Source organism: Vallitalea sediminicola (genome assembly GCF_054408565.1).
On sequence record NZ_BTPT01000013.1, the window covers coordinates 1 to 57,671 of the forward strand.

The 57,671-nt window shown below is 31.3% G+C and carries 47 protein-coding genes (1 of these 47 running past the window's edge); 41 read left to right on the plus strand and 6 right to left on the minus strand.

Going from position 1 to position 57,671, the window contains the following annotated elements; translation table 11 throughout:
• Window positions 1–95 precede the first annotated feature (95 nt).
• From leuB to ACX6CF_RS05515, 11 genes are all read left to right on the plus strand, one after another.
• Window positions 96–1,151 (plus strand): 3-isopropylmalate dehydrogenase, encoded by a 1,056-nt coding sequence (gene leuB / locus ACX6CF_RS05465; RefSeq protein ID WP_458784297.1) that lies wholly within the window; start codon window positions 96–98, stop codon window positions 1,149–1,151.
• Between the two features lie 19 nt (window positions 1,152–1,170).
• Window positions 1,171–2,829, plus strand: coding sequence for a dihydroxy-acid dehydratase (ilvD, locus tag ACX6CF_RS05470; protein WP_458784298.1), 1,659 nt, complete (start codon window positions 1,171–1,173; stop codon window positions 2,827–2,829).
• 46 nt (window positions 2,830–2,875) lie between these two features.
• Window positions 2,876–4,537: a biosynthetic-type acetolactate synthase large subunit gene (ilvB, locus tag ACX6CF_RS05475; protein WP_458784299.1), complete on the plus strand. Its 1,662-nt coding sequence runs from the start codon at window positions 2,876–2,878 to the stop codon at window positions 4,535–4,537.
• 92 nt (window positions 4,538–4,629) lie between these two features.
• Entirely contained in the window at window positions 4,630–5,181 is a 552-nt protein-coding gene (locus ACX6CF_RS05480) for an N-acetyltransferase family protein (protein ID WP_458784300.1), read from the plus strand.
• Window positions 5,182–5,631: 450 nt separating this feature from the next.
• A complete protein-coding gene (gene serC, locus ACX6CF_RS05485; protein ID WP_458784301.1) occupies window positions 5,632–6,714 on the plus strand; it encodes a 3-phosphoserine/phosphohydroxythreonine transaminase in 1,083 nt (360 codons plus the stop codon).
• A gap of 82 nt (window positions 6,715–6,796) precedes the next feature.
• Window positions 6,797–7,960 carry a phosphoglycerate dehydrogenase gene (locus ACX6CF_RS05490; protein WP_458784302.1) on the plus strand — a complete coding sequence of 388 codons (1,164 nt, stop codon included), beginning with the start codon at window positions 6,797–6,799 and terminating at the stop codon, window positions 7,958–7,960.
• A gap of 53 nt (window positions 7,961–8,013) precedes the next feature.
• Complete coding sequence (locus ACX6CF_RS05495) at window positions 8,014–9,258, plus strand: DUF1015 domain-containing protein (RefSeq protein WP_458784303.1); 1,245 nt, start codon at window positions 8,014–8,016, stop codon at window positions 9,256–9,258.
• A 223-nt stretch (window positions 9,259–9,481) separates the two neighbouring features.
• Complete coding sequence (hflK, locus tag ACX6CF_RS05500; protein ID WP_458784304.1) at window positions 9,482–10,516, plus strand: protease modulator HflK; 1,035 nt, start codon at window positions 9,482–9,484, stop codon at window positions 10,514–10,516.
• A 14-nt stretch (window positions 10,517–10,530) separates the two neighbouring features.
• Window positions 10,531–11,457 (plus strand): SPFH domain-containing protein, encoded by a 927-nt coding sequence (locus ACX6CF_RS05505; RefSeq protein ID WP_458784305.1) that lies wholly within the window; start codon window positions 10,531–10,533, stop codon window positions 11,455–11,457.
• A gap of 263 nt (window positions 11,458–11,720) precedes the next feature.
• Window positions 11,721–13,910 (plus strand): 1,4-alpha-glucan branching protein GlgB, encoded by a 2,190-nt coding sequence (glgB, locus tag ACX6CF_RS05510; protein WP_458784306.1) that lies wholly within the window; start codon window positions 11,721–11,723, stop codon window positions 13,908–13,910.
• 266 nt (window positions 13,911–14,176) lie between these two features.
• Window positions 14,177–14,407, plus strand: a complete 231-nt coding sequence (locus ACX6CF_RS05515; RefSeq protein WP_458784307.1) for a DUF2164 family protein — start codon at window positions 14,177–14,179, stop codon at window positions 14,405–14,407.
• Window positions 14,408–14,441: 34 nt separating this feature from the next.
• On the opposite strand, the gene ACX6CF_RS05520 is transcribed toward ACX6CF_RS05515, so the two are convergent.
• Window positions 14,442–14,789, minus strand: coding sequence for a helix-turn-helix domain-containing protein (locus tag ACX6CF_RS05520; protein WP_458784308.1), 348 nt, complete (start codon window positions 14,787–14,789; stop codon window positions 14,442–14,444).
• A gap of 453 nt (window positions 14,790–15,242) precedes the next feature.
• On the opposite strand from ACX6CF_RS05520, the gene ACX6CF_RS05525 reads away from it, so the two are divergent.
• The 3 genes from ACX6CF_RS05525 (at window position 15,243) to ACX6CF_RS05535 (ending at window position 17,283) form a co-directional block, all read left to right on the plus strand.
• The gene (locus ACX6CF_RS05525) at window positions 15,243–15,464 is read left to right on the plus strand and encodes a hypothetical protein (RefSeq protein ID WP_458784309.1); all 222 of its coding nucleotides are present in this window, start codon (window positions 15,243–15,245) and stop codon (window positions 15,462–15,464) included.
• A 302-nt stretch (window positions 15,465–15,766) separates the two neighbouring features.
• The gene (locus ACX6CF_RS05530) at window positions 15,767–16,498 is read left to right on the plus strand and encodes a ZIP family metal transporter (protein WP_458784310.1); all 732 of its coding nucleotides are present in this window, start codon (window positions 15,767–15,769) and stop codon (window positions 16,496–16,498) included.
• Between the two features lie 83 nt (window positions 16,499–16,581).
• The gene (locus tag ACX6CF_RS05535; RefSeq protein WP_458784311.1) at window positions 16,582–17,283 is read left to right on the plus strand and encodes a zinc dependent phospholipase C family protein; all 702 of its coding nucleotides are present in this window, start codon (window positions 16,582–16,584) and stop codon (window positions 17,281–17,283) included.
• A gap of 98 nt (window positions 17,284–17,381) precedes the next feature.
• Here the strand turns inward: ACX6CF_RS05535 and argH are convergent, their stop codons facing one another.
• The 3 genes from argH to cls all read right to left on the minus strand — a co-directional run bounded on the left by argH (window position 17,382) and on the right by cls (window position 21,764).
• Entirely contained in the window at window positions 17,382–18,776 is a 1,395-nt protein-coding gene (argH, locus tag ACX6CF_RS05540) for an argininosuccinate lyase (RefSeq protein WP_458784424.1), read from the minus strand.
• Between the two features lie 37 nt (window positions 18,777–18,813).
• The gene (locus ACX6CF_RS05545) at window positions 18,814–20,052 is read right to left on the minus strand and encodes an argininosuccinate synthase (RefSeq protein ID WP_458784312.1); all 1,239 of its coding nucleotides are present in this window, start codon (window positions 20,050–20,052) and stop codon (window positions 18,814–18,816) included.
• A 248-nt stretch (window positions 20,053–20,300) separates the two neighbouring features.
• Window positions 20,301–21,764, minus strand: a complete 1,464-nt coding sequence (cls, locus tag ACX6CF_RS05550; RefSeq protein ID WP_458784313.1) for a cardiolipin synthase — start codon at window positions 21,762–21,764, stop codon at window positions 20,301–20,303.
• 165 nt (window positions 21,765–21,929) lie between these two features.
• On the opposite strand from cls, the gene argC reads away from it, so the two are divergent.
• The 12 genes from argC (at window position 21,930) to ACX6CF_RS05610 (ending at window position 36,815) form a co-directional block, all read left to right on the plus strand.
• Window positions 21,930–22,973, plus strand: coding sequence for an N-acetyl-gamma-glutamyl-phosphate reductase (gene argC / locus ACX6CF_RS05555; RefSeq protein WP_458784314.1), 1,044 nt, complete (start codon window positions 21,930–21,932; stop codon window positions 22,971–22,973).
• Window positions 22,974–23,007: 34 nt separating this feature from the next.
• Window positions 23,008–24,228, plus strand: coding sequence for a bifunctional ornithine acetyltransferase/N-acetylglutamate synthase (gene argJ, locus ACX6CF_RS05560; RefSeq protein ID WP_458784315.1), 1,221 nt, complete (start codon window positions 23,008–23,010; stop codon window positions 24,226–24,228).
• A gap of 17 nt (window positions 24,229–24,245) precedes the next feature.
• On the plus strand, window positions 24,246–25,109 hold the full coding sequence (gene argB / locus ACX6CF_RS05565) for an acetylglutamate kinase (RefSeq protein WP_458784316.1): 864 nt from the start codon (window positions 24,246–24,248) through the stop codon (window positions 25,107–25,109).
• Window positions 25,110–25,138: 29 nt separating this feature from the next.
• Window positions 25,139–26,326, plus strand: coding sequence for an acetylornithine/succinylornithine family transaminase (locus ACX6CF_RS05570; RefSeq protein ID WP_458784317.1), 1,188 nt, complete (start codon window positions 25,139–25,141; stop codon window positions 26,324–26,326).
• Window positions 26,326–27,381: a glutamine-hydrolyzing carbamoyl-phosphate synthase small subunit gene (gene carA, locus ACX6CF_RS05575; protein WP_458784318.1), complete on the plus strand. Its 1,056-nt coding sequence runs from the start codon at window positions 26,326–26,328 to the stop codon at window positions 27,379–27,381. Before ACX6CF_RS05570 ends, carA begins: the two co-directional genes overlap by 1 nt.
• Before the next feature lie 24 nt (window positions 27,382–27,405).
• Window positions 27,406–30,603 (plus strand): carbamoyl-phosphate synthase (glutamine-hydrolyzing) large subunit, encoded by a 3,198-nt coding sequence (carB, locus tag ACX6CF_RS05580; protein WP_458784319.1) that lies wholly within the window; start codon window positions 27,406–27,408, stop codon window positions 30,601–30,603.
• A 204-nt stretch (window positions 30,604–30,807) separates the two neighbouring features.
• On the plus strand, window positions 30,808–32,124 hold the full coding sequence (locus ACX6CF_RS05585; RefSeq protein WP_458784320.1) for a glycoside hydrolase family 3 protein: 1,317 nt from the start codon (window positions 30,808–30,810) through the stop codon (window positions 32,122–32,124).
• Between the two features lie 160 nt (window positions 32,125–32,284).
• On the plus strand, window positions 32,285–33,118 hold the full coding sequence (locus ACX6CF_RS05590) for a sulfide/dihydroorotate dehydrogenase-like FAD/NAD-binding protein (RefSeq protein ID WP_458784321.1): 834 nt from the start codon (window positions 32,285–32,287) through the stop codon (window positions 33,116–33,118).
• 12 nt (window positions 33,119–33,130) lie between these two features.
• Complete coding sequence (gltA, locus tag ACX6CF_RS05595) at window positions 33,131–34,519, plus strand: NADPH-dependent glutamate synthase (RefSeq protein WP_458784322.1); 1,389 nt, start codon at window positions 33,131–33,133, stop codon at window positions 34,517–34,519.
• A gap of 243 nt (window positions 34,520–34,762) precedes the next feature.
• Window positions 34,763–35,191 carry a DMT family transporter gene (locus ACX6CF_RS05600; RefSeq protein WP_458784323.1) on the plus strand — a complete coding sequence of 143 codons (429 nt, stop codon included), beginning with the start codon at window positions 34,763–34,765 and terminating at the stop codon, window positions 35,189–35,191.
• 177 nt (window positions 35,192–35,368) lie between these two features.
• Window positions 35,369–36,325: a hypothetical protein gene (locus ACX6CF_RS05605; protein WP_458784324.1), complete on the plus strand. Its 957-nt coding sequence runs from the start codon at window positions 35,369–35,371 to the stop codon at window positions 36,323–36,325.
• Between the two features lie 79 nt (window positions 36,326–36,404).
• Window positions 36,405–36,815: a hypothetical protein gene (locus tag ACX6CF_RS05610; protein ID WP_458784325.1), complete on the plus strand. Its 411-nt coding sequence runs from the start codon at window positions 36,405–36,407 to the stop codon at window positions 36,813–36,815.
• 69 nt (window positions 36,816–36,884) lie between these two features.
• Here ACX6CF_RS05610 and ACX6CF_RS05615 read toward each other — a convergent pair whose 3' ends face one another.
• Entirely contained in the window at window positions 36,885–38,831 is a 1,947-nt protein-coding gene (locus tag ACX6CF_RS05615) for an NAD(+) synthase (protein WP_458784425.1), read from the minus strand.
• 294 nt (window positions 38,832–39,125) lie between these two features.
• Between ACX6CF_RS05615 and ACX6CF_RS05620 the strand changes: the two genes are divergently transcribed.
• The 7 genes from ACX6CF_RS05620 (at window position 39,126) to holA (ending at window position 46,853) form a co-directional block, all read left to right on the plus strand.
• Window positions 39,126–39,575 (plus strand): methylglyoxal synthase, encoded by a 450-nt coding sequence (locus ACX6CF_RS05620; protein WP_458784326.1) that lies wholly within the window; start codon window positions 39,126–39,128, stop codon window positions 39,573–39,575.
• A gap of 93 nt (window positions 39,576–39,668) precedes the next feature.
• A complete protein-coding gene (locus tag ACX6CF_RS05625) occupies window positions 39,669–40,274 on the plus strand; it encodes a helix-hairpin-helix domain-containing protein (RefSeq protein WP_458784327.1) in 606 nt (201 codons plus the stop codon).
• Between the two features lie 10 nt (window positions 40,275–40,284).
• Complete coding sequence (locus ACX6CF_RS05630; RefSeq protein WP_458784328.1) at window positions 40,285–40,983, plus strand: response regulator transcription factor; 699 nt, start codon at window positions 40,285–40,287, stop codon at window positions 40,981–40,983.
• On the plus strand, window positions 40,949–42,385 hold the full coding sequence (locus ACX6CF_RS05635) for a sensor histidine kinase (protein WP_458784329.1): 1,437 nt from the start codon (window positions 40,949–40,951) through the stop codon (window positions 42,383–42,385). The genes ACX6CF_RS05630 and ACX6CF_RS05635 overlap by 35 nt, the downstream gene beginning before the upstream one ends.
• 34 nt (window positions 42,386–42,419) lie before the next feature.
• Window positions 42,420–43,373, plus strand: coding sequence for a GerMN domain-containing protein (locus ACX6CF_RS05640; RefSeq protein ID WP_458784330.1), 954 nt, complete (start codon window positions 42,420–42,422; stop codon window positions 43,371–43,373).
• A gap of 84 nt (window positions 43,374–43,457) precedes the next feature.
• Window positions 43,458–45,848 carry a DNA internalization-related competence protein ComEC/Rec2 gene (locus tag ACX6CF_RS05645; protein ID WP_458784331.1) on the plus strand — a complete coding sequence of 797 codons (2,391 nt, stop codon included), beginning with the start codon at window positions 43,458–43,460 and terminating at the stop codon, window positions 45,846–45,848.
• 18 nt (window positions 45,849–45,866) lie between these two features.
• The gene (gene holA / locus ACX6CF_RS05650; protein WP_458784332.1) at window positions 45,867–46,853 is read left to right on the plus strand and encodes a DNA polymerase III subunit delta; all 987 of its coding nucleotides are present in this window, start codon (window positions 45,867–45,869) and stop codon (window positions 46,851–46,853) included.
• Between the two features lie 57 nt (window positions 46,854–46,910).
• On the opposite strand, the gene rpsT is transcribed toward holA, so the two are convergent.
• Window positions 46,911–47,171 (minus strand): 30S ribosomal protein S20, encoded by a 261-nt coding sequence (rpsT, locus tag ACX6CF_RS05655; RefSeq protein WP_458784333.1) that lies wholly within the window; start codon window positions 47,169–47,171, stop codon window positions 46,911–46,913.
• Window positions 47,172–47,419: 248 nt separating this feature from the next.
• Here rpsT and gpr point away from each other — a divergent pair, with 248 nt between their 5' ends.
• The 8 genes from gpr to dnaJ all read left to right on the plus strand — a co-directional run.
• Window positions 47,420–48,442 carry a GPR endopeptidase gene (gene gpr / locus ACX6CF_RS05660; RefSeq protein ID WP_458784334.1) on the plus strand — a complete coding sequence of 341 codons (1,023 nt, stop codon included), beginning with the start codon at window positions 47,420–47,422 and terminating at the stop codon, window positions 48,440–48,442.
• A gap of 136 nt (window positions 48,443–48,578) precedes the next feature.
• Window positions 48,579–49,793 carry a stage II sporulation protein P gene (spoIIP, locus tag ACX6CF_RS05665; RefSeq protein WP_458784335.1) on the plus strand — a complete coding sequence of 405 codons (1,215 nt, stop codon included), beginning with the start codon at window positions 48,579–48,581 and terminating at the stop codon, window positions 49,791–49,793.
• A 102-nt stretch (window positions 49,794–49,895) separates the two neighbouring features.
• Window positions 49,896–51,707 carry a translation elongation factor 4 gene (lepA, locus tag ACX6CF_RS05670; RefSeq protein ID WP_458784336.1) on the plus strand — a complete coding sequence of 604 codons (1,812 nt, stop codon included), beginning with the start codon at window positions 49,896–49,898 and terminating at the stop codon, window positions 51,705–51,707.
• 9 nt (window positions 51,708–51,716) lie between these two features.
• Entirely contained in the window at window positions 51,717–52,856 is a 1,140-nt protein-coding gene (hemW, locus tag ACX6CF_RS05675) for a radical SAM family heme chaperone HemW (protein ID WP_458784337.1), read from the plus strand.
• Window positions 52,857–53,140: 284 nt separating this feature from the next.
• Complete coding sequence (gene hrcA, locus ACX6CF_RS05680) at window positions 53,141–54,175, plus strand: heat-inducible transcriptional repressor HrcA (RefSeq protein ID WP_458784338.1); 1,035 nt, start codon at window positions 53,141–53,143, stop codon at window positions 54,173–54,175.
• A gap of 15 nt (window positions 54,176–54,190) precedes the next feature.
• The gene (gene grpE / locus ACX6CF_RS05685; RefSeq protein WP_458784339.1) at window positions 54,191–54,784 is read left to right on the plus strand and encodes a nucleotide exchange factor GrpE; all 594 of its coding nucleotides are present in this window, start codon (window positions 54,191–54,193) and stop codon (window positions 54,782–54,784) included.
• 119 nt (window positions 54,785–54,903) lie between these two features.
• The gene (gene dnaK / locus ACX6CF_RS05690) at window positions 54,904–56,787 is read left to right on the plus strand and encodes a molecular chaperone DnaK (protein ID WP_458784340.1); all 1,884 of its coding nucleotides are present in this window, start codon (window positions 54,904–54,906) and stop codon (window positions 56,785–56,787) included.
• Between the two features lie 335 nt (window positions 56,788–57,122).
• On the plus strand, window positions 57,123–57,671 hold the beginning of the coding sequence (dnaJ, locus tag ACX6CF_RS05695) for a molecular chaperone DnaJ (protein WP_458784341.1). Its footprint extends 597 nt past the window's final position; the window shows 549 of its 1,146 coding nt (coding positions 1–549); its start codon is at window positions 57,123–57,125; its stop codon lies beyond the right edge, outside the window.

A 57,671-nucleotide genomic window follows, 5' to 3' on the forward strand; every position in this document is an offset into this window, starting at 1 on the left:
TGATTTATGTCACTTTACCCTTCTGCCGTCATGATTATGGTATATATATAATTGGTAAAAGAGAATAAATGTGAAATGAAAGGAATGGACGTAGGATGAATTATAATATAGCAGTGATTCCTGGTGACGGGATTGGACCAGATATAGTAGAGCAAGGTAAATTAGTTCTTGATAAAGTAGGAGAAAAGTTCGGACATAGTTTCTTGTATAAAGAAGTATTAGCAGGTGGAATAGCGATAGATAAAGTAGGAGAGCCTCTTCCACAGGAAACAATAGATGTTTGTAAGAAGAGTGATTCAGTTCTTCTAGGTGCAGTTGGAGGTCCTAAGTGGGATAATCTAGCTGATAGACCAGAGAAAGCTTTATTAGGACTTAGAAGCGAATTAGAGTTATTTGCTAATATTAGACCAGCAACAATGTTTGATCAATTAAGGGATGCGTGTCCATTAAAAGACGAGATAATCGGAGACGGTGGACTTGACCTTGTAGTTGTAAGAGAATTGACTGGTGGTATCTACTTTGGTGAAAGAGGTAGAGAAGGAGAGAAGGCTTTTGACACTATGATGTATAGTGTTGATGAAATAAAGAGAATAGCAAAAGTTGGATTCGACACTGCTATGAAACGTAACAAAAAAGTGACTAGTATAGACAAAGCTAACATATTAGAGAATTCTAGATTATGGAGATCAGTTGTTGAAGAAATGGCAAAAGATTATCCAGAGGTTGAAGTGAATCATTTATATGTAGATAATGGTGCTATGCAGTTAGTAATTAATCCTAAGCAATTCGATGTTATACTTACAGGAAATATGTTTGGAGATATATTATCAGATGAAGCTAGTATGATAACAGGTTCTATCGGTATGCTTCCTTCAGCTAGTCTTGGTAGTTCTAAGCTTGGTATGTATGAGCCTATTCACGGTTCAGCACCAGACATCGCTGGAATGGATAAAGCTAATCCAATCGCTACAATTTTATCTGTAGCCATGATGTTAAGATATTCTTTTGACTTGGAAGATGAAGCTAAAGCGATTGAAAAAGCTGTAGAAGAAGTATTGGAAGATGGATATCGTACTGGTGATATCATAAGTAAAGGTATGAAATTAGTTGGAACAAAAGAAATGGGTAATTTAATAGTAAGCAAATTATAAGAAGATAGGGTGATATTTTATGAGAAGTGATAGTGTAAAAACTGGTATAGAAAGAGCCCCTCATCGATCTTTATTTAAAGCAATGGGATATACGGATGAAGAGATAAGGAGACCCTTAATAGGTATAGTTAATTCACAAAATGATATAGTTCCAGGTCATGTACACCTTGATACTATAGTCGATGCAGTTAAAACAGGAGTATTAATGTCTGGTGGTACACCAATAGTATTTCCTGCAATTGGAGTATGTGATGGTATAGCAATGGGACATGTAGGAATGCATTATTCATTGGTAACAAGAGAATTGATTGCTGATTCCATTGAAGCAATGGCTATGGCACATGGTTTTGATGCACTTGTTATGGTTCCTAACTGTGATAAAATCGTTCCAGGTATGTTAATGGCTGCTGCAAGACTTAATCTACCAACAGTTGTAGTAAGTGGTGGTCCTATGATATCAATAAATAATAAAGGTAAAGACCTTGACCTTAATAGTGTTTTTGAAGCTGTAGGATCATTCAAAGCAGGTTCAATGAGTGAAGATGAAGTATATGAATGTGAAAATAACGCTTGTCCAAGTTGTGGTTCATGTTCAGGAATGTTCACTGCCAACAGCATGAATTGTTTAACAGAGGTATTAGGATTAGGACTTCCTGGTAATGGTACTATTCCTGCTATATATTCTGAGAGAATAAGACTTGCTAAAATGGCAGGTATGGCAGTGATGAATGTACTAGAAAAAGACATAAGGCCAAAAGATATAATGAATGAAAAAACATTTCAAAATGCTTTAACAGTAGATATGGCTCTAGGATGCAGTACTAATAGTATGTTACATCTACCTGCCATAGCTCATGAAGCTGAAGTAGAACTTAATCTTGATATTGCTAATGAAATAAGCGGTAAAACACCTAACCTATGTAAGCTAAGTCCAGCAGGACCTTATCATATACAAGATTTGTATAAAGCTGGTGGTGTTCAGGCTGTTATGAAAGAGTTATCCAAGAAGGATTTATTAAATACAGATCTAATGACAGTTACTGGTAAAACAGTAGGTGAGAACATAGAAAAAGCAGTGAATAGAGACGAGAATGTTATAAGACCAATAGATGATCCACACAGTAATACTGGAGGAATCGCAGTATTAAAAGGTAACATTGCTCCAGATGGTTGTGTAGTCAAGAAATCAGCAGTGGCTAAACAGATGTTACAACATACTGGACCTGCTAGAGTATATGACTCAGAAGATGATGCTATAAAAGCAATTTATGATGGTGATATCAAAAAAGGTGATGTAGTAGTTATTCGTTATGAAGGACCAAAAGGTGGTCCAGGTATGAGAGAAATGCTTTCACCAACATCTGCTCTTGCTGGAATGGGTCTTGACAAAGAAGTAGCCCTTATTACAGATGGTAGATTCAGTGGAGCTACAAGAGGAGCGGCTATTGGACATGTATCTCCAGAAGCGGCTGACGGTGGTAATATAGGACTTGTAAAAGAAAATGATATTATTGAAATTGATATAGAAAAAGGCTCAATAAATCTTAAGGTAACCGAAGAAGAATTAGAAGCTAGAAGAAAAGTTTTCGTTCCTAAGGAACCTAAGATAAAAAAAGGTTACTTGGCAAGATATGCAAAATTAGTAAAATCTGCAAGTACAGGAGCAATTTTAGAATAGAAATAAAAAATAGATTTACATGAAGATGTAAGAAGGAGATGATAGAGTGAAATTAACAGGAGCGCAGATTGTAATTGAATGTTTAAAAGAGCAAAATGTTGATACAGTATTTGGATATCCAGGTGGTGCTGTTCTGAACATATATGATGAAATATATAAAAATATGGATAGTATTAAGCATATTCTTACATCTCATGAACAAGGAGCATCTCACGCAGCTGACGGTTACGCTAGATCAACTGGAAAAGTTGGTGTAGTAATAGCTACTTCGGGTCCTGGTGCAACTAACTTGGTTACAGGTATAGCTACTGCTTATATGGATTCAGTGCCAATGGTTGCTATAACAGGTAATGTCCCTGTATCACTACTTGGTAGAGATAGTTTTCAAGAAGTTGATATAACTGGTGTGACTATGCCTATTACAAAACACAATTATATTGTAAAAGATGTCAATGATTTAGCTGATATTATAAGAGAAGCTTTCTTTACAGCTAAAGAGGGACGACCTGGTCCTGTTCTGATAGATATACCAAAAGATGTAACGGCTAATATGACGGATTTTGAATCTATGGTACCTAAAAAAGTTAGCAGATGCTCTAAAAATATTACAGCAGAATCTATTGAAGAAGCTATAGAATTAATCAAGAATTCTAAAAAACCTTATATCTATGCAGGTGGTGGAGTAATAATTTCAGAAGCTGCAAAAGAGTTGAAGCATTTTGCAGACAAAGTTCAAGCACCAGTCACTTGTAGTTTAATGGGGATAGGCGGATTCCCTACAACGGATGATCTATATACAGGTATGATAGGAATGCATGGTTCAAAAGCTAGTAACTTGGGTGTAACATCATGTGACCTACTTATTGTAGTTGGAGCTAGATTTAGTGATAGAGTTATTGGAAAACCAGATAAATTCGCTAATAAAGCAAAAGTTCTTCAAATAGATGTAGATCCAGCAGAAGTCAACAAGAATATATTGACTTATCATTCTGTAATAGGTGATATTAAAAAAGTTCTACATCAATTAAATGATAGGTTAGAAGTTCAAAACCATACAGATTGGTTAAGCGAAATAAAATACTTAAAAGAAAAATATCCTTTGAAATATCCTACAGATTGTGTAAGTGCTCAATACGCTATTGAAAAATTAGATGAGATGACACAAGGTGAAGCAATCATCACTACAGAAGTAGGTCAGCATCAGATGTGGGCTGGACAATATTACAAATTCAAAGAACCAAGGAAATTCTTGACATCAGGTGGTCTTGGAACTATGGGTTATGGATTTGGTGCATGTATTGGTGCTAAGGTTGGTAATCCAGATAAAGTAGTTGTTAACATAGCTGGTGATGGAAGCTTCAGAATGAACTTCAATGAATTATTAACAGCGGTTAGACATAATATTAAAATTATAGTTCTAGTTATTAATAATGGAGTTCTAGGTATGGTTAGACAATGGCAAACCATGTTCTACGATGAGAGATATTCATTCACAACTCTTAATCAAGATCTTGACTATGTAAAATTAGCTGAGTCAATGGGAGCTGTTGGATTCAATATAACTAATAAAGACCAAGTAGAAGATGTTTTCAAAAAAGCTATTGAAGAGACTAAACCTGTAATTATCAATTGTGTTATTGACAAAGATGATAAAGTATTTCCAATGGTAGCTCCAGGAAAACCAATTGAAGATGTAATAGTTGAATAATATAAATATAATATAGCATCATGCAAAATACCTAAGCTTCTAGCTTTTTACCTTTCAGAGCGGTGTTATAATAAAGGGATAAGGAGTATTTTATGAAACCTTATAAAAATCAGAATGTTTTAAAAGATGGTCAGAAGCTCATTATACGTATTGCAGAAGAAGGTGACGCGCAAGGGTTAATGGATTTACTAGAGACAGTTGATGGTGAAACCAAATTCTTAGCACGTGAACCTGGTGAATTTAATTTCACATTAGAACAAGAAAGAGAATTTATTAAGAACACGATGAAAGATGATAATAGCTTATTGTTCATTGGGGAAATAGATGGTATGATTATAGCCAATTGTTCAGTTGGGATAATTTCAAACAAAAAAAGATATCTTCATAGAGCTGCTATGGGTATTTCTGTTAAAAAGAAATATTGGAACAAAGGTATTGGTAAAATAATGATGAATGAATGTATTAAATGGTGTAAAGAAAAAGGTGTTGAACAACTGGAACTAGAAGTTGTTACTCAAAATAGTAGGGCTATTTCAATGTACAAAAATTTTGGTTTTGAAAATTATGGAACTAAGAAAAATGCACTGAAATACAGTGATGGAACTTATGCTGATGAATACTATATGATTTTATTTCTAGAGTAGTATTGTTGATGGATTAAAGATTAAACTTTTCTAATATGGACAGTACGTTACTGTTTAGCTTAGAAAAGTTTTTCATTTTTAAAATTAGAACTGATAAATATTTAACAAATGGTCCGAAATGTGGTATATTTATAAGGTGTAAAAAGTAAATATACAATTTTTTAGGGCATTAGGAACTAACTTTTGTTCTTGACTAGTTAAGCTTTTTATAATATATTATATTTAGTACATTAACATATTAAACTATATAAGATGTTAAGCTCATATAAGTTTATCATTTTTTTAACAAACACTAAAATCAATAATAAAAGGATTAAACATAATTACTTAATTATACATTAAATAGTTTGAATATTTTGTTCGAAGACAGACAATGATGTTCGTCTTGCAAAGACAAAATATGAATAGTTAAATATGTTACATATAAAATTTCGATTTGGAGTGATTAAAATGAACAGAGTTTACAATTTTTCAGCAGGACCATCTATGTTACCTTTAGAAGTACTTGAGAAAGCATCAAAAGATATGGTTAACTATAATAATACTGGTATGTCAGTTATGGAAATGAGTCATAGATCAGCTGCTTACCAAGATATTATTGACACAGCAGAAAAGACACTTAGAGAGATAATGAATATTCCTGATAATTATAAGGTGTTATTCTTACAAGGTGGAGCATCTACACAATTTGCTATGATTCCTCTTAACTTATTAACTGGTTCCAAAAAAGCAGATTATGTTAATACAGGAGCATGGGCAAAAAAAGCTATAGAAGAAGCTGAAAAATATGGAGAAGTTAACGTAGTAGCTTCATCAGAGGACAAGACTTATACATATATTCCAGAACTTAATAAAGAATCTTTTACAAAAGATGCAGATTATTTTCACATGACTTCAAATAATACTATCTACGGAACTAAATTCAATGAATTACCAGATGTAGGGGATGTGCCTATTGTAGCTGATATGTCATCTAATATATTATCCGAAGAAGTAGATGTTAGTAAATACGGTGTTATCTATGCTGGTGCACAAAAAAACATGGGACCAGCTGGTGTGACAGTTGTTATCATTAGAGAAGATTTAGTAGGTGACCCTCTGGATATGACGCCTACAATGCTTAAGTATAAAATACATTCAGATAAAGGTTCAATGTTCAATACACCTCCTACTTACAGTATTTATGTAGCTGGTATGGTTTTTGAATGGATAAAAGAATTAGGCGGAATAGGTGCTATCCAAAAAAGAAATGAAGAGAAAGCAAAAATGATCTATGATTATCTTGATAATAGTAAATTATTCAAAGGGACAGTTGATAAAAAAGATCGTTCATTAATGAATATTCCTTTTGTACTACCTACAGATGAACTTAATGCTAAATTTATCAAAGAAGCTGCAAGTATTGGTATGGTTAACCTAAAAGGACATAGAACTGTTGGTGGTATGAGAGCTAGTATATACAATGCGATGCCTTTAGAAGGTGTTAAGAAACTAGTTGGATTCATGAAAGAGTTTGAAGAAAAAAATATGTAGATGAGTTTAACAAGGAAAATATATTGAACTTATAGATTAATCTATGTATGTTGAAATAATACATAAGGAAGGACTGATAATAATGTATAAGATTAAGACACTTAACAAGATAGCTGAGGAAGGTCTTAACTTATTTAATGATAAGTTTGAAATTGTAGAAGATGTAGACGCTGATGGTATATTACTTAGAAGTTACAAAATGCATGATATGGAATTACCTAGTAGCTTAGAAGCAATAGGTCGTGCAGGTGCAGGTGTTAACAATATTCCTATAGATAAATGTTCAGAGAAGGGTATAGCTGTTTTTAACACACCTGGTGCTAACGCTAATGCAGTTAAAGAATTAGTTATGGCGGGTATTTTATTAGCTTCAAGAGATATTGTAGGAGCAATAGACTGGGCTAAGACTTTAAAGGGCAAAGGTGAAGATGTACCTAAGCTTGTGGAAGCTGGTAAATCTAATTTTGTAGGACCAGAAGTGCAAGGTAAAACTCTAGGAGTTATAGGATTAGGTGCTATAGGTGTTTTAGTTGCTAATGCTGCCAAACGTCTAGGAATGGAAGTATTAGGATATGACCCATTCATATCAGTTGAATCTGCATGGGAATTAAATCATAATATCCAAAAATCTGATAGCCTTGATGAATTATTCATGAAATCAGATTATATCACTATACATGTTCCATTAATGGATGCTACAAAAGGTATGATTAATGAAGAGAAGATAAACCTTATGAAAGATGGAGTTAGATTATTGAACTTCTCCAGAGCGGGTTTATGTGATGATGGTGACCTAGAGAAAGCATTAGAATCTGGTAAAGTTGCAAGATATATAACTGATTTTCCATATGATAAGGTTCTTAATATGAAGAATGTAGTATGTATTCCTCATCTAGGAGCATCAACTCCAGAATCAGAAGTCAATTGCGCTGTTATGGCAGTAAATGAAATAAAAGATTATATAGAAAATGGTAATATAACTAATTCAGTCAACTATCCAGAATGTAATATGGGTGTAAGCAATGCAACTGGAAGAATCGCAGTCAATCATAAGAATATACCATATATGGTTAGTAATATAACAACTGCTTTAGCTTCTAAAAACATAAATATCATTGATATGATTAATAAGAGTAAAAAAGATTGGGCTTATACGTTAATAGATGTAGAAAGCAAGATTACTGATGAAATAGTTACTGAACTTAAGCAAATTGAAGGTATCGTTAAAGTAAGAGTAATAAAATAGTAAAGATAAAAGTAGGAACTAGTCTTAATCGTTCCTAATTAGGAGTGAAATCAATGGCAATAATTAGACCATTTCGTGGTGTAAGACCTGCTACTAAGTATGCGGATAATATAGCTGCTCTGCCCTATGATGTTTACAATAGAGAAGAAGCAGTAAAAGAGGTTAAAGGTAAACCTCATTCCTTTTTGAGAATTGATAGAGCTGAAGTTGAGCTAGATTCAAGTATTGATATGTATGATAAGAAGGTTTATCAACATGCAAGAGACAAGTTTGATGAATTTGTTGATGAAGGTTATTTTATACAAGATAATAAACCTAACATATATCTATATGAACTTGAAATGAACGGCAGAAAACAATTAGGTATTGTTACTTGTACTTCAGTAGATGATTATTTGAATAATGATATTAAAAAGCATGAATTGACTAGAGAAGCTAAAGAACAAGACAGAATAAATCATGTAGACTACTTGGATGCTAATACTGGACCTATTTTCTTGACATATAGAGCCAAGGATAAGATTAACTCTCTGATTGATGATTTTGTTGATACTAATTCGCCTATATATGATTTCGTATCTGATGATAAAATTGGTCATAGAGTATGGGTAGTAGAAGATGATAGACATATAGAGCAATTTGTAATGCATTTTAAAGACGTTGATAGTCTCTATATAGCTGATGGACACCATAGAGCGGCTTCAGCTGCTAAGGTGGCTTTAAAGAGACGAACGGCTAATACTGATTATACTGGTAATGAAGAATTCAACTATTTCCTATCGGTTATTTTTCCAGATGACCAGTTACATATTATGGATTACAACAGAGTAGTAAAAGACCTTAATAATTATAGTGTTAGTGAATTAATTAATGAAATTAAGAAAAAATTTGTTGTGGAGGAGATTGGAAACAAGCCTTACAAACCTGCTAATAAATTACAGTTTGGTATGTTTGTAGATGGTAAGTGGTACAAACTGACAGCAAAAGAAGAATTAAAATTAATTGATGATCCTGTACTTAGTCTTGATGTTTCAATTCTATATAATTATTTATTACAGCCTATTCTTGATATAGGTGATCCTAGAATTGATAAGAGAATAGATTTCGTTGGAGGTATTAGAGGATTGGAAGAGCTTGAACGTAGAGCGAATAATGATATGAAAATAGCATTTTCAATGTATCCAACCAAAATAGAGGAACTTATGAATATAGCGGATGCTAGTAAATTGATGCCACCAAAATCAACATGGTTTGAACCTAAGTTACGTAGTGGACTGTTTATTCATAAATTAAGTTGATTTATAATTTTTATTATTATTACAACCAGTATACAATAGGTATGCTGGTTTATTTTTACTATTTTGCGATATTTTTTTAGAAACCAGAATTTTCTACATCTTTTAGATGTCATATTTTAATAGTTATTTAAGGTTTATTTATAAATTTAACAATTTGTTCATAAATATCTACGTAATAGTATGTTATAATTAAATACAATTTCTATGAAGGAGGGAGTAACATATGAGTGATAATTTTAATAGTAACAAAGAGGATGTTATCGACGTTAATTTTAACAAATTAAAAAAGAATGCAAAAAAATCAGTTGCGTTAGTTGTAATCGTAGTAATATTGGTCTTTGTTGGCTTTAACAGTGTTTATATGTTAGATAATAGAGAATCAGCGGTAGTTCTTAGATTTGGACAAGTGCAACAGGTGGTTAGTAAAGCAGGTTTGCATGTGAAAGTTCCTATTGCTGATACAATAAGAAAAGTACCTACAGGAAAAGTTTATAAGATGGAATACGGTTTTAAGACAACCCAATCAGGAACAAAAGAAGCTAGTCCTGAATATTCTGCTGCTGATACAGAAGCGAGAGTAATAGTAGATGGATCTAATAATAACGCATCATTAATTATGCTTAGTCTTATTATACAATATAAGATTGATGATCCAAGAAATTACCTTTTTAAGGTAGATGATGTAGAAGGTACACTTCGTCTAGCGCTTGAAGATGTTGTCAGAAATAGTTATCAGACGTTCACATTGGATGATGCTAGAACTAACAAAGAAATTATTGATGATGAAATTTTGCCTGAATTACAGCAAAAATTAAGGAATTATGAAGCTGGAATTAAAATAATGACAGTGGAAACTCAAAATGTTAAATTGTTAGATGCTGTTGAAGAAGCTTATAGAGAAAAAGAAAATGCCAATCAATATATGAAAGGTAAGTTAGAGGAAGCAGAAAAATATAATAATACAGTTATTCCTCGAGCTCAAGCAGAAGCACAACAGTTAGAAGAGGAAGCTTTTGGTTACAAAGCAGAAGTTACTGCTAATGCAAAGGCAGGAGTGGCACAATATGAAGCACTCTACGAAGAATATCAAATTAATCCTTTGATTGTAAAAGAAAAATACTATGTTGAGTCCATGAAAGATTTTATAACCAACAATAATATTGTAGTAGATATTACTAATGACTCAGATATATATAAGTTTTACAATTTAGAAAATGATGACTTTATTAAAAAACAAGTAAGTTCTAAGGATAATTAGGGGGGTGCCAGGATATGAAGAAAAAATATATTGTCATAATAGTATTGTTAATTGTAGGTATGATGTTAGTATCTTCAAGTGCTTACATTATTAATGAGGACCAGGTTGCTGTAATTAAACAATTTGGACAGATTAAGACAACGGTTATTAATACTAAAGATTATGATTTAGTAAAACAGAATCTCTTAGATAATGATAAAGAGGATGTTAATATTATTAGAGAAAAAGGTCTGCATTTTAAGATTCCATTTGTCCAAAATGTTGAAAAATATGATGCTAAATATCTTACTTATAAATCTCTTACAGAAAAGATTAATACTAAAGATAGTAGATTTATAGATATTCAGATGTATGCGCAATATAGAATTATTGATCCTGTAAAATTCAATGAATCTGTTATCAATGAAAGCGGTGCTAATTACGTTATGGATCAGAGACTTTATCCTGTTGTAATTCAATCTGGTAATAGATTATTATTTAATGAATTCTTTGAAAGCCAGATACTGGAATCTCATATAACAGCTAAATTAGATGAGCTAAATAAACAGTTATTGGAAGATTTCGGACTATATGTAACAGACGTTGGTGTTAATAGAAAAACTTTCCCAAAAGATAATATTGCTAGTATTGAGAGTAAAATGTCTAAGCAAATAGAAAAGGAAAGCGAAAAACTAATTGCAGAAGGTGACTCAGAATATCAAAAAGCAAAAGCTACTACAGATCGTCAAAGAAAAGAATTAATATCTTCAGCAATTGAAAAAGCAGCAATAACAAAAGCGGAAGCTGATGCAGAAGCTATTAAGATTTATCAAGAATCCCTTAAGAAAGATTTGGAGTTCTATAAATTCATTCAAAGAATGGAAATCTATAAGAACTTAAAAGATACAACCATATTCTTAGATAAAAACAATGATTTATTAGAGTATGTAAATGGTTATTAATAAGAATTAATATAACATGCCAGCAGTGAAATATATCACTGCTGGCTTTTTTTGTTCCTTTTCTTATTTATTACCCCCTATAATTATAGAATCAATAATACATTCTTTGTCAATACTATAAAAAGTAGTTTGTTATATATAGTGAACTTATATAGAATGAAATTTTATTTATAAGCATATAATTGATTTTGATTAGTATAATATTTAATGGGGTTGTACTAATACATAAATTATAAAATGTAGAAAGCGATAGGGTGGTATATATGAAAGATTATATTAATCTAGATGAACTGGATGTACTAATAAATTCAAATCATAGAGATCCGCATCATATTCTTGGGATTCATGAATATAAAAATAAGTATTATGTAAATGTATTCTTACCATATACAAAAGAAGTATATTTAGTTGATAAGAGTAATTTAAAAAAAATTAAGATGGAAAAAATATGTGAAGATGGTTTTTATACTGTACTTATCAATAAGATGATTGAGTATAAATTATTAGCAGTAAATGAAGAAGGTCATAAGTGGGAAATAGAAGATCCTTATAGATTTCAGAGTCAAATAAGCGATGTGGACCTCTATCTTTTCGGTCAGGGAACTCATTACGAAATATATAATAAATTAGGAGCTCACATTCTTGAGTTGGATGGAGTGAAAGGTGTAATGTTTGCTGTATGGGCACCTAATGCTATGAGAGTTAGTGTTATCGGTGATTTCAATCATTGGGATGGTAGAATTCATCAAATGCGACAACTTGGTAATTCGGGAATATATGAGATGTTTATTCCTTCTTTGGTAGCTGGTGAGAAATATAAATATGAGATAAAAACCAAACAAGGATATCTACTGGAAAAAAGTGATCCATATGGTAGTTACTCAGAGCTACGGCCAAGCACAGCTTCTATAATAGCTAATATCAATTCTTACGATTGGGAAGATTCCAAATGGATGGAAATCAGGGGAAATAAAAATCCTATTGATGAGCCTGTTTCTATATACGAAGTACATCTAGGTTCTTGGAAACGAGGAGACAATAACGAATTTCTAAGTTATAGAGATCTAGCTGATAAATTGACCAAATATGTGAAAGATATGGGATATACACATATAGAGCTATTACCTATAGCAGAACATCCTTATGATGCATCATGGGGATATCAAGTTGTGGGATATTATGCAGTTACCAGCAGGTTTGGAACACCAGAGGATTTTATGTATTTAGTTGATTGTTGCCATAATAATAATATTGGTGTAATACTTGACTGGGTACCTGCTCATTTTCCAAAAGACGAGCATGGACTTATTAAATTTGATGGTACTGCTCTCTATGAACATGCAGATCCCAAAAGAGGAGAACATCCACATTGGGGTACAATGATTTTTAATTATGGTAGAAACGAAGTCAGTAACTTTTTAATAGCCAATGCGATATATTGGTTTGATAAATTTCATATTGATGGTCTTAGAGTAGATGCTGTAGCGTCTATGTTGTATCTTGATTATGGAAAAGACTATGGTGAATGGATTCCTAATAGAGAAGGTGGGAGAGAAAATCATGATGCAGTAGAATTTATAAAACATCTAAATTCCATAACTTATGAAAAATATCCAGGTATTATGATGATAGCTGAAGAGTCAACATCATGGACTGGAGTTTCCAGCCCTACTAATCTTGGTGGTTTAGGATTTGGTATGAAATGGAACATGGGTTGGATGAATGATTTTCTTAGATATATGCAGAAAGAACCAGTTCATAGAAAATATCACCATAATGATTTGACTTTCAGTATGGTATATGCCTATACTGAGAATTTTATTCTTGTGTTATCACATGATGAAGTAGTACATGGAAAAGGTTCAATGATAGGTAAAATGCCTGGTGATTACTGGCAGAAGTTTGCTAATCTACGGGCTGCCTATGGATTTATGTATGGGCATCCAGGGAAGAAATTGCAATTTATGGGTAATGAATTTGCCCAATTTGATGAGTGGACAGAAAGTAAAAGCCTTGATTGGCATCTTTTATTGTATGATAATCATAAACAGATGCAGGAATATGTTAAAGATCTTAATGCATTATACCGTAATGAGAATGCTTTTTGGTATGATGACTTTACACAGGATGGATTTGAATGGATTAATTGTGGCGATTATGAGGAAAGTATTATTACTTTTATAAGAAAAGGTAAAGAGCCTAAAGATACTTTAGTTTTTATTTGCAATTTTACTCCTATACCACGAACAATGCATAGGATTGGAGTACCGTATAAAGGGAAATATAGAGAAATTTTGTGTAGTGATGATGCAAAATATGGTGGAAGTGGTATAAGGAATAAGAACGTAATTAGAACAATGGATTTAGATTGGGATGGAAGAAAGCAAGCAATTGATATAAAAGTTCCACCGTTGGGAATGTCAATATTGAAATATGATGATGTTAAAAAATAGTTAATCTAGATATCAGGGTATAGTCTTATGACTATACCCTGATAAAATAATTTAGAAAATTATAGCTTATGTTATTTTGAAAGTAAATAATATTTTGAATTGATACTCATTCTTTTACATACATCATAACTACTTAAAATTGGTTTTTTTGTGGTATAATAAATAAAAATAGATAAATATTATGAATGTATTACCTTAAAATATTAAGTATTATTCATTAATAATTATATACAAATACATTACTTAAGATAAGGGAGAGATTACATATGAAAAATAATAAGATTGAATTATCAAAAGAGAAACAAGATATAATAAAAGGACTTATCAAAGAGTATTTTTATGAAGAACGAGCTGAAGAATTAGGAGATTTGGCAGCAATGCTTTTTATGGACTTTATCATAGAAAAGATTGGTCCTGAAATATATAATGAAGCAATAAATGATTGCGTGAAAGTTATGGGGGATAAGGTAGAAGAGTTGTATGGGTTGGAAAAATAACTTGAATCACCGTGGATTAGCTGGGGTTACCCAGCTATTTATCCATTAATCCATCTATATATCCTCTAACTTTACCTTTCTGATGATTGCCTAGATTACGATAGGCATTCAATAAATCTATTTCATCTGTAGTTAAATTATCATTATTTAATGAAGATGTATTCTTAATTACGAATATATCACCTTTACCATCCAGTAACCATTTTTGAGAGATATTATATACATTTTCCATATTGATAAGAGCCTTAGCGGAAGGCTTATATCTGCCTTTTATCCAGTCAGTAACATTACCAGGAGAATAATCTATGGAAAGGGCAAATTCTTTTTTAGTTATTTTTAATTTCTTTATTGCTGTTTCTAAACGTATTCCAATGGTATCCATAAAAACCTCCTAAATATATTCGTATCAGTATTGACAAATACTGAAATAAGTATTATAATTAGAATAACCACAAAGCTAGTTAATCATTCATAAAAAAATAGATATAAAAAATTTATAAGTTTGTAGGAAAACTAAGTTTATTATATCTTGTTCGGTATTTGAATTCAAGTATAGTTTGTGGTTTAAGGAAATAAACATATAGATAAATGCGCATATGTACAGGATGCTATGAGGGCTTAGAGAGTATTCTGTATATATTTGCATGTCCTATAATAATTGATGACAAAAAATATAATTCAAGAAACATTAAGCTACTCAAAGAATATACTTAATCTTTCTATAAAGAAAAAGAACAAAAAAGATTAATATAAATTATCAAATATATTATTATTAAATAATAGTTTTTTAGTGTATAATAAAGATATCAAATATTATACCTAAGGTGGTTATCCTATGAATAAAAAGCTAAGTAAATTATCTAACATTATATTTTATATTGCTATAGGAACATCTATATTTGCATTAGGAAAAACTTATTATGACAAAAGTAAACTTCCAGAAGGAGTTTGCCCAGTTGATAACAATAACTGGTTATTAACTATTGGTATCATTATGATAATAATATACTTGATAATAAGTCTGGTACAATGGTATATCTATAAAAAGAATAAATAAAAAAGAGTTCATATTACCTAGATTGGCAATATGAACCTTTTTTATTGTTGAATTTATGATGTATTGTTGCATATACTCCAATCATCGTAACTAATAACAGTAAACCTTTTTTCACTATATATCCTCCTCATTTACATCATAATGACATTCTATACTATGTACATTAAGTACAAGTAAAAGGAATATTAAAGATTAATTAAATATGCATTAGAGAATGCTGACAAGGAGACTGCATTACCTAGATTAATTGACTCATACTTATTTAACTTCTATCATATATACATTAAAAGAGGTGATTATATATGGGTAATGGTTGGTCTTTCTTAGTTAGTTTTCTAACTGGGTTAAGTGGTCTTTCATTAGGAGTAATAATGACATATAGAATATCTGATAGAGGTAAAAAATTTGAAGGTGTCATGCTTGCTTTTACAGCAGGACTTATGTTAGCAATAGTTTCTTTTGAATTATTACCAAAAGCATTTGAGATAGGCGGCTTGAACATTGGATTAATAGGGATTGGAATAGGAATAATATTTGTCATACTTTTAGAAGATTATCTTGATAAAAGTAAAAAAATTAAAAAAAATGTAGACAACAGATATGTCAAAAGTGCCATATTATTATCAGTGGCATTTATGATACATAATATACCAGAAGGAATTGCTATCGGTTCAATGCTAGGGATTTCTGAAAGAGAAGGATTAAGATTTGCTTTTGCGATACTAGTACATAACATACCAGAAGGTATGATTATAGCATTGCCTCTTATAAAAAGTAAAGTCAAAATGATATATTCATTGCTTATAGTAAGTGTTATTAGTCTTTCAATGGGTATTGGAGCTATTATCGGTTTGACCCTTAGTCAGATATCTCCTGAATGTATTTCAATCTCATTAGGTATTGCAGGTGGTATTATGCTCTATGTAACAACTGGTGAAATAATAGTAAAATCCATGAATCAATGGAAAGGTAGATCCATAACTTTGTCAATTATATTGGGAATGATATTAGGTGTTCTATTATCACATAATTAATTTTAATAAAAAATAAATAGCTATCAAGATATTGGGTATAATAATCTTAGATAACATAAGAGATGACAAAGAAGGATACTAGGATGGGAAAAAAATTCGAAAAATATTACGGTAAATCTTTTAGAAGATTTTTAAAAATAATCAATCCAATAAAAAAATTATTTATATCCACAGATTGTGAAGTTCACAAATTCAATAATTATCATGCATTGAAATTACTAAACGAATATGGACATGAAGATGAATTTGAGCTTTTAAATGATTATCTTGCTGATATTAATGAAGGGTCTGTTTGGGCAGATCAAGATTTCAGGAGTATTGCACACTTTTATAATCCTAACATAGAAAGAGGATTATTTGGACATAATCATTCACTAGCTGTTACCAAAGATTACTATGATAAAGCTCTTAATCTATGGAAAGAAGGTAATAAGAGTAAATCAATGTTTTATCTTGGTGCCTGTGTCCATATAATTCAAGACCTTACTATTAGTCAGCACGTTCAGGTTAGATTACTAAATCAACATAGGCAGTATGAAAATTATGTTAAATATACTCATGACTTAGTAAAGGAATACATTGCGACAAAACCGCCTATTTTGTTGGATTCACCAGAAAAATATATAAGATATAATGCAAAAAGAGCTATTAGAATAGAAAAAAAGGTGAAAGATATACTTAGTACCAAGCTAAGGTATTATAATAAAACTCTATATGCATTACCATTAGCACAACGAACAACAGCAGGTTGTTATCTATTATTCTTGAAAGATCTGAAAAAATAGCTGTCTAGATTATATTCTAGACAGCTTTTTAAAAGGAGAAAAATTATATATTATTAGCTATACTGAAAGAACTTCCAAAGTATTCTCTCAAAATAGTACTAATCAAGTATATTCAACATATTACCTAAATATTCTTCATTCATATTGATGACTTTGCACATCATTTCTTTTGAAGGACCGCCTATCACGTTCCTTTTATTAACACAAGTTTCTAAAGATATTGCTTCATATATATCATCTTCAAAGATAGGGGAAACACTTTTATATTCATCTAAAGTCATATCTTCAAGGTTTTTATTGTTATTTACACAGTATAGAACTAGTTTACCGATTACTGCGTGGGCATCTCTAAATGGTAAATTCTTTTTAACGAGATAATCTGCTGCATCTGTAGCGTTGGTAAAACCACCACTAGCACCGGTATACATTTTTTCTTTGTTGATTTTCATTGTTTTTAGCATATCAGTGAAAATAGGTAGACACATCTTAACTGTATCAATTGCATCAAAAGTAGCTTCTTTATCTTCCTGCATATCTTTATTATATGCAAGAGGTAATGATTTCATGGTTGAAAGTAAACCGAGAAGGGAACCATAAACTCTACCTGTTTTACCTCTTACCAATTCTGCGATATCTGGATTTTTCTTTTGTGGCATTATACTGCTGCCAGTACTATAAGCGTCATCTAATTCAATAAACTCAAATTCATTAGAACACCATAAGATGATTTCCTCGGAAAATCTGCTTAGATGCATCATCAGCATAGATATAGTATTAATCAATTCTATACAATAATCTCTATCTGAAACAGCATCTATACTATTCAAGCAAACATTATCAAATCCAAGTAATTCAGCCACATATTCTCTATCAAGAGGATATGTAGTGGTAGCTAATGCGCCGGCTCCTAGAGGAAGAGAATTTGTTCTTTTGTAAGTATCATCAAGTCTTCCTATATCACGTTTTAACATCTCAAAATATGCCATAACATGATGAGCAAAGGTTATTGGTTGTGCTTTTTGAAGATGTGTATATCCGGGCATAATGGTATCAGTATTATTCTTGGATATATCTAATAAAGCCTGTAATAAATCTAAAACCATTTTTTTAATATCTTTGATTTCTTCTTTTAGATACATTCGCATATCAAGAGTTACTTGGTCATTTCTACTTCTTCCTGTATGAAGTTTTTTACCAACAGAACCTATTTTTTCTATTAAGAGTTTTTCTATATTCATATGAATATCTTCAGCTTCTATATCAAAAGCGACTTTGTTGTTTTCTATATCCAATAGGAGTTCTTCAAGTCCTTGTTTTATCAAATCAGCATCTTCTTTTGGAATGATATCTTGTTTCCCTAGCATTGTAACATGAGCTATACTCCCATTGATGTCTTGTTTGTATAATCTTTTATCAAAACGGATAGATGAATTAAAATCATCTACCATAACATTAGTAGTTTTTTCAAAACGTCCGCCCCATAATTTCATTATATGTCCCTCCTTAAAAATAGATGAAATAGGTGTACAATTATTTTTTGTTAGAATTAATATTATTAAACATCATAGCTCTAACTTTTAAAGGAAGTCCAAATAGATTAATGAATCCTTCAGCGTCTTGATGATTATATAATTCACCAGTAGTAAAACTAGCAATACTTTCATTGTATAAAGAGTAAGGTGAACTAGAACCAGCTGATATAATATTACCCTTGTATAATTTTAATTTAACTTTACCTGTAACAGTTTCTTGAGTAGAGTCAACAAAAGCTGATAAAGCTTCACGTAGAGGTGTAAACCATTCTCCACTATAAACTAATTCTGCAAATTTTATTGATAGAGTATCTTTGTAAGCTGAAGTTTGTTTATCTAAACATAGATATTCAAGTTCTTTATGAGCATAATATAAGATTGCTCCACCAGGAGTCTCATATATGCCTCTTGATTTCATACCTACAATACGATTTTCAACGATATCAATTAGACCTATACCATTGTTTCCACCTATTTCATTAAGTTTAGTAAGAATACCAGTACAGCTCATTGATTCACCGTTTAATTTTATAGGAGTTCCTTTGTCGAATTCCAATTCAATATAAGTAGCTTTGTCAGGAGCTTTTTCAGGTGTTACTGTCATTTGAAGAAGGTTATCATAGTCAGGTTCATTTTCAGGTGATTCAAGGTCAAGTCCTTCATGGCTTAGATGCCATAAATTACGATCTCGACTATAACTATCTTCTTTTTTCATAGGTGTTTCAAGACCATATTTAGCACAATAATCAAGAGCATCTTCACGTGACTGGATATCCCATATTCTCCAAGGTGCAATTATTTTCAGATGAGGTGCAAGTGCTTTGATAGTCAATTCAAAACGAACTTGGTCATTACCTTTACCAGTGGCACCGTGACATATTGCTTCAGCACCTTCTTTTAATGCAATCTCAACTAATTTCTGAGAAATGATTGGCCTTGCCATAGATGTACCTAATAAATATTTGCCTTCATATACAGCACCAGATTTTACAGTAGGTATAACGTAGTCATCTACAAAATCTTCAACAACATTTTCTATGTATAACTTACTTGCTCCAGAGGATAATGCTCTTTCTTCTAAGCCATCCAACTCTTTTCCTTGACCTACGTCAACACAAACCGCTATTACCTCATAATTATAGTTTGCTTTTAACCAATGTATAATAACCGTAGTATCTAGTCCACCGGAGTATGCTAATACGACTTTTTTTATAGCTTCATTATTATTGTTATTCATATATATTGCCTCCTATACTTTAATGTAATTAACAACTTTTTTATAATTATACATTAAAACTAATAAATATTCAATAGTTTAAGTGAAAATATTCATAAAAAATGAATATTATACATATAAGTATAAAAAAATATATTCTACTATAAGAATTTGGTTATTTTATACAATCGATAATATAAAGATACAATAAAAAAAGCGTACGATTGTACACTTTTCAATAACTAATTTGATAAAGATAATTTTTAGTTCTAGAGTATTGGGGAAAAAAGCCTAGATATGGTTTCTCTCATTTTGATACGTTGAGATCTTTGTAAATAATCTTCTTTTGTTATTTCATTACATAGCTGTAAATCTTTTGCAAATTCTCTTTCAAGTGTTCTAGTAGTCTGTCTATCATATATAAAAGCGTTAGCTTCAAAATTTAACTTGAAACTCCTAATATCAAAATTACAAGTTCCAACAGAAGACAGTTTACCATCCACTGCTATCATCTTAGAATGCAAGAAACCATTTTCATAAGTAAAAGCACGTACTCCGTATTTTAATAAATCACCAATATAAGAATAGGTAGCCCAATATACGAACATATGATCAGGTTTGTTTGGAATCATCATCCGTACATCTACACCAGATACAGAAGCAATCTTGAGAGCTTCCATAATACTTTCATCAGGTATGAAATATGGCGTTTGAATAATGATTGATTTCTTAGCGGAAGATATCATTTTGATATAACCATGTTTTATCTGTTCATTAATTGAATCTGGTCCACTGGTAACTATCTGCATTCCTATTTTACCGATTGATGGACTAGGAGATTTTTTGAAATAATCTAATGAAGATTCTAAAGATTTTTTGGATGCATTTCTCCAATCTAATAAAAATCTCATCTGTAAACCTACAACAGCATCACCCTTAATTTTTAAGTGGGTATCTCGCCAATATCCAAATTTTTTGTTTCGACCTAGATATTCATCTCCAACATTGAAACCACCTATAAAGCCTACATCACCATCAATAACAACAATTTTACGGTGGTTACGATAATTGGCTTTTGAGTTAATGAGTTTAAATCTAGATGGAAAGAACAGAGCAACTTCCACTCCTGCTTCTCGTAGTTCTCTATAAGTCTGCTTTCTTATATGTCTACAACCGATATGGTCACCTAACAATCTAACTTTAACACCTTCGCGAGCCTTTTGCTTAAGAAGGTCATATAATTCATAGCTGATAGAATCATTTTTCATAATATAATAACTTATGTGAATATGATTTTCGGCTTTTTTTATTTCTTCAAATAATATCTGGAATTTCTTTTTTCCATCAGTCATAATTTGAACATCATTATTTTGAGAATAAAAAGATTCACTTAACTTATTATGAAAAAGAATCATGTCACTATAATTGACCATGGAATTATCATTAAACTTAAAAGAATGATTTTCGAATTCTTTTCTTTGTTCATTAAGTATTGATTTATATAATTTACTCTCTTCGGATGTATATTTGAATATTTTTCTTTTAGAAATATTTTGAGAGAAGATCAAGTAAAAAATAAATCCAATTCCAGGAAGCATAATCATGAATAATAACCAAGCAAGCGTAGTAGTAGGTGATTTTCTTTCTAACGTTATTATTATCGATGTAAATATTAAATTAAATAATAAGAAAAAGACATAATTATAACTTAATGTAATCACAAAATTTTCCATTAGAATTCCCCCTTACATCATTATATTATACCATATTCTACAATTAAATATAGCTTGAATCAAGCTTTTTCTATAAATCACAAGAATTAACCAAATATTTTTAAAACCTATTGCATAAATATTAATAATAATGTATAATTATTAAAAAGTTCGAGAGGTGATTTCATGATAAAAGCAGGTATCATAGGAGCTACAGGTTATGCAGGGCAAGAATTAATGAGATTATTAATACAACATCCAAAATGTGAAGTGGAGATAATTTCATCTAGAACATATAAAAACATGAATTATAATCAAGTATATGGTAATTTTACTGATATAACATCTGATAAATTGGTTGAAGAAGAAATAGATGAAATATCAAAAAAAGTAGATGTACTATTTATTGCATTACCACATGGTATAGCATCCAATAAAATATCTACAAAGATTCTAGAAAAAACTAAAGTAATTGACTTAGGTGCTGATTATAGGTTGAATGATTTATCGGTATATGATAAATGGTATGGTGTTTCTCATGGTAGTCCTGAGCTTATTGATAAGGCAGTTTATGGATTATGTGAGTTAAAAAGAGAAGAAGTCAAAAAAGCTGATTTAATTGCTAATCCAGGTTGTTATACAACTTGTAGCATATTATCTCTAATGCCATTAGTTAAGAATAATCTAATAGATAAGAGTTCAATTATAGTTGATGCCAAATCTGGTGTTACTGGTGCGGGAAGAGCACTTAATCTAGGAACTCATTTTACTGAATGTAATGAATCAATCAAAGCATATAAAATTGCATCTCATAGACATACACCAGAAATTGAACAAGAACTTAGTAATGTGGCAGGTAGTGACATTACAATTTCTTTTACTCCTCATCTCATTCCTATGAATAGAGGTATTCTTATAACAGCATATGCTAGTCTTAATAAGAAATATACATATAAAGATATTAAAGAGGTATATGAAAAGTGTTACAAAGATGAACAGTTCATCAGACTTTTACCAGAAGGAGTGTTTCCAGAAACTAAATGGGTAAAAGGTTCCAACTATTGCGATATCAATTTTCAGATAGATGAAAGGACTAATAGAATAATTGTAATTGGTGCAATTGATAATCTATTAAAAGGTGCAGCAGGTCAAGCTGTTCAGAATATGAATTTAATTTTTGGACTAAAAGAAAATACAGGACTTGAGATGGTTCCTGCTTTCCCAATTTAATTAGAAATAGACATTTACGAAAGGTGATGACGATATGGATATAATAAAAGGCGGTGTAACAGCTGCTAATGGTTTTCTCGCAGGTGGAGTACACTGTGGAGCCAAGAGAAAAAATAAGGATTTAGCTATTGTGCATACGAAAACTCCAGCCAATATGGCAGCAACTTTTACAACGAATATAGTAAAAGCCGCACCAGTAATCTGGAATAAAAAGATATATGATGATGGTAATACAGTTAAAGCTATTGTAGTCAACAGTGGAAACGCAAATGCTTGTACAGGAAAAATAGGTATGACTCATGCTAATGAAATGGCTACAAAAACAGGAGAAGTTCTTGGAATAGATGAAGACGAAGTGTTGGTAGCTTCTACAGGTGTTATAGGAGTAAAATTACCAATTGATAAAATATGTAATGGAATTGATGATATATCAGATAAATTAGAGCATACTGAACAATCAGCAGATGATGCGGCGAATGCCATCAGGACTACAGATACATACAGCAAACAAATTGCAGTAACTGTGATCATAGATGGTAAAAAAGTTACTATAGGCGGGATGGCAAAAGGTTCAGGAATGATCCATCCTAATATGGCAACAATGCTTTCATTCATTACAACAGATATCAATATTTCTAAAACTTTGCTTAGAAAAGCATTATCAGACAGTATAAAAGATTCTTATAACATGATATCCGTTGATGGTGATACCAGTACTAATGATATGGTTATTCTATTAGCCAATGGGGAAGCAGATAATGAAAAAATAGATGAAATTAATGATAACTATAAAATCTTTAAAGAAGCCCTTGATTACATAAATGTTTATTTAGCTAAACTAATCGTTGCTGATGGAGAAGGGGTAACTAAATTCATTGAAGTATCTGTTGAAGGAGCTAAAAATAAAGAAGATGCAAGATTATTAAGTAAATCAGTTATAACATCCAATCTGGTAAAAACAGCATTCTTTGGTGAAGATGCCAACTGGGGAAGAATATTATGTGCTATGGGTTATTCAAGTGCAGAATTTGACCCAAGCAAAGTGAGTTTACATTACGTAAGTGATAAAGGAAGAATTACTCTTGTAGAAAATGGATTACCTATAGATTTTGATGAAGATCTTGCATCATCCATTATCGGTGAAAGAGATATCATAGTGGAAATTGAGTTGGATGAAGGTAATGGTGAGGCGAAGGCTTGGGGATGCGACCTTAGTTATGAATACGTGAAAATCAACGGAGAATATAGAACTTGATTGGAAAGGAAAAAGATATGAAAAAATACATTCAAAGAGCAAAGGTATTGGTTGAAGCATTACCTTATATAAAAAAATTCAATGGTGATATAGTGGTCATCAAGTATGGTGGCAGTGCTATGGTGGATGAATCCATTAAAATGTCTGTAATTCAAGATATTGTATTAATGAAATTAGTAGGACTTAAGCCGGTTATCGTCCATGGCGGAGGTAAAGAAATCAGTAATATGCTAAGTAAAATTGGCAAAGAAAGTAAGTTCATCAATGGGCTAAGGGTTACAGATGATGAAACAGTTCAAGTGGCTGAGATGGTATTATCAGGAAAAGTGAATAAAGACATAGTGCAGCTTATTGAAAATCATGATATAGGTGCAGTTGGTATAAGTGGTAAAGATGGCAAAACCTTGAAAGTAACAAAAAAAGTTGTTGAAGGTCATGATGTTGGATTTGTAGGTGAAATTACAAAAGTTAATACAGGTCTGATTGAAACTCTTCTTGAAAATGAATACATACCAGTAATTGCACCTATCGGGACAGATAATAATGGCGATACTTACAATATTAATGCTGATTATGCTGCTAGTTCTATTGCAGGAGCGCTAAAAGCTGAAAAGCTGATTTTTCTAACAGACGTAGAAGGTATTCTTAGAGATGTTAGTGATAGTTCCTCATTAATATCTCAGATAGATGTTCTAGAAGTACCTAAATATATAGAACAAGGCATTATCAGCGGCGGAATGATTCCAAAAGCAGAATGTTGTGCATCTGGAATTTATAAAGGTGTTAAAAGTGTACATATACTTGATGGAAGAGTAGAACATAGCTTATTATTAGAAATTTTTACAAAAAGCGGTGTAGGAACTATGTTCTATGGAGATTGATTCTATATTAATGAAAGTGGTGATAATAAATGGAACAGTTGATAAATAAAGGTAATGAAGTATTTATGAATACATATGCTTCTTTTCCAATTGTTATAGAAAAAGGAGAAGGAATAAAAGTATATGATAATGATGGTAATGAATATATAGATTTTGTTGCTGGAATAGCGGTTAATTCTCTTGGATATAAAAATGAAAAATTAGTAGCAGCACTAAAAAAACAGCTTGATAATCTAACACATTGTTCTAATCTTTATTGGAATGAACCGGCTATAGAAGCAGCGGGATTATTGGTGCAACATAGTAAACTTGATAAAGTTTTCTTTTGTAATAGTGGTGCAGAAGCTATAGAAGGTTCTTTGAAATTGGCAAGAAAATATGCAAAGAAAAAATTAGGTGCTGGTAAAAACGGAATCATTACCATGAAGAATTCATTTCATGGTAGAACATATGGCGCAGTTACCGCAACAGGTCAACTCAAATATCAAAAAGGACTAGATCCTTTACTTCCAGGTGTAAAATACGCAGAGTTCAACAATATAGAATCGCTAAAAGAAACTATAGATGATAATACATGTGCAGTATTATTGGAACCAATTCAAGGTGAAGGTGGTATAAGACCTGCCAAGAAGGAGTATCTGAAACAAGTTCGAGAGATATGTGATATGAATAACTTAGTATTGATATTCGACGAAGTTCAATGTGGTATGGGAAGAACAGGAGAAATATTCGCATATGGGTTATACGATGTAAAACCTGATATAGTAGCTCTAGCAAAAGGTCTAGGTGGCGGATTACCTATTGGAGCGGTTATAGCTAATGAAAAAGTCGCTGAGGGTTTTTGCCCTGGAGACCATGCAAGTACATTCGGCGGTAATCCTTTAGTATGTACTGCTGCAAAAGTTGTATTGGAAGAGATTTCTAATAAAGAATTTCTTGATAATGTTAAGGTACAAGGGAATTATTTATCCAAGAAATTAAATGAATTAAAAGATAAATATGAATTCATTAGTGATGTTAGAGGACATGGGCTAATGTTAGGAATGGAAATGGATATTCCTGTAAAAGATATAATTAAAAAATGTATGGATAAAGGATTATTATTAATTGGCTCAGGTGAACGTATAATTAGATTTGTTCCACCTCTTATAGTTAAAAAAGAAGATATAGATTCTGCTATTATAGTACTAAGCAGTGTTCTGGAAGGAGAGATTTAATGTATGCAAAGTTAATTCTTGAAGATGGAACAGTCTTGGAAGGAAAAAGTTTTGGAGCTAAGGCTACGGTTTGTGGTGAATTGGTTTTCAATACTGGAATGACAGGATATACGGAAATACTAACAGATCCATCTTATGCTGGTCAGATAGTTACAATGACATATCCTTTAATTGGTAATTATGGTATAAACGCCGATGATATGGAATCGGATGGTATCAGAGTTGCAGGATTTGTTGTTAAGGAGTATTCAGTTAATCCTAATCACTGGCAATGCGAAAAGGATATCGATACATATCTAAAAGAAAATAATATACCAGGTATATATGGTGTTGATACAAGAATGTTAACAAAGAAGATAAGAGAAAAAGGTACCATGAAATGCATGATAACTACTGAGAACGAAGAGGCATTATATGAGAAATTAAATCATTATAAATTTCCAAGTAATATTGTTGAGCAGGTATCTAGAAAAGATATCAAACATATCGAAGGGTCAGGTAAAAAAATAGGTGTTGTTGACCTTGGAATCAAGTCGGGTATAATTAATCAGCTGATTAATCTTGACTGTGATATATATATATTTCCTCAAGATATCAGTTCAGAGCAGATAATAGGATACGATTTAGATGGAATACTCTTTTCTAATGGACCTGGAGATCCAAAGGAGGCTTCTATACCCATCAAAACAGTAAAAGAGTTAATAGGTAAGCTACCTATTTGGGGAATATGCCTTGGTCATCAAATTATTGCACTTGCACTTGGAGCAGATACATATAAATTAAAATTCGGACATAGAGGTAGTAATCACCCTGTCATTAATATGAATACTGGAAAGGTATTTATATCATCTCAAAATCATGGATATGCAGTAGAAGAAAGCAGTTTTACAGCAGATATGGCAAAGACTTTTATCAATGTCAACGACAATACTATTGAAGGGTTTAGTTGTGACCATTACAACGTAAAAACAGTACAATTCCATCCAGAAGAAGGACCAGGACCAGAAGATTGTCATTATATTTTTAGAGATTGGATTGAAGCAATTAGTGTATAAACTTATAATAGAAAGGGTGAGAAAATGCCTAAAAACATGGATATAAAAAAAGTGCTGGTCATTGGTTCTGGACCTATTGTAATTGGTCAAGCAGCGGAATTTGATTATGCAGGAACTCAAGCATGTAAAGCTCTAAAAGAAGAAGGTATAGAAGTAGTATTGGTTAATAGTAATCCGGCAACAATAATGACAGATGATAATATTGCTGATAAAGTATATATCCAGCCTCTTACTGTTGATTCACTTGACTATATTATTGACAAAGAAAGACCTGATGGTATTTTACCTACATTAGGTGGACAAACAGGACTTAATATGGCAGTGGAATTAAAAGAAGCAGGTATTCTAGATAAATACAATGTAACTTTATTTGGAACATCCTTAGAAACCATAAAAAAAGCTGAAGACCGAGAGAGTTTCAGAAACTTGATGATTGAAATTAATGAACCGATTCCTATAAGTAAAATCATCTGTAATATAGAAGATGGAATAGAATTCTCCAAAGATATTGGATTCCCTATTATTGTAAGACCAGCTTATACATTAGGTGGCCTTGGTGGTGGAATTGCTCATAATGAATCAGAATTAAAAGATATCTTACTCACAGGTCTGATGCACAGTAGAATTAATCAGGTTCTAGTTGAGCAGTCAGTGGCAGGCTGGAAAGAGATAGAATATGAAGTTATGAGAGACAGTAATGATACTTGCATAATAATCTGTAACATGGAAAATCTTGACCCTGTGGGTATTCATACTGGAGATAGCATCGTTGTAGCACCATCTCAGACATTGACTGACAACGAATATCATATGCTTAGAAGTTCTTCTATCAAGATAATCAAAGCGCTGAAAATTGAGGGTGGATGTAATGTGCAATTCGCTCTTAATCCTATAAGTAAAGAATATATAGTAATAGAAGTCAATCCTAGGGTTAGTCGTTCATCTGCTCTAGCATCAAAGGCAGCAGGTTATCCTATTGCTAAGATTGCAGCTAAGATAGCTATAGGGCTTAATCTACATGAAATAGATAATGCGGTAACTAAAAAGACTAAGGCTTCATTTGAACCAGCGCTTGACTATGTTGTTACTAAGATTCCTAAGTGGCCTTTTGACAAATTTGACTATGCCAATAGAGAATTAGGGACTGCCATGAAAGCAACTGGTGAAGTCATGGCTATTGATAGAACTTTTGAAAGTTCTTTGTTGAAAGCGGTAATATCCTTAGAAGGAAAAGAAACCGGACTTAGAATAGAAGAATTGGAAAAACTGACAAAAGAAGAAATATATGATAAGTTACAATTTGTTGATGATAGGAGGATTTTTGTATTAGCAGAAGCACTAAGGAAAGGTATATCGGTAGATACGATTAATGAAATTACATCCATAGATAAATGGTTTTTATATAAGATAGATAATATAATTAGGCTAGAAAATGAATTGAAATCTACATTACTTACTAAAGAATTACTAGAAAAAGCTGAAACACTAGGGTTTACTGATATAGAGATTATGGATTTATCTAATCAATCTTATGAAATGTTAGATACATTAAGGAGAGCTTACAATATTTATCCAGTATATAAAATGGTGGATACTTGTGCAGCTGAATTTGAATCTCACACCCCTTACTATTATTCAACATATGAACAAGAAAATGAAAATGAAATAAGTAAGAATGAAAAGATTATTGTTATAGGTTCGGGACCCATAAGAATAGGGCAGGGTATTGAATTTGATTATTGCTCAGTCCATGCAGTATGGTCTATTAGAAATCTAGGTTATGAATCAATAATAATCAATAATAATCCTGAAACAGTAAGTACGGATTTTGATATATCCAATAAATTATATTTTGAACCACTTTTCATAGAAGATGTTCTTAATGTAATAAGAAAAGAAAAACCAAAGGGTGTCATAGTTCAATTTGGAGGACAAACAGCTATTAATCTTGCTCCGAAACTAGTTAAAAATGGAGTCCAGATACTTGGAACTTCAGTAGATTCTATTGATGTTGCAGAAGATAGAGAGAGATTTGATAAGTTACTGAATCAATTAGATATTAATAGACCTAAGGGAAGTTCAGTTTCATCTGCCACTGAAGCAATAAAAGTAGCTAATGATATAAATTATCCTGTTCTTATAAGACCTTCATATGTTATTGGTGGTAGAGCAATGATGGTTGTAAGAAATGATAGTGACTTAGAACAATATTTGAGTGAGGCTGCATCCATATCAGCTGATCATCAAATACTTATAGACGAATATATAGAAGGTATAGAAGTTGAAGTTGACGCTATATCTGATGGAGAAGATATATTGATTCCTGGTATCATGGAACATATAGAAAGAACAGGAGTTCATTCGGGAGACAGTATATGCGTATATCCTCCAAGGACATTATCAGAAAAAGTAATTGATATTATTATAGGCTATACTAAAAAGATTGCAAAAGCATTAGAAGTCATAGGACTCATGAATATACAATTTGTTGTTAGAGATGAAGAAGTATATATTATTGAGGTTAATCCGAGAGCATCAAGAACTGTGCCTATACTTAGTAAAGTTACTAAGATACCTATGGTTCAGATAGCTATGGAAACTATACTTGGTGATAAATTAAAAGATTTACCTTATGGTATTAATCTTGCAGGAACAACTAATCTAGTAGCAGTAAAAGCACCTGTATTTTCATTTGTCAAATTAAACGATGTAGATGTAGCATTAACTCCAGAAATGAAATCCACAGGAGAAGTGCTAGGCATAGATTCTGATTATAAAAAAGCTTTGTATAAGGCTTTTGTAGGAGCAGGATACAAGTTCTATGATGGAGGCAATGTATTAGTATCTATCAATGATGAAAGCAAAGAAGAAGCAGTTACTTATATTAGAAAACTTGCAGAATTTGGTTTCAAAATACATTCCACAGCTGGTACTAATAAATATTTGAAGGATATGGGGATTAGCAGTACTGAAATATCTGATAATGTTAAGGATGTTAGAGATAAGATGAAAAATGGTGAAATAATTATGGTATTCAATATTCCGACGAAAGGAAAAGATGTAAAAAGAGATGGTTTCAAGCTTCGTACTTTTGCACAGCATCTTGGAATACCTTGTTTCACATGTATTGATACTCTTAGAGAATATCTTAATGTAATGGAATTCATTAAGGAAGAAAATGAAATTGATTATGAAACAATAGACTATTATCAATCTAATTGAAATGAATGTTTATATGCATAATTTAACGATTTATACAATTAAATCAATAAAATCCTTTTTTTACTGAATAAAATAGTATATAATATGTTTTGACGTGTTATATCTATAATTTTGGTATGATTAAAGACTTTATCCTTCTGGTTTGATAGGAGCTTTTACGTAGAAATTTTACTTATGGAAATTTAGGAAAGAAAGGGTTAATTAATGTATAGATATGTATTTGTGTTAGCTGTTTTAATTTTATTAGTAGTAGGGTGTTCGCCTACTGATAGTAATAAGGAAAAAGATAATGTACCTAATGAGATAGAAGATATAAGTAGCAATGATGATGAAGTAAAAAATGATGATAGTAGAAGTGAAGATAATAATACTGATATTGATAGTAAAAATGAATCTATTGAAAAAAAAATAGATGATATTATTGATGGAATGACATTGGAGGAAAAGATTGGACAAATGTTCATGATTGATGCTGATTCGCTTAATAATAATGGGGCTCTAACTGTGTTGAATGATTCTGGTAGGGAATTGATAGAAAAATATGAATTGGGTGGAGTAATTTTTTTTGGAAGTAACATAGATACCATAACTCAAACCAAAAAGTTAATTAGTGATATTCAAGAAGTATCTAATATTCCACTTTTCATTTCAGTAGATGAAGAGGGAGGTTTAGTGTCAAGAATAGCTAAGAATCCTAATATGCATGCAACAATACTACCAAATAATAAAGTGATTGGTGATACTAAAATTCCTGAAAATGCATATAAAATAGGAACAATCCTTGCAAGGGAAATATCATCTCTAGGTTTTAATATTGATTTTGCGCCTGTAGCTGATGTAAATACGAATCCTGATAATACTGTCATAGGTGTTAGGGCTTATGGTAGTGATGAAGAATTAGTTGGTAACATGGTGTATAACTGTGTTAAAGGACTGCAAGATGAGAATGTATCAGCTGTTATAAAACATTTTCCAGGGCATGGGGACACTGCAAAAGATACTCATTCTGGTTCTGTAATTGTAGAGCATGATATTGATAGACTTAGAGAGATTGAATTCGTACCATTTAAAAAGGGTATTGAAGCTGATGTAGATGGAATAATGATAGCACATATAAAAGTTCCAAAAGTGGACAAAGAAAATGTGGAAGCATCTTTGTCAAAAGAAATTGTTACTAATATACTTAGAAATGAATTAGGTTATGATGGATTAGTTATTACTGATGCTCTTAATATGGGAGCAATAATGAAGGAATATGATACGAAAGAGGTATGTGTCAAGGCAGTTAATGCAGGTGTTGATATATTACTTATGCCTATACCTTTTGAAGAAGGTTATAAAAAAGTCTTGGAATCTGTTGATTCAGGAATTATATCTGAGGAAAGAATTGACGAATCAGTTAGAAGAATATTACGAATAAAATTCAAGAGAAATCTATTCAATCCAAAAGGTTCTAAGAATGCAGATGAAATTCTTGGTAGCAAAGAGAATCAAGATCTATTGGAGAGCATTGAAAAATAATTAAATATATAAGTTCAATATATATAAAATTAGTTACCAAGGAAAATTTCATTTATTATTATATAATAAATTATGATATAATTTAAAAAAGACTTATCTAAGTCGAATTAAGAAAAATATATTGGATGAAATAAAAGAATAAAGAAATGAGGTAATTTAAGTGTACAAAATTGTAAAGAAGAAAACCATCAATAGTCAAGTTGAATTAATGGTTGTAGAAGCCCCTTTTACTGCTAGAAAATGTGAGCCAGGACAATTCATAATTCTTAGAGTAAATGATGAAGGTGAAAGAATTCCACTAACTATTGCTGATTATGACAGAAAAGCAGGGACAGTAACAATTATATACCAAGTTGTTGGATATTCAACTAAATTACTTAGTAAGAAGCAAGAAGGAGATTTTATTAACGACTTTGTAGGACCTCTAGGTCAAGCTACTGAATTAAAAAAACATAAGAGAGTATTAGGAATAGGCGGAGGTGTTGGAGCTGCTCCACTTTATCCTCAAATAAAGAAATTAAAATCAATGGGCGTCAGTGTTGACGTTATTATTGGTGGTCGTAGTGAAGAGTACATAATTCTTGAAGATGAATTCAATGAAGTATGTGATAATATATATTTTGCTACTAACGATGGAACAAAAGGTACTAAAGGATTTGTAACTGATGTACTAAATGATTTGTTAGAAAAGGGAAATAAATATGATGAGGTTATTGCTATAGGACCTTTGATCATGATGAAAGCAGTTGTTTCAGTTACGAAACCTCTTAATATACCAACAGGGGTATCACTTAATCCTATTATGATAGATGGAACTGGTATGTGTGGAGGATGTCGTGTTACTGTAGGTGGGGAAACAAAATTCGCATGTGTAGATGGACCGGATTTTGATGGATTCTTAGTTGATTTTGACGAATGTATGAGAAGACAAAGCTACTATAAAGATGAAGAAGACCATGTATGTAAATTGGATGGGATCAAAAACAAAAAGTAGGAGGGGAAAAATATGCCTAACATGAGTAAAGAAAAGGTTAAAATGAAGGAGCAGGATCCTTTATTGAGAATAAAGAATTTTGAAGAAGTTACTTGTGGCTATACTTTAGAAGAAGCTATGGAAGAAGCTGGCAGATGTTTGCAATGTAAGACTAGACCATGTGTTGGGGGATGTCCAGTTAGTGTACCTATTCCAGAATTCATTAAAGAAGTTAGTGAAGGTAATATAGAAGCAGCATATAATATTATTGCTACAGAAAATAGATTACCAGCTATTTGTGGAAGAGTCTGTCCACAAGAGTCACAATGCGAAGGTAAATGTGTTAGAGGTCTTAAAGGTGAGGCAGTGGCTATTGGTAGACTTGAACGTTTTGTTGCTGATTATTATATGAAAAATATTAAAAAAGAAGTTGAAAAATCTGAATCAAACAATAAAAAGGTTGCAGTTGTTGGTGGTGGCCCAGCTAGTTTGACATGTGCAGCTGATTTGGCTAAAAAAGGTTATCAAGTAACTATGTATGAAGCACTTCATCAACTAGGTGGTGTTCTAATGTATGGTATACCTGAATTCCGTTTACCAAAGGGTTTGGTTCAAACAGAAATAAAGAGTGTTATTGATCTAGGAGTAAAAGTTGAAAAAAATGTTATAGTAGGAAAATCTATTACTATAGATGAATTATTTGAAGAAGAAGGATTTCAAGCTGTATTTGTAGGTAGTGGAGCAGGACTTCCTAGATTTATGAATATAGATGGAGAAAATCTTAATGGGGTATACTCAGCTAATGAATTCTTAACTAGAGTTAACCTTATGAAAGCTTATGATTTCCCTAATAGTCCAACACCTGTAAGAATAGGTGAAAAGGTTGCAGTTATCGGTGGTGGTAATGTAGCTATGGATGCAGCAAGAACCGCTAAGAGATTGGGAGCAAAAGAAGTTAAGATTGTCTATAGAAGAAGTAAAGAAGAGTTACCTGCAAGATTGGAAGAAGTCCATCATGCAGAGGAAGAACAAATTATATTCGATTTATTGAAGAATCCAATTGAAATTATTGGTGAAGATGGTCATGTCACTGGTATGAAATGTATCAAGATGGAACTTGGCGAACCAGATGATAGCGGTAGAAGAAGACCACAGCCTATTGAAGGTAGCGAAGAAATAATGGATGTTGATATTGTTGTTGTAGCTATCGGTCAAACACCTAACCCACTTCTTAGAAATACAACTGATGGACTTGACGTTAATAAAAGAGGTTGTATCGTAGTTAATGAAGATACTATGGAAACTACTATAGAAAATGTATATGCAGGTGGAGACGCTGTTACAGGAGCTGCAACAGTTATTCTTGCAATGGGAGCAGGTAAAAAAGCTGCGAATGCTATTCATGAAAAATTAAGCAAATAAGACATTTGAACTAAATAGTATATAAGATAAGCATGTAAGGTTATAATATAATCTTATATGCTTTTTTTCTTTTTGTCCTATTTTAAGGTTATCTTAATTTTATTTTAGTTAGATATAATTAAATAATAAGTACTATCATCTGATAATCACTAATAATACTGTATATTTACTATAACTTCTGAGAATAATAAATTTAGTTATTACAATTAAACAGATTCGGGTCTTATGAGAAGGGTGATAAATATGGCTGCAATTTTTGCAATTATATCTGGAGCACTAATGAGTGTTCAAGGTGTTTTTAATACAAGAGTTACAGAGAGTTCATCTATATGGGTAACTAATTCATTGGTACAGATAACAGGTTTTATAGTTTGTATTACAGCATGGTTTTTTACAGGACGAAATAGTTTTTCGGATCTATTAAAGGTGGATTGTAAATGGTATCTGACAGGTGGTATATTAGGAGCATTTATCATATTTACTGTTGTAAAAGGAATGTCAACATTAGGTCCTGCTTGTACGGTGATGCTAATCTTAGTCTCACAATTGATAATTGCTTATTTAATTGAATTATTTGGTTTGTTTGGTACGGAACAAGTGTCATTTGCTTGGAAGAAAGTTATTGCTGTAGCTATTATCATTGGTGGTATTATATTATTCAAATGGGATTAGACCCATTTGGATTTTTTTGTGCTTAGGAAATTATGAAATATTCATAAACTGCTATTATAAGTTCTACTTTCTATAATTATTGAGTTTATATTGATGATAATTTACAATTCATGGAGTGTACAATAATACATAATTGATTTACAATATAATAAACTATAATAATTAGGGGTGGTATAAATGAATTATGATAATGAACAAAAAAATGAATTAGATAATAAGTTAAGGCAATGTGTAGAAGATATGAGTGAGGCTAATCGCTATAAGAAACTTATAAAGTCAACTGAGGAAGACTATGGAAAGTTGACAGATAAGTGGCATCAATTAAAGGAAGCTTTTAGAAAAGAAGAACAAGATGTTGAAAAACTTACAAAAGTTACTCTTACAAATTTCTTACATACTATTATGAATGATAAAGCAGAAAAGTTAGATAAAGAAAAACAAGAGGCTATAACTGCTAAGTTAAAATGTGATAGTGTATTAACACAATTAGAAGATTGTAAGATTTCTCTGGAAAAACTAAATATTAAATATAACAAGTTTAGCCAAGCAGAAGAAGAATATAAAATCCTTTTAAAACAAAAACGTGATTTTATATTGACCTATATGCCTGATAAATGGAACGAAATCGAAAGTTTAATGGAAGAAGATAGAAATATTAGTAATCAGTTGAAAGAGATTGATGAAGCAATTAATGCTGGTGAAAATACCAGGTCATGTATTGATAAGGCAAATGAAGCACTGCATTCAGCTAAGAACTGGGGAACTTGGGATATGCTTGGTGGAGGCTTATTATCTACTATGGCAAAAAGAGAAAACATGTCAGAAGCACAGAGTTATATATCTGATATGCAAAAGTGGATAAGGTCATTTGCTAGAGAACTCAGTGACGTAGATGATTACATTAATGCAGATTTGGACATAGGTGATTTCTTAGGCTTTGCAGATTACTTCTTTGATGGATTTTTTGTGGATTGGGCTGTTCAATCCAAGATAAATAGTGCTATTGACAAAGTGGATAATACCAAAGACGAAGTGAATAGTATACTAAGAAAACTAGTGAAAGAAAGTAATGAATTAAAAGATAGAAGGTATTCCATTAATAACCAAGTAGAAAATATGATAGAAGAAGCATAAATTTCATATGTAAAATCTTTACTATTATTATTTAAGTGATATAATTAGTATAGTACTTACAACAAAAAGGGGGATACAAATGAAAAAGAAAAGATTTTTTATTGTTTTAGGAGCTGCAATTGGTGGAGGAACTTACTATGCTTATAAAAAAATTCAAAAACTAAGTGATTCTTTCAGCAAGCTTACTGTTTTTAATAATGAAGACATAAAATATGAGCAAGATCAAGAAATTGAAGATACAGCTGTTGTTTTCGGTGGTTCAGATATTGACTTAACTGATGCTGATATTGAAGATGAAACAACAATAAAGGTATTAGCTTTATTTAGTAATATGACAATTAAAGTACCAGAAGAGTGGAAAGTTGTTGCTGAAGGAAATAATAAAGCAAGTAATCTTGAAATAAATATTTCAGAAGATGAAGAAGATAAGGATATAACTCTTAATATTGATTATGATATACGTTTCTCTAATGTTAATATAACTAACTAAAAGTAAAATAAAAAGTTGAAGGGACTATCAGTTTATGGAAACATAAGTAAGATAGTCCCTTATATATATCTATATATCTATATCATTTATTTCTTCAAACCAAATCTTAGAGACTGCATCACTTGGCATTCTAAGATCTCCTCTTGGAGAAAGACAGATTGAACCTACTTTTGGACCATCGGGCATACATGAACGCTTGAATTGATGCATGAAGAATCTTTTATAAAAAGTAGTTATCCATTTTTTAATAGTTTCACCAGTATATTGATTATTAAAGGCTTGCAAAGCAAGTCTATATATCTTTTTAGGTGAAAAACCAAATCTTAACATATTGTATAAGAAGAAATCATGTAATTCATATGGACCAACAACTTCCTCTGTTTTTTGTTTGATTTTGCCTGTTTTCTTATCAGGTGGAAGAAGTTCTGGACTAACAGGAGTATCAAGTATGTCCATCAGTACAGCTTTAGCATTTTCTCCTACTTTATATTCAGTAATCCATTTAACTAAATATCTAACCAAAGTTTTAGGGATGGTTGTGTTAACAGAGTACATAGCCATATGATCACCATTGTAGGTTGCCCAGCCCAAAGCCATTTCTGATAAATCACCAGTTCCAATGACTATACCATTCAATTTATTAGATAAGTCCATTAATACTTGAGTTCTTTCTCTGGCTTGTACATTTTCATAAGTGGTACTATGATCCTCTGGATCATGTCCAATATCTTCAAAGTGAACAAGACAAGATTGTTTGATTGAAATTTCTTTGATAGTTACTCCAAGGTGGTTCATCAAAGATATGGCATTGTTATAAGTTCTATCAGTGGTTCCAAAACCAGGCATAGTCACACCAATAATATTTTTCCTATCTCTACCAAGAAGATCATATGTCATAGCACATACAAGTAGAGCAAGAGTTGAATCCAAGCCGCCAGAAATGCCGATGATGACTTTTTCACAACCTATATGCATGATTCTTTTTGCAAGCCCTAATGTCTGGATTGAGAATATCTCTTCGCAGCGCTTGCTTCTTTTTTCTTCATTGTTTGGTACAAATGGTTGAGGGTCAATGAATCTATCAATGTTTTTTCGTTCCTTAAGAGGTAAATCAAAAGGTATAACCATATATTCTGAATCAAAACGATTAGTTAAATGGTTAGAGTAACTTGTCATTTTTATTCTATCAGCCATTAATTTATCTATATCAATATCTGAATATATTAAAGTAGATTCTAACATGAATCTATTGTTTTCTTTTAATTTTGACCCATTTTCATATATAAGGCAATGACCACTAAAAACAACATCCGTAGTAGATTCTCCAAATCCGGATGAAGAGTAGACATAAGAGGTAATAGTTTTAGCTGATTGAGATGATACTAAAGCTTTTCTATATGAACTTTTGCCGACTAATTCATTACTTGCAGATGGATTAAGAATAATAGTTGCTCCATTAATAGCATGTACAGTACTAGGTGGGAGGGGAGACCACAGATCCTCACATATCTCTATTCCAATACATAAATCTTCATATTCATTATGTCTGAATAATATAGAAGAACCAAATGGAATCTCTTCCGAATCGATTACTATCTTATCATTAGTGATAGTTTCTGAAGATGAAAACCAGCGGTGCTCATAGAATTCATTATAATTTGGAATATATGTTTTAGGTACGATACCTAAGATTTTTCCATTTGAAATTGCGGCAGCACAGTTATATAGTGAGTTCTTGTATTTAATTGGAACACCTACCACAAAAAGTATATCTTTACCTAGAGAATATTTTTTTAGATAAACCAGTTTTTCCATACTAGTTCTTATTAAAGGTTCTTGGAAAAAAAGATCCGCACAAGTATAACCTGTGATACATAATTCAGGTAAAACTAGTACTGATACGTCTTTATCAACTGCATCGTCTATTAATTTAATTATTTCATTTGTATTAAAATCCACATCTGCAACCTTGATTACAGGAGAAGCAGAAGCGACTCTAACATATCCATCATTTATCATGTTTATCACTCCATTTACTATTTGAAATATTTATCCTTGGTTTAATAATAACTTAATTATCCTATTTATTATACCACAATTAACCTAGGCTATTACATATTTAATTATTATATTTGTGTTAAATGCATTGTAAAATTTATGGATTTTATGTACAATGAGTAGTAGAGTAAAGAAATAATTACTCTGGTTTACATATTGAATTTAATTAAGTTATAAATTATAATGATGATGTTAAATTCAGTGTATATAGGTTAGACTTTAAAAAAATAAATTATACTTAGGAGGAAAATAATGTTCCAAGTTAAAATGGGGAAACAAAAACATATAGCATTAGTTGCTCATGATAACAGGAAAAAAGACTTGATTGAATGGGTTTCTAATAATAGAGAAATATTATCAAAACATTTTTTGTATGCAACTGGAACAACAGGTAGTGTAATAGCAAAAGAAACCAATCTGCCTGTAAGAAGATATAAAAGTGGTCCGTTAGGTGGAGACCAACAGATAGGTGCTAGAATAATAGAGAATGATATTGACTTTCTCGTATTCTTCTGGGATCCTTTGGAAGCTCAACCACATGATCCTGATGTAAAAGCATTACTTAGAATAGCTGTATTATATGATATACCGGTAGCATCTAATGTAGCTACAGCAGATTTTGTATTTAGTTCACCCCTTATGGATAAAGGTTATAACAGATACATCATTGATTATGGTACAAGGATTAAGAGAAAATACTAGATAATCATTTGAAGAGGGGACTCATAATTATATTTACTCTATACTTATAATAACTAAAGATTAGGACTAGCTTATGGATGGAGAGAAATAGTTATGAAGAACAAATGGGATTATGGTGCTTTTGTTTTATTGGTAATTATGGTTGGTATAGTCTATGCTAATTCCAAAAGCAGTGTTTCAATAGAGGTTAACGATGAAGTAGATAGCAATGAAGATACTATTACTGACTCTGAAGATAATAATTATGAGGATACTGAGGATGCAAAAGAATTAGAAAAGACCATTATTGTACATATTTGTGGTGAAGTAGTAGATGAAGGAATCTATAATGTTAAAGAGGATTCAAGAGTTTATGAAGTACTGGAACTTGCTGGTGGTTTGACCAAAGAAGCCGCTACAGATTATGTTAATTTGGCACGACAGGTAAAAGATGGGGAACAAATAATTTTCCCAAGCAAGGAACAAATAGAAACAGGAGAATTTGACACTGAAGATGCAGAAGGAAAATTAGTTAATATCAATACTGCATCAATAGAAAAATTGACAACGCTTTCTGGTATTGGTGAGTCACGTGCTAAACTCATTAAAGATTATAGAGAAGAACACGGAGATTTTGAAACCATTGAAGATATTATGAAAGTAAGTGGAATCAAAGAAGGGGCTTTTAATAAGATAAAAGATTCAATTATTGTAAAGTGAGGTGTCTACTATGTCTAAAAGGATATTAGTGGTGGACGATGAAAAATTAATAGTTAAGGGTATAAAATTTAGTCTTGAGCAGGATGACATGATAGTTGATGTTGCTTATGATGGGCAGGAAGCGTTTGATTTAGCTAAAACGAACGTATATGATCTAATAATACTGGATGTTATGTTACCTAAGATAGATGGGTTATCAGTATGTAGGCAGATAAGAGAATTTTCTAATATGCCTGTTATTATGCTTACGGCTAAAGGTGAAGACATGGACAAGATTCTAGGACTTGAATATGGTGCAGATGATTACATGACAAAACCATTTAATATTCTTGAATTAAAGGCTAGAATGAAAGCGGTTTTCAGAAGGATCAAAACTGAATATAATGGTGATTCTGAAACGGTTATCAATTCTGGAGAATTAAAGATTGATTGCGAAAGCAGAAGAGTATTTATTAACAACCAAGAAGTTAATTTAACAGCGAAGGAATTTGATTTACTTGAACTTTTTAGTAAGCATCCGAATAAAGTGTATAGTAGAGAGAATCTACTCAATATTGTTTGGGGCTATGATTACCCTGGTGATGTAAGAACTGTGGACGTACATGTAAGACGACTTAGAGAGAAAGTAGAGCCAAATCCAAGCGAGCCCAAGTTCATTCATACTAAGTGGGGTGTTGGTTATTATTATCAAAACAAGAAAAATATTTAACAGTGTAAGGGCTAAGATATTTATTTCTTATGTAGTTGTAAGTATCATACCACTTATTTTATTAACAAACATATTGATTAACTCTTTGGAAAGTTATTATGTAAAAGAAAAATCAAGATCTATGTTTAGACAAGCCAATATAATATCAACTAATCTCATGGTTAGAGGATTTATCAACGATAGTTCAGGTATCAAAGATTACGTAAGTATTATTGGCGGACAAGATTTTGAGAGAATAGTCATATTGAATGTCAAAAGTAATGTTGAATTTGATTCCAATGGTATTGATACAGGTAAGTCATATGCTAAACAAGAAGTAATAGATGCTCTAGGAGGTCAAAGCAGTTCAGTATTCAAAAAAAGCATGAACCTTGCTAAGGTAGTAACTCCTATCAAAGATGAAAAAAAAGATGAAGTACATGGTGCTATTATACTTACAAATTCCTATGATGATATTAATAATTCTATCAGCAGTTTGAAAAGTATTTCGTACCTGATAATATTAGCGTTGTTGATCTTGATTCTAACGCTTAGTTATAATTTCTCAGGACTCATAACGAAGCCTTTCAAGAAACTATTAGTAAGTATTAATAAGATTACCGATGGAAATGTTGATGAAAAGATAGATATCAAGGGTAATAATGAGATTGAAGAGATAGGGACAGCATTTAATCATATGACTGAGAAATTACAACAGGTTGATGAAAGCAGAAGACAATTTGTTGCTAATGTGTCACATGAATTAAAGACACCCCTAAGTTCAGTTAAAGTATTGGCTGAGTCTTTATTGATGCAACCAGATGCACCAAAAGAACTATATAAAGAATTTTTTGAAGATATTAGTAGTGAGATAGAAAGAGAAACTACTATAATTAACGATTTACTTACTATGGTGACTTTGGATAAAAACGACAATGAGTTGAATGTTAGTGAAACCAACATTAACTTATTAATCGAGTCTATTCTTAAAAGATTAAAACCTTTAGCTGATATTAAAGGTGTAGAAATGGTTTTTGAAAGTTACAGAGAGGTTATTGCAGAGGTGGATAAGACTAAAATTTCACTGGCATTAACCAATCTAATTGAAAATGGAATAAAGTACAATAAAGAATATGGAACAATAAGAGTTAAGCTTAATTCTGATTATCAAAATGCACAGATATTTGTTATTGATACGGGGATAGGTATACCAAAGGAAAGTATAAATAAAGTTTTTCAAAGATTTTATAGAGTTGATAAAACACGTTCGAGGGAAACAGGGGGTACAGGGCTTGGATTATCTATTACACACCAAGCTATACTTATGCATAAAGGGTTTATAAGGTGTAGTAGTGAACTAGGAAGTGGTACAACTTTTGAAGTTAGTTTACCACTAAAAAGGCCAATACATGAAAATATATAAATCTAATGGCTTATTTCGTTGGAGGTGTTATGAAGTGGGGAAAATATTGCGAATTTGTTTGTTGTATGTTTTTCTACTATTAGCGTTAACAGGCTGTGGTAACAAGCCTAAAAGTAGTATTGAGCAACAACCCAGTGAGAAGAATGTTAAGTTGTTTTTATCAAATAAGGAAAAGAATTCATGGATAACCAAAGATGTTAATATTTCAAGTGTTAATGACGAGGATATCGTGAAAGAGATATTTGAACTTTTACAAACAGGAATAGAAGATGAACCGGATACATTGATAACTGTGCCTTCTAAGATTAGATTATTAGAAGTGAAACTAGAAAAATTGAATCTAATACTTAATGTTTCAGATGAATATTATAAATTAGATACTGTAGAAGAGACGTTATGTCGTTTTTCTTTGATATCATCTCTTACAGAATTGGACTTTATCGATAAGGTAGAGATATATGTTGATGGTGTACCTCTAAAAGGACCTGACGGTAAGGCTATTGGAGCCATCGGTAAAGATCAATTGGTTTTTGATGATCCTGAAAATGAAAACAAAACATTGAAAAAAGTTTTATTATATTTCTCTGATAAAGAAGGTCTAGGATTAATTCCTGAAGAGGTACAAGTAGAAGTTAATCCAAATGAACCATTAGAGAAAACAGTTCTTAATCTTTTGATAAATGGTCCATTAATCGACACAGAAGTAAGAACTATACCGGAGGAGGCTAAAGTTATCAGTACATCTATAAGTGAAGGTGTCTGCTACGTAGATTTTAGTAAAGAATTTAAAACTAAACATACAGGTGGTTCAACAGGAGAGTTACTTACTATCTATTCAATAGTTAATACATTAACTGAGCTTCCTGATATTAATAAGGTTCAATTCTTAATCGAAGGTGAAAAAGAAGAATTATTCAAAGGACATGTACAATTCAATATATTATTTGAAAGAAATCTGGATTTAGTAATAGACAATAATAAAAAATAATGATTTTCCACTCTTCTTAGCAGAGGGGTGGAAATGTTTTTTTCTTTGGTGTTATTGAGAGGGGCTTTGGGGAGAATTAATTGTATGAAAAGGCCTGCAGTTTCAATATGTATTTTCTATTTAACAGGACTCTTAGTAGGGTATTATATTAGAAATATATTGCTTGTGATATTATTGTTTAGTATTACAATCATATTAGCTGGTATCTTATATAAGACATATTTATGGAAAGGGGTACTTATTTTTCCGTTGATATGCTTTTTTGCATACATAAATATATGTAATCATATAGAATTAAGTAATAATACCATAGATAAGATATTTGATGGTACTGTATCATGTTTAGTGGAAGGACATATAGATGATATTGCTAGTAATGGAGAAAAGACCCAATTTATTATAAGTGCTAATAAGATTATTATAGATGATGAGACCTACTCTGAGGGAGTTAATATTAAGGTTTATGGCACTGATATTACTGATTTGGAAGTAGGCGATTATGTTACTGTAAATGGAAAGTTGAATAAACTAAGTAGACCTACCAATCAAGGACAATTTGACGAAGAAAAATATTATCGGATAAGAGGAATAAAATACAAATTATTTTTGAAAGACTATCAAATCATGGATAACAATAAAATGAGTATTTTAACCCTATTTAAATATTCTATGAAAAAGAAGTTTGCATATATTAAAAATGAATCAATTAAGGTATATGATAGGATTTTACCCGAAGATCAAGCAAGCTTAATGAAAGCAATGATCTTAGGAGAAAAATCTTATTTATCTGTAGATACTAAAAATAAATATTCTGAATCTGGTATCTCACATGTATTAGCAATATCTGGATTACATATAGCAATTCTTGGGTATGGTTTTTTTGGATTCATATGTTTAGTATTTTCCAAAAAGAAAGGTGTAATAATTACTATATGCTTTTTAGTACTCTACTTAATCTTAACTGGAGCAAGTGTTTCAACAATTAGAGCTGTAATCATGCTTTCTATCATATTATTAGCATATTTTTTTGGAAGGACATATGATATATATTCAGCTATAGCAACTGCCGCAATAATAATACTTGTGATTAATCCTTATAACTTATGGGATATAGGTTTTTTATTATCTTTTACAGCAGTTATAGGAATAATTACGATAACCCCAGCACTTGATGAATTATACAATAAAAATAGCAATAAGGTGTTAGCAATTTTTAATGTCAGTCTAGCTGCGACACTTGGTACTATGCCGGTCATGATTATTAATTTTTATGAATTGCATATCTATTCTGTTCTGGTTAATATCTTGGTAGTTCCTCTTATGTCAATAGTCGTCTTATTTGGATTTATTGGGCTTATATTTGGTTCTGTCTCAATTTATTTTGGTAAATTAATTTCTGGAATCATATTTTATATACTTAATTTTTATGACTTATGCTGTGAATCAGCCAATAGTCTTCCGTTAAGTACTATCATAATTGGGAAACCGAATCTCATTAATATTGTTTTGTTTGTTACAATATTAGTGTTAATATCTATGTTTGCTTATGAAAAAATAGATAAACAAATAATCAAAAAACTGATTGCTATAGCAGCTTCTGCATTATTGGTTATGAATTTAGTATTTTATATCAGAGAGAAACCTCTAGAAATAGTCCATTTAGATATAGGTCAAGGAGATAGTGCAGTTGTAATTTCACCGGATAGGAAAGTGTATATTATTGATGGAGGAGGAAATCTTAAGAAAAAAACAACAGATAGGGATACAGGATATTATATTTTAAGACCTTATCTTAAATATAACGGTATCAGCAAAATTGATTGTCTGATAATGACTCATAGTGATAGAGATCATGTTGGAGGTCTAATAGAGTTAGTAGACTATTTTAAGATAGATAATATCCTTCTCCCCTATGCTTATAAAAACAAGGGGGAAAAAGATATATTACTAGAAGAGTTGATTAGTAGAGCGAATGAGAAAAAAATTAATATTGTATACATCAATGAAAAGGATGTTATCAAGGATAAATATATTACTTTTGAAACTCTGTATCCTTTAAAAGACACAACAACTTTTCATAATAATAATGCTTACTCATTGGTATTAAAATTAAAATATAAATCATTTGATGAGTTATTTACTGGTGATATAGAAAAAGAAGAAGAAGAAAAAATTAACAATAAATATACAGATTATTTAAACAGTGATATAATTAAAGTACCCCATCATGGCTCTAACAGTTCATCAACAAAAGAGTTTGTTGAATATGTTAAGCCACGGTTAGCTGTAATAAGTTCCGGTAGGAACAACAGGTTTGGACATCCCCATAAAGAAATTGTTGAGAGATATATGAAAAATGATATACCTATTTTTAATACATCCACAGATGGAGCAATTACCATTAAAACAGATGGATATAACATGGGTATCAATACATATTACAGTGATAAACAGATCTTTTTGGGAGTAAAATGAAAATTTTAGGAGCAGAATATGAAAGGTTTAAAAAAACAACTACAAAGTAGCGAATATCATAATGTATATCTATTTTATGGAGAAGAAAAATATTTATTAGAGATTTATTTAAAAAAATTAATAGATGGATTGTTAATTGATACTGATCAAACTATGAATTATGATTATTTTGATAAAAATAATATGAATGTTGATAAGTTATTTGGTGCAATCGAGACTTTACCTTTTTTCGCAAACCGAAGAGTTATTGTTGTAAGCTATACTAAATTATTCAAGGGGAAAAGTAATAATTCACTTGCTATATCAGAGAGAATTACTGATATACCAGAATCTACAACAGTGATTTTTCTAGAAGATGAGGTTGATAAAAGAAGTAAGTTATATAAACTGATTAATAAAGAGGGTTATGTAGCAAGTTTTAATAAAATGACTGAGAATGATTTGGTTAAATGGGTTGGTCAAAAATTACATGGTTCCGGGAAAAAAATTGAGAAAAGTGTAGCTTTACATTTTTTGAAGACAGTAGGAACTGACATGGCGAACATAAATAATGAAATAGAAAAGCTGGTTATGTATTGTCAGGATAAAGATATTGTTACAAGAGGTTCCATTGATGAAATATGTACAAGAAGTATAGAGAACAAGATATTTGAGTTAGTAAGTGCTATGGGACAAAACAAAAGAGAGAGAGCAGTATTATTATATCACGATATGATAATTGCTAAGGAACCACCAGGAAGAATATTATTCATGTTGATACGTCAATTCAGATTAATATTGCAAAGCAAATTATTACATGAAAAAGGATTAAGTGAACGAGATATAGGAAGCAAGATTAAACTTGCGCCATTCATTGTTAGAGAATGTTTGCGTCAGGGTAAAAACTTAACTGCCGATAACTTGAAAGAAGCATTGAAGGACTGTTTGGAGACAGATAGTAATATCAAAATCGGTAAAATCGATGCTAGGATAGGTGTGGAAGTTGTTATAATGAAGTATAGCTGATTAATTTTCTTATAAAAAACGACAAATAAAAAAGCCGTACAATTGTACGGCTTTTGATTATGCGTTATTTACGACTTTTGTTAAACGAGAAACTTTTCTTGCAGCAGTATTTTTATGATAAATACCTTTTGTTTTAGCTTTATCTATAAAAGAAATTGCTACTAATAATTGTTTTTCAGCAGTTGTCTTATCTCCGGATTCAACAGCAGCTAAAACCTTTTTAGTTTCTGTTTTTACTCTTGATTTTATTGCTTTATTTCTCTCAGTTTTTGTCTCTGTTACTTTAATTCTTTTTTTTGCTGATTTAATATTTGCCAATGAAATAACCTCCAAAATTTTTATAAATATTTTTGTTTCGCAGTGGGAATAAAGGAAACTAAACATTTATTTATAGACCATTCATTATAGTCTTAAAGTCTTTTGTGGACTTCAAATAAATATCGCACATAAACATACTCTTGTATTTTAATATAGAATGCATGATAAGTCAATGAATATATAAAAAATAATTGGAAAAAATATTTTCTAAACGGTATGCAATAATCTTTAGAAGGGAATTGATTTTGATGGATAACAATAGTAAAGAAAAATTAGAGCAAGTAGAACAAAGATATAATGTCAGAACCGATTTAGCTATTGAAGCTAGAGAGATGGTTGGGGAAGAAGATATTGAGATAAAAGGAGTTGAAGTAATAGTAGATAACATAAAGGATATTGAGTTATCTATAACAAAAGTAAATATTCTTGACGAACATGGAGCAAAAGCACTAAATAAACCTATAGGTAGCTATGTAACTATGGAATGTGAAATGATGAAGCAAAATGCACCAGAAGCTCATGAAGAGATAGTGAGAGAATTAGCGAAACAATTAGGTGATTTAGCAAAAGTTAATAAAGATATGACAGTTTTAATCGTAGGTCTTGGAAATAGAGATGTAACACCAGACTCACTTGGACCTAGAGCAGTCTCCAATGTTTTGGTTACTAGACATCTTTTTCAAGAATTCGGAGAACCTGAGGGTGAGGATGGATTTAATAAGGTTAGTGCGATTATACCTGGTGTCATGGGACAAACGGGTATGGAGACGTTTGAAATAGTTCAAGGTATTGTTAATAAGATCAAGCCTAGTTTAGTAATAGCAATTGATGCTCTTGCTTCTAGAAGAACTACAAGAGTCAATTCTACTATACAGATTGCAGATACAGGAGTTCATCCTGGTTCTGGTGTTGGTAACAGACGTAAAGGGCTTACAGAAGAGTCATTGGGCGTCCCAGTAATAGCTATTGGTGTTCCAACAGTAGTCGATGCTGCAACTATAGTAAATGATACTATGGAAGAATTACTTGTAGAGATGAAAAAGCAAGCAAAAGAAAATACGGAAATAGCTGACATGATTAATAGTTTCAACGAACAAGAAAAATATCAGTTGATAAAAGAGGTTCTTTATCCGTATGTTGGTAATTTATTTGTTACGCCAAAAGAGATTGATGCGGTTATTAAAAGGTTAAGTAACATAATAGCGTCTTCATTGAATATAATGTTGCAGCCTAATCTAGAATTTGATGAAATTACAAAGTTTTTATCGTAGGAATACGGATAACTTTATAGTTTTTGTAATAAATCCCCTTGTCCAAAAATATATTTTTATAAGATGTTAATTTAATGAGGACATGTTGAAATAAGAAAGCAATTAGACTGTCCACTGCAAGGATAAGGGTGATTAAATGAATAAAGCATATCTACTTAAGAAAAACAAAAAAGCTTCACTTGTTTATATGGCAGTGTTAATAGTATTATCTATTATAATTATAATAAAATTATTTGGACTATATTTTACTAACGAGATGATTAGCTTTAAGAATCTCGTTTTTTCTGATATTGATTCATCGTTTTTTACTAGAATAATTCACTCCGTTAATCCTTCGGTTGAATATTATCTAGAGAGTAATGACAAGACCAACTTAGATATAAGTAATTATAATAAAATCGAGGCATTATACGGATATAATATTCCTCTTATTTCATTTGTAATGAACGAGAGTGATTATTCTTATTGTACTGCTTCTGAGAATTATCCTAAAATCAACCAAAAAGATAAAACATTCCAAAATGATTTGGAACACTATGAACATGATGAAAGCTTTTTTTCATCTCATACATTGGAACAGCAGATACCTGTAGTCAATACAACTAATTATTCTATGGAGCAACTTAATAGTTTTTCTTTTTTAAAATCGAACTTATACACATTTGATCCTAGTATTAATCCGACACAAGATAAATTTCCTATTGATAAATTCTTAAGCAAGGATATGTCCATAGATATGAGTGGAGATGGACCAAAAGTGTTAATTTACCATACCCATTCACAAGAAAGTTTTGTGGATAGTGTAAAGGGTAAAAAAGAAGATACTGTTGTAGGAGTAGGAGATGAATTAGCACGTATACTTGAAGAAAAATATAAAATAAAAGTTCTTCATCATAGAAAAGAATATGATATTATTAATGGAAAAATTGATAGGGATGAAGCTTATCAGAGAATTGAAGCACCGCTAAAAGATTTAATTAAAAAGAACCCTTCTATAGAAGTTATGATTGATATTCATAGGGATGGAGTTAGAGGTAACGTAAGGTTAGTTAATAAGCTTAATGGAGAACAAACCGCTAAAATCATGTTTTTTAATGGGTTAGCCTTATATCCAGTAATGCCTAATAAGTATGTTGTTGATAATATGGCATTTAGTTTTCAGATGCAATTGAAAGCTAATGAACTGTATCCTAATTTTACTCGAAAAATATATCTCAGGGGATATAGATATAATCTACATCTAAAACCAAAATCTTTATTAATTGAGGTAGGTGCTCAGACAAATACAGTTAGTGAAGCAATGAATGCTATGGAGCCTCTAGCGAAAATTTTATATGAAGTCATAAAATAAAACATTAAACCATTATTAATTTAAAAATATATTTTGTTGCTAAATTATATATATATATGCTATAATAACCAACAGAAAATGGGCTAAGGAGGATGTTGGTCTGTGGCAAAATTTAAACAGGATAATTTAAGAAATTTTTGTATAATTGCACATATTGATCATGGTAAGTCAACATTAGCAGATAGAATCATTCAGTTAACAGGACTATTGACTGCTAGAGAAATGCAGGCTCAAGTTTTAGATAATATGGAGTTAGAACGTGAAAGAGGTATAACAATAAAAGCTCAGTCCGTCAGGCTGGTATATAAAGCTAAAGATGGTGAAGAGTATATATTTAACCTTATTGATACACCTGGACATGTGGATTTCAACTATGAAGTATCTAGAAGTTTAGCGGCATGTGAAGGAGCTGTTCTTGTGGTTGATGCTGCACAAGGTATTGAAGCTCAAACATTAGCGAATGTATATTTAGCTCTGGAACATGATCTAGAGATAGTTACAGTAATTAATAAGATAGATTTACCTAGTGCTGAACCTGATAGGGTAAAAGCAGAGGTTGAAGATGTCATTGGATTAGATGCACAAGATGCACCGTTGATATCTGCAAAAGAAGGCATTAACATAGAAAGTGTGCTTGAAAAAATCGTAGCAGAGATACCAGCTCCCAAGGGAGATATTAATGCACCATTGAAAGCGTTGATATTCGACTCTTTATACGACTCTTATAGGGGCGTCATAGTATTTTGCAGGATAAAAGAAGGAAACGTTAAAAAGGGCATGAAAATACGTATGCTGGCTACTGAAAAAGAATTTGAAGTAGTTGAAGTAGGGTATTTTGGAGCTGGACAATTTATACCAGCTGATTCTTTGCAAGCAGGTACTGTAGGTTATATAACAGCCAGTATTAAAAATGTTCAGGATACTAAGGTTGGGGACACTATAACAGATGCTAGTAATCCAATATGTGAGCCTTTACCAGGTTATAAAAATGTTAACCCTATGGTTTTCTGTGGTTTATATCCAGCGGATGGATCCAAATACCAAGATTTACGTGATGCATTAGATAAATTGAAATTAAATGATGCAGCACTTAATTTTGAACCAGAAACATCAATAGCTCTTGGTTTTGGATTCAGATGTGGTTTCTTGGGACTACTACATCTAGAAATCATACAAGAGCGTTTAGAAAGAGAATATAATCTTGATTTAGTTACAACTGCACCAAGTGTTATATATAAAGTCTACAAAAATAATGGTGAAGTCATTGACCTTGCTAACCCTACTGATTTACCAGATGTTTCAGAGATAAGGACTATGGAAGAACCTATAGTAAAAGCTGAGATTATGGTTCCAACAGATTATATAGGAACAGTAATGGAGCTTTGCCAAGAAAGACGTGGAGAATATTTCGGCATGAACTATATTGAAGCAACAAGAGCTATGCTGACTTATGAACTACCACTGAATGAAATAATATATGATTTCTTTGATGCTTTGAAATCCAGGACAAGAGGTTATGCATCCTTTGATTACGAATTAGTCGGGTACAAAGAATCTGAACTTGTAAAACTGGATATACTGATAAACAAAGAAGTCGTAGATGCATTATCTTTTATTGTTCATGTTGATAAAGCATATGATAGAGGAAGAAAAATAGCTGAGAAATTGAAAACAGAAATACCTAGACATCTATTTGAAATACCAATACAAGCAGCTGTCGGTAATAAGGTAATCGCTAGAGAAACTATAAAGGCAATGAGAAAAGATGTACTTGCTAAATGTTATGGTGGAGATATATCAAGAAAAAGAAAACTTCTTGAGAAACAGAAAAAAGGTAAGAAAAGAATGCGTCAGGTAGGTAATGTAGAAGTGCCTCAACAAGCTTTCATGAGTGTGCTTAAGTTAGATGATTAGGTGTTTAAGATGAAAAATATTAGCTTATATATTCATATTCCTTTTTGCAAAAGTAAATGTAATTATTGTGATTTTTTATCATTTGATAATAAAGATAATGTAAAAAAGGAATATGTAAAAGCATTAATTAATGAGATAAAAAATTATAGCGAAATGACAAAAGAATATAGCGTGAAAAGTATATTTGTAGGCGGTGGTACACCGTCTATTCTGTCATGCGCTGATATAAAAAAAATATTTGATTCCCTAAAATTATATTATAATATCCATGAGAATGCTGAGATAACAATAGAAGCAAATCCAGGGACCCTTGATGAACAGAAAATAGAAACACTTTTATTATCTGGTGTAAATCGTATAAGTCTTGGATTGCAATCATGTAATGATAAATTATTAAAAAAATTAGGAAGAATCCATACGTGGGATGAATTTTTACTAAATTATAATTTGATTAAAAATAGTGGTTTTAAAAATATAAATATTGACTTAATGTTTGCTTTACCAAACCAAAATATCAGTGACCTAGAAAATGATTTGAAAAAGATTATCAATCTTAAACCAGAACACATATCTTATTATTCATTAATAATCGAAGAAGGAACTAATTTCTCTAAGTTATATGAGGATAATAAACTTGATCTACCCAGTGAAGATGTAGAACGTAATATGTTTTGGTTGATTCATAATACGTTGCAGGAGAATGGATATAAACACTATGAAATATCTAATTATGCGTTGGATGATAAAGAATGTTATCACAATAAGGTATACTGGAAAGAAGAAGAATATATAGGGCTGGGGTTAGGAGCTTCCTCATATTTTCAAGGGTTTCGCTATAAAAATATTGATGATATTACTAAATATATAGATATCAATGGGGATATTGAAAAACTTAAGGAAGGTACTAATAAAATCAGTAAAAAGACTTCAATTGAAGAATATATGTTTTTAGGGCTAAGATTATTAGAGGGTATAGACAAAATTGATTTTTATAATAGATGGGGACATGAAATAGACTATTATTATAAAGAGGTTGTAAAAGAACTTATAGAAAAAGGACTAATAACTGATGATAGATTTAGATTGAAATTAACCCCTAAGGGAATTGATGTTAGTAATTTTGCATTAGCTATGTTTTTATTTGATTAATTTAGCTATTATGGGCATAAACATAGGGATTAAAAGATATCACAAATGTGTTTCTCATAAAAAAAATAATTAAATTTCGTAAAATTACTTGACAAATCTATCTGCAAGTGATATTTTTATTTCAAGCATTAGCACTCATTAGAGCAGAGTGCTAACAGAAAAATATCAAATGAGTTTCGTGAAGTTTATTGATGTTACATATTAACCATACTGTACTTATTAATATTTATTATTAAGTATGACTGATGTTTTTATTATTTTAGCTATTAGAAGGTGGTGCGAATATGGAACTAAACGATAGAAAAATAAAAATTCTTAGAGCAGTAATATTAGATTACCTTGATACAGCTGAACCAGTAGGTTCTAGGACAATTTCAAAAAAATATGACTTAGGAATAAGTCCAGCTACTATAAGAAATGAAATGTCTGATCTAGAAGAGTTAGGTCTTATATTGCAACCTCATACTTCTGCAGGTAGAATACCATCTGATAAGGGGTATAGGCTATATGTTGACAGACTCATGAATCTTCATCATGATGAAATTAATAATGGTTTGTATATAGAACAGCTGTTTCAACGAGTAGATAGGATTGAATCCTTGTTGAAAAATATTGCTCAGATGCTTGCGAATGAAACAAATTATGCTACGCTTGTTTCATCACCACAGATTAATAAAGCTAAGATAAAAAACATACAATTGATAGGCATACAAAAGAAAAGAATACTGGCTGTTATAGTTACAGATGGTAATATTATTAAAAACTATATGATTAATATTAATGAACCAGTACATCAAACAATGTTGAATAGATTAACTTTTGTGCTTAATGAGCAGTTATATGGACTTACACTAGAACAAATTAATTTACCGTTAATTCAACAACTCAAAGATTTTGCTGGAAATAACGCAGACATTGTTAATAAAGTATTAGATGCAATATTTGATACGATAAAATCTGTTGATGACACAGAGATTTATACATCTGGTGCAACTAATATACTTAAGTTTCCAGAATTCAACGATATTTCAAAAGCTACCAATCTAATACATAGACTTGAAGAAAAACAAGTTCTAAAAGATATGGTCTATACTGTATTAGAAGAAAATGGTGTTAATATAAAAGTTACTATTGGTAATGAAAATGTTATTGATGAAATGAAAGATTGTAGTTTAATCACTACAACCTATAAGCTTGGTGAAGAGAATATTGGATTTATTGGTATTATCGGTCCTAAGCGGATGGATTATGAAAATACCATAGGTTCTCTTTCTAGTTTAATGTCAAAGATGGAAGATATTATTAACAAGTTAAAATAGAAAGGTGGTTATATAGTGGCTAAAGAAGAAGAAATCAAAGATGGAAAAATTAATGAAGAAGAAGTTGAACAAAATAATAGTCAAAAAGATTCAGAAGAAAATTTAGAAAATGTTGAAGATGTAAAATTAGAAGAAGATTCTACTGGAGAAAATGATATGAATAAAAAACTGAAACAAAAAGAAAATGAAGTTAACGAATATGTAGATAAATTACAAAGAACAATGGCAGAATTTGATAACTTTAGAAAAAGAACTATAAAAGAAAAATCCATGATGTATGAAAATGGAGCTAAAGAAACATTAGATAAATTATTGCCGATTGTAGATAATTTTGAACGTGCACTTGATAGTATATCAGAAGAACAAAAGGAGTTACCTTTTACTCAAGGTGTAGAAATGATATTCAAACAACTTATAAGTGCTCTTAATGAACTTGGAGTTGAGGAAATTAAAGCTGAAGGAAATGAGTTTGATCCTAATTTCCATCACGCCGTTACCCACGCTGATGATGAAAATTTGGGCGAAAATGTAGTTGCAGAAGTATTCCAAAAAGGATATATGTACAATGATTCAGTTTTAAGACATAGCATGGTAAAAGTAGTAAATTAATATTACTAAAATAAAAATATAGAATGCATGATTATGATATTGTGCATCTTATATATAGATGTTATTAAAAATAATAATCGTCCTATTGACGAGTGTATTGATATGAAGGAGGAAATTAAATGGGTAAAATAATTGGAATTGACTTAGGTACAACTAACTCATGTGTTGCAGTTATGGAAGGTGGAAAGCCAGTAGTAATTGCTAATGCAGAAGGTATTAGAACAACACCATCAGTTGTTGCATTTACAAAGAATGGAGAAAGATTGGTAGGAGAGCCTGCTAAAAGACAGGCGATTACTAATCCAGATAAAACAGTAGCTTCAATCAAGAGACATATGGGTACTGATTTTAGAGTAACTATTGATGATAAAAAATATTCACCTCAAGAAGTTTCTGCAATGATTCTTCAAAAATTAAAAGCTGATGCAGAAAGCTATCTAGGTGAAAAAGTGACAGAAGCTGTTATTACAGTTCCTGCTTACTTCACAGATAGTCAAAGACAAGCAACAAAAGATTCAGGTAAAATAGCTGGTCTTGAAGTAAAAAGAATTATCAATGAGCCTACTGCAGCAGCTTTAGCATATGGTCTTGACAATGAAAATGAACAAAAAATAATGGTTTATGATCTTGGTGGTGGAACATTTGATGTATCTATCATTGAAATCGGTGACGGTGTCATTGAAGTATTAGCTACAAGTGGTAATAACAAACTTGGTGGAGATGACTTTGATGAACGTGTTATGAATCACCTTATAAAAGAATTCAAGACTTCAGATGGTATAGATTTAACTAATGATAAGATGGCTGTTCAAAGATTAAAAGAAGCAGCAGAAAAAGCTAAAAAAGAATTATCATCAGCAACAACAACTAATATTAACTTACCATTCATCACTGCTACACAAGAAGGACCAAAACATTTGGATATTACACTTACTAGAGCTAAATTTGATGAATTAACAGCTGACTTTGTTCAACAAACAATGGGTCCTGTTAATAATTCATTAAGAGATTCAGGTCTTTCAGCATCTGAACTTGATAAAGTATTATTAGTTGGTGGATCAACACGTATTCCAGCTGTACAAGATGCAGTAAATAAATTAACAGGTAAAGAACCATTTAAAGGAATTAATCCAGATGAATGTGTTGCAATCGGTGCATCTATTCAAGGTGGTAAATTATCAGGAGAAGCAGGAGCAGGCGATATCTTATTACTTGATGTAACTCCTTTATCAATTGGTATTGAAACTTTAGGTGGTGTAGCTACTAAGTTAATCGAAAGAAATACAACTATTCCTACTAAGAAGAGTCAAGTATTCTCAACTGCTGCGGATAACCAACCTGCTGTTGATATCCATGTAGTTCAAGGGGAAAGAGAATTTGCTAAAGACAACAAGACAATTGGAAGATTCCAATTAGATGGTATTCCACCAGCAAGAAGAGGAATTCCTCAGATTGAAGTTTCTTTTGATATAGATGCAAATGGTATTGTTAATGTTACAGCTAAAGACCTTGGAACAGGTAAAACACAACATATTACAATTACAGCTAGTACTAACTTATCTGATGATGAAATTAACAAAGCAGTTGACGAAGCTCAAAACTTTGAAGAAGAAGATAAGAAGAGAAAAGAAGCTATTGATGTAAGAAATGAAGCGGATTCACTTGTATTCCAAACTGAAAAAACATTAACTGATTTAGGCGATAAAGTTGACGCTGCTGAAAAAGAAAAAGTAGAAGTTGAAGTTACTAAGTTGAAAGAAGTACTTGGTAAATCAACTATAGAAAATATGACAGATGCTAATATTGAAGAAATCAAAGTAGCAAAAGAAGCATTAATGACTGTTTTCACAGAGTTATCAACTAAATTATATCAACAGGCAGGAGCTGCAGGTGCTGGACCAGGTGCAGAACCAGGTGCTCAAGATGCCCAAGGAGCTTCACCAAATCAAGAACAACAAAATAATGATGATGATGTGGTTGACGCAGACTTCAAAGAAGTGTAAAATATAAAATTGTAAAAAAGCCAAAGACATTGGTCTTTGGCTTTTCTAAAGAATATATATATTATAAACGTAAATTTTTTATTATACGTGATAAATGTGATATTTTGACCACAATATATAATGATTCTTATAAAGATATTTTCGTTATAATTGATATCTTTTATGAGGCGTCTTTTTTGTATTGACAATATATATTGTGGTGAATTTAATACTATTATATAAAAGTTGAATTAAAGAATTGCTATAGAGCCAGTAATTATTTAGTTCTACTTAACTTATAAATCAAGGAAAAATATATAATTCAAAATTAATCATAAAAGAGGTAGGTGGGAATTATGGCAGATAAGAGAGACTATTACGAAATATTAGGTATTGAGAGAAATTCCAATGATGCTGATATAAAGAAAGCATATAGAAAATTGGCAAAGCAATATCATCCTGATATGAACCCGGGTGATACATCTGCTGAACATAAATTCAAGGAAGCATCAGAAGCTTACGAGGTTTTAAGTGATTCAGCAAAAAGATCAAAATATGATCAATTTGGTCACGCAGCATTTAGTAATGGCGGCGGCGGCGGAGCAGAAGGCTTTGATTTCTCAGATGTTGGAGATATATTTGGAGATATATTTGGAGATTTCTTTGGTGGTGGAGGCCGCAGAAGAAATACTAATGCTCCAACTAAAGGTGCTAGTCTAAAAACTTCTGTTACTTTGGAATTTAAAGAAGCGGTATTTGGTGTAGAAAAAGAAATTGATATGGTGGTTTCAGAAACATGTGAAGACTGTTCAGGTACTGGTGCCAAAAAAGGTACAACAGCAGAAACTTGTTCACACTGTAAAGGTTCAGGTCAAGTTAGATATAATCAACAGACTATGTTTGGT

What these genes read in the sequence shown, in the direction of transcription:
- leuB (WP_458784297.1), top strand. Translation starts at nt 96, where the DNA reads ATGAATTATAATATAGCAGTGATTCCTGGTGACGGGATTGGACCAGAT.
- ilvD (WP_458784298.1), top strand. Translation starts at nt 1,171, where the DNA reads ATGAGAAGTGATAGTGTAAAAACTGGTATAGAAAGAGCCCCTCATCGA.
- ACX6CF_RS05480 (WP_458784300.1), top strand. Translation starts at nt 4,630, where the DNA reads ATGAAACCTTATAAAAATCAGAATGTTTTAAAAGATGGTCAGAAGCTC.
- serC (WP_458784301.1), top strand. Translation starts at nt 5,632, where the DNA reads ATGAACAGAGTTTACAATTTTTCAGCAGGACCATCTATGTTACCTTTA.
- ACX6CF_RS05490 (WP_458784302.1), top strand. Translation starts at nt 6,797, where the DNA reads ATGTATAAGATTAAGACACTTAACAAGATAGCTGAGGAAGGTCTTAAC.
- ACX6CF_RS05495 (WP_458784303.1), top strand. Translation starts at nt 8,014, where the DNA reads ATGGCAATAATTAGACCATTTCGTGGTGTAAGACCTGCTACTAAGTAT.
- hflK (WP_458784304.1), top strand. Translation starts at nt 9,482, where the DNA reads ATGAGTGATAATTTTAATAGTAACAAAGAGGATGTTATCGACGTTAAT.
- ACX6CF_RS05505 (WP_458784305.1), top strand. Translation starts at nt 10,531, where the DNA reads ATGAAGAAAAAATATATTGTCATAATAGTATTGTTAATTGTAGGTATG.
- glgB (WP_458784306.1), top strand. Translation starts at nt 11,721, where the DNA reads ATGAAAGATTATATTAATCTAGATGAACTGGATGTACTAATAAATTCA.
- ACX6CF_RS05515 (WP_458784307.1), top strand. Translation starts at nt 14,177, where the DNA reads ATGAAAAATAATAAGATTGAATTATCAAAAGAGAAACAAGATATAATA.
- ACX6CF_RS05520 (WP_458784308.1), bottom strand. Translation starts at nt 14,789, where the DNA reads ATGGATACCATTGGAATACGTTTAGAAACAGCAATAAAGAAATTAAAA.
- ACX6CF_RS05525 (WP_458784309.1), top strand. Translation starts at nt 15,243, where the DNA reads ATGAATAAAAAGCTAAGTAAATTATCTAACATTATATTTTATATTGCT.
- ACX6CF_RS05530 (WP_458784310.1), top strand. Translation starts at nt 15,767, where the DNA reads ATGGGTAATGGTTGGTCTTTCTTAGTTAGTTTTCTAACTGGGTTAAGT.
- ACX6CF_RS05535 (WP_458784311.1), top strand. Translation starts at nt 16,582, where the DNA reads ATGGGAAAAAAATTCGAAAAATATTACGGTAAATCTTTTAGAAGATTT.
- ACX6CF_RS05545 (WP_458784312.1), bottom strand. Translation starts at nt 20,052, where the DNA reads ATGAATAACAATAATAATGAAGCTATAAAAAAAGTCGTATTAGCATAC.
- cls (WP_458784313.1), bottom strand. Translation starts at nt 21,764, where the DNA reads ATGGAAAATTTTGTGATTACATTAAGTTATAATTATGTCTTTTTCTTA.
- argC (WP_458784314.1), top strand. Translation starts at nt 21,930, where the DNA reads ATGATAAAAGCAGGTATCATAGGAGCTACAGGTTATGCAGGGCAAGAA.
- argJ (WP_458784315.1), top strand. Translation starts at nt 23,008, where the DNA reads ATGGATATAATAAAAGGCGGTGTAACAGCTGCTAATGGTTTTCTCGCA.
- argB (WP_458784316.1), top strand. Translation starts at nt 24,246, where the DNA reads ATGAAAAAATACATTCAAAGAGCAAAGGTATTGGTTGAAGCATTACCT.
- ACX6CF_RS05570 (WP_458784317.1), top strand. Translation starts at nt 25,139, where the DNA reads ATGGAACAGTTGATAAATAAAGGTAATGAAGTATTTATGAATACATAT.
- carA (WP_458784318.1), top strand. Translation starts at nt 26,326, where the DNA reads ATGTATGCAAAGTTAATTCTTGAAGATGGAACAGTCTTGGAAGGAAAA.
- carB (WP_458784319.1), top strand. Translation starts at nt 27,406, where the DNA reads ATGCCTAAAAACATGGATATAAAAAAAGTGCTGGTCATTGGTTCTGGA.
- ACX6CF_RS05585 (WP_458784320.1), top strand. Translation starts at nt 30,808, where the DNA reads ATGTATAGATATGTATTTGTGTTAGCTGTTTTAATTTTATTAGTAGTA.
- gltA (WP_458784322.1), top strand. Translation starts at nt 33,131, where the DNA reads ATGCCTAACATGAGTAAAGAAAAGGTTAAAATGAAGGAGCAGGATCCT.
- ACX6CF_RS05600 (WP_458784323.1), top strand. Translation starts at nt 34,763, where the DNA reads ATGGCTGCAATTTTTGCAATTATATCTGGAGCACTAATGAGTGTTCAA.
- ACX6CF_RS05605 (WP_458784324.1), top strand. Translation starts at nt 35,369, where the DNA reads ATGAATTATGATAATGAACAAAAAAATGAATTAGATAATAAGTTAAGG.
- ACX6CF_RS05610 (WP_458784325.1), top strand. Translation starts at nt 36,405, where the DNA reads ATGAAAAAGAAAAGATTTTTTATTGTTTTAGGAGCTGCAATTGGTGGA.
- ACX6CF_RS05620 (WP_458784326.1), top strand. Translation starts at nt 39,126, where the DNA reads ATGTTCCAAGTTAAAATGGGGAAACAAAAACATATAGCATTAGTTGCT.
- ACX6CF_RS05625 (WP_458784327.1), top strand. Translation starts at nt 39,669, where the DNA reads ATGAAGAACAAATGGGATTATGGTGCTTTTGTTTTATTGGTAATTATG.
- ACX6CF_RS05630 (WP_458784328.1), top strand. Translation starts at nt 40,285, where the DNA reads ATGTCTAAAAGGATATTAGTGGTGGACGATGAAAAATTAATAGTTAAG.
- ACX6CF_RS05645 (WP_458784331.1), top strand. Translation starts at nt 43,458, where the DNA reads ATGAAAAGGCCTGCAGTTTCAATATGTATTTTCTATTTAACAGGACTC.
- holA (WP_458784332.1), top strand. Translation starts at nt 45,867, where the DNA reads ATGAAAGGTTTAAAAAAACAACTACAAAGTAGCGAATATCATAATGTA.
- gpr (WP_458784334.1), top strand. Translation starts at nt 47,420, where the DNA reads ATGGATAACAATAGTAAAGAAAAATTAGAGCAAGTAGAACAAAGATAT.
- spoIIP (WP_458784335.1), top strand. Translation starts at nt 48,579, where the DNA reads ATGAATAAAGCATATCTACTTAAGAAAAACAAAAAAGCTTCACTTGTT.
- hemW (WP_458784337.1), top strand. Translation starts at nt 51,717, where the DNA reads ATGAAAAATATTAGCTTATATATTCATATTCCTTTTTGCAAAAGTAAA.
- hrcA (WP_458784338.1), top strand. Translation starts at nt 53,141, where the DNA reads ATGGAACTAAACGATAGAAAAATAAAAATTCTTAGAGCAGTAATATTA.
- dnaK (WP_458784340.1), top strand. Translation starts at nt 54,904, where the DNA reads ATGGGTAAAATAATTGGAATTGACTTAGGTACAACTAACTCATGTGTT.